The following is a 44,149-nucleotide window of genomic DNA, read 5'->3' as shown; positions in this document are numbered from 1 at the left end:
CAGGGAGGACACGATGGCCGTCAAGCAGGTGGAGAAGAAAGAACTGCGGGCTCAGGTAGGGCGCTGCATGTTCGGCGAGCGTGTGGTCGTCGAACGCGAAGGCAAGCGCTTCTCGGCGCGTATCCAGCACATTGGGGTCACTGGCGTGAAAGTCGTACCCGAGACGATGCTGATGGAGCATGAAGGAGAGCCCGGCGACATCAACGGTGTTACCGTCTCCTATGACGATATTCGCGAAGTCGAGGTGGACGGTACCACCTACCGTCTGGCGTGATCATTCGCAGCAAGCAGCGCTAATCGCCGCGCTCCGCGTGAGAGGCGAGTCGTTCCAGGGCGCGCTTGAGCCGCGGGTCTTCGACATCGGCGGCACAAGCCGAGATCTCGTCGGCGGCCGGCGCTGGCAGCGTTCGGATCTGGCGTGGCGGCACCTTGAGCGGACGCACGGGACGGACCTTCAGGCTGAAGCCGGTGACCGCGGCGAATTCCGGCAACTGGTGTAGCAGTTCGAGCAGGCGCGGCTGCTCGTAGCGCAGCCAGGTCAGCCATACCGCACGGTCGGTGAGCAGGGCCAGCTTGCCGTCGTGGTAACCTCCCACGAACAGGTGTTCGCGCACCTCTTCCGGAAGGTGCTCGCGCAGGTGCTGTTGTGCCCGGGCGATCAGCCTTGCCGTGCGCATCAATGGCGCCAGTTCCCCGTTGCCTCCCAGTAGCCGAGACATGGGCTGTGCTCGTGAGCGCTTAACCTTTATACTCATGGGCTTGTTTTCTCATCCGAACCAACACGCCAAGCCTAGCACGCTCGGAGATCAGCGACAGCATGACCGCCCAGCCACAGGATCGTAGCGTCGCCAGCCCATCGGCTGTGTCGACCCGCTGTCGACAGCGGTCGCGCTGGTGGCTGGCCGGCTTGTTGGTGGGCTGTCTGTTGCCGGCTGGTCTGAGCCAGGCGGAAACGCTGCGTCTGGCCGAGCGGGTGGTGCAGACCTGTATTCTCGCTCCGACCTTGATGCGCGCCCGCTGTCGTCACGTGGCCCGCCGCCGCGCCTTGCCGCATTGGCCGCGGCGGCGCCCGGCGATCATGACGAAGCGTGTCGTTCCACCGCGCTTGATGCCACCGCGTCGCTGGGCCGCCGCCCATGACGTCCTTTCTCGCCGTGGTCCTCCCCACCTGTCGTGTTGCTCGTAAGCCAACGAATGCTGCCGGTGGCGGCTGGCCAGGCGCCAGTCTTGCACACTGCCGGTTAACCGCGATACGCAGAATGGACGTTCCATGATCAATACTTTGTTACGCAAGGTCGTCGGCTCCAAGAACGACCGTGAAGTCAAGCGCATGCAGCGCCAGGTGGCACAGGTAAGCGCGCTGGAACCACAGTTCGAGGCACTCGACGATGCCGCCCTTCAGGCGCGTACCGAGGAGTTCCGCGAGCGGCTGAAGGCGGGTGAAAGCCTCGATGCCCTGCTGCCCGAGGCATTCGCCACGGTGCGTGAGGCCAGCAAGCGTGTAATGGGCATGCGCCACTTCGACGTGCAGATGATCGGTGGCATGACGTTGCACCGCGGGCGAATCGCCGAAATGAAGACCGGCGAGGGCAAGACCCTGGTAGCCACTCTGGCGGTTTATCTCAACGCCCTGCCGGGCAATGGCGTGCACGTGGTAACCGTGAACGACTACCTGGCACGCCGCGATGCCGAGTGGATGCGTCCGCTATACGAGTTCCTGGGTCTCTCCGTGGGCGTCATCTTCTCCGGGCAGACCTCCGAGGAGAAGCGTGCCGCCTACGCCTGCGACATTACCTATGGCACCAACAACGAGTATGGCTTCGACTACCTGCGCGACAACATGGCCTTCTCACTGGAAGACAAGGTCCAGCGCGACCTGAGCTTCGCCATCGTCGACGAGGTGGACTCGATCCTGATCGATGAGGCGCGTACGCCGCTGATAATTTCCGGTGCCGTGGATGAGAACACCGAGCTCTACAAGGTGGTCGACCGCCTGGCCACGCAGCTGGAGAAGGGCGAGGTCTCCGAAGACGACGACGCTCCCGTCAGCGGCGACTTCGTGCTCGAAGAGAAGCACAAGCAGGTCGAAATCACCGAGGCCGGCCACCACAAGGTCGAGGAGCTGATGCGTGCCGAGGGGCTGCTGGGCCCGGAGGACTCGCTCTATGCCGCCCAGAATCTCAACCTGCTGCACCACATGCACTCGGCGCTGCGTGCCCGCCACCTGTACCACCGCGACGTCGACTACATCGTCGCCAACAACCAGGTGGTGATCGTCGACGAGCACACCGGCCGCACCATGCCGGGGCGGCGCTGGTCCGAAGGCTTGCACCAGGCGGTGGAGGCCAAGGAGGGCGTGCCGGTACAGCGCGAGAGCCAGACGCTGGCCTCGACCACCTTCCAGAACTACTTCCGCCTCTATGACAAGCTGGCCGGCATGACCGGCACCGCCGATACCGAGGCCTTCGAGTTCCGCCAGATCTATGGCCTGGACGTGATTGTCATCCCCACCAACCGGCCGTTGGTGCGCCGCGATCTCAACGACCTGGTCTACCTGACGGCAGAGGAGAAGTTCGAAGCGATCATCAACGACGTCAAGGTCGAGACCGAGGCCGGACGTCCGGTGCTGGTGGGTACCGCTTCCATCGAGACCTCGGAGTACCTGGCGGGGTTGATGAAGCAGGCGGGGCTCAATTTCAACGTACTCAACGCCAAGCAGCACCAGAGCGAGGCCGAGATCATTGCCCAGGCCGGGCGCCCCGGTGCCATCACCATTGCCACCAACATGGCCGGTCGTGGCACCGACATCGTGCTGGGTGGCAACTGGGAGGCCGAGGCGGCCAAGCTCGAAAACCCCACCGAGGAGCAGATCGAGAAGCTGCGCGAGGAGTGGCGGGTGCGCCACGAGACGGTGCTGGAGGCCGGTGGCCTGCACGTGGTCGGCTCCGAGCGCCATGAATCCCGCCGCATCGACAACCAGTTGCGCGGCCGTGCCGGCCGCCAAGGCGATCCGGGCTCGACGCGCTTCTTCCTTTCCATGGAAGACAGCCTGATGCGCCTGTTCGGTTCCGACCGGGTGCAGCGCATGATGAAGGCGCTGGGCCTCGAGCGCGGCGAGGCGATCGAGCACAAGATGGTCACCAACGCCGTGGAGCGCGCGCAGAAGAAGGTCGAGAGCCGCAACTTCGACATTCGCAAGCAGTTGCTCGAGTACGATGACGTGGCCAACGACCAGCGACGCGTGATTTACGAACAGCGCAATGAGATCCTGGCCGCCGAGGATGTCTCTGCGAACGTGCTGGGCATCCGCGACGAGGTGCTCGACCTCGCCATCAGCGAGTTCGTGCCGCCGCAGAGCTTGCCGGAGCAGTGGGACCTGGCCGGCCTGCAGGAGCACCTGAAGACCGAGTTCAACCTCGAAGCCCCGGTGCTGGAGTGGTCCGAATCGGACGAGCGTTTCCACGAAGAGCAGCTGCGCGAGCGCCTGCACGAGATGCATCGAGGCATCTATCAGGAGAAGGTCGACATTGCCGGCGCCGAGCTGATGCGCCGCTTCGAGAAACAGATCATGCTGCAGGTGCTCGACACGCGCTGGAAGGAGCATCTGCAGTCCATGGATCACCTGCGTCGCGGTATTCACCTGCGCGGATACGCTCAGAAGAACCCCAAGCAGGAGTACAAGCGTGAGGCGTTTGAGCTATTCCAGACCCTGCTGACCAATATCAAGGCCGATATCACCCGTATCACCAGCCACGTGCATGTGCGCCGGCCGGAGGAGGTCGATGAGCTCGAGCGTCAGCGGCGTGAGGCGCTGGAGCGCGAGAAGGCGACCGCCGCGAGTCGTCACGATGCCCCGGAACTCACCGAGAGCGAGGCGTCGAGCGCTCCCGCGCCGGCCGCCGCGGCCGATGGCCGGCCCGTGCGCCGCGAAGGGCCCAAGGTGGGGCGCAACGATCCCTGCCCGTGTGGATCGGGGAAGAAGTACAAGCAGTGCTGCGGTCAGCTGAGCTGACTGGTCGCACTAAACGTTTGAGGAGTGATTTGCCATGGCTGTGGGTGAGACACGTTTTCCGGCCATGCCGGTTATCGAAGGGCTGCGTCTGGGTACCGCCATGGCCGGCATCAAGAAGCCGGAGCGGCGCGACCTGGTGGTGATCGAGATCCCCCAGGGCGCCCGAGTCGCGGGCAGCTTCACCCGCAACGCCTTCTGCGCTGCACCCGTCACGGTGGCCAAGGCCAATCTGGCCGCTTGTCAGGCGCGCGGCGAAGGCGCTCGCCTGCTGGTGATCAATACCGGCAATGCCAACGCCGGTACCGGCGAGGTTGGCCTGCGCGATGCCCATGCGACCTGTACGGAACTTGCTCGGCTCGCCGGCGTGCCGGAGGATAGCGTACTGCCGTTCTCCACCGGCGTGATCGGCGAGCCGCTGCCCATGGAGCGGTTGTTGGGCGGCTTGCCGTCGGCGCTGGAGTCGCTGGGTGCCGACGACGAGGCGTGGCAACAGGCGGGGGAGGGTATCCTGACCACCGATACTCGAGCCAAGGGCGCCAGCGTCACGCTGACGATAGGCGATGGCGCGGTGACCATCAACGGCATCAGCAAGGGCTCGGGCATGATCAAGCCCAACATGGCGACCATGCTGGCCTTCGTGGCGACCGATGCCGCCATCGAACAAACCCTGCTCGACTCGCTGCTGCGCGAGACGGTGGATCGTTCGTTCAACTGCATCACCGTGGACGGCGACACCTCGACCAACGACGCCTGCGTGCTGATCGCCACCGGGCGTGGCGCCGAGGTGGTCAGCGATGAGCAGGTCGCCGTGTTCCGCGACGGGCTGCAGCGGGTCATGACCGAGTTGGCCCAGGCGATCATTCGCGACGGTGAGGGTGCCACCAAGTTCGTTACGCTGCAGGTGTCCGAGGCGGCGAGCCGCGAAGAAGCATTGGACGTCGCCTTTACCGTGGCGCACTCGCCGCTGGTCAAGACGGCGCTGTTCGCTTCCGACGCCAACTGGGGGCGCATCCTGGCGGCGGTGGGGCGCGCCCCGGTGAGTGATTTCGATGTCGAGCGGGTGACTATCGATCTCGGGGACGTGAGGCTGGTCGAGAATGGCGGCCGGGCTGCCGGCTACACCGAAGAGGACGGCAGCCGGGTAATGCGCGAGGAAGAGATTACTATCCGTATCGCGCTGGGACGGGGCGAAGAGGGGGCTACGGTCTGGACGTCGGATCTGTCCCACGATTACGTCAGCATCAACGCCGATTATCGCAGCTAGGCTCTCCCTGCCAGGCTGGGGCCACGAGGCAAGAACATCACCCCTGCGCCGCTCGTGACGGCGCGGGACAAGCGGGTAGGAGTCAATGGACGTAATGGTGAAGAGAAGGGTGCACGTGGCGGCTGCCGCCATCATCAGCAGCGATGGCCAGAAGGCGCTGATTGCCCGCCGCCCCTCCAACGTCGATCATGGTGGGCTGTGGGAGTTTCCGGGTGGCAAGCTGGCGCCCTACGAGACCGGATTGGAAGGCCTCAAGCGCGAACTTCACGAGGAACTCGGGGTGGAGATCAGGCGCGCTCAGCCGCTGATTCGCATCCATCATGAGTACCCTGACAAACACATTCTGCTCGATGTCTGGCAGGTGCATGAGTTCAGCGGCGAGCCGTTCGGGCGTGAGGGACAGGCGGTGCGCTGGGTGCCGCTCGACGAGTTGGTCAACTACCCGTTCCCGGCGGCCAACCTGCCGATCCTGCAGGCGGTGATGCTGCCGACCGAGTACCTGATCACTGCCGAGGAGGCCGACGAGGATATCTTTGACGCCTGCCTGGAGCGGGCGCTGGTGGAAGATCGCGTGCGTCTGGTGCAACTGCGCGCCAAGAACCTCGACGAGGCCGTCTATCTGGCACGTGCCGAGCGGGCCCTGGCGCTCTGCCGTCAGCACGGCGCGCAACTGTTGCTCAATGCCGATCCTGCCCTGCTGGAGAAGGTCGATGCCGATGGCGTTCACCTCACCAGCGAGCGGTTGATGAGTCTCGAGCGCCGGCCCATCGCCGAAGACAAGTGGCTTTCAGCCTCGACCCACGACCATCGTCAGCTCGGCCAGGCGGCCCGCATCGGCTGCGACTTCGTCACCCTGTCGCCGCTGCGCACCACGCCATCGCATCCCGAGGTGGCACCGATGGGCTGGCACGATTTCCAGCAGTTGGTAGAGCGCGCCGCCATGCCGGTGTTCGCATTGGGCGGCATGACCCGCTTCGACGCCAACCACGCCCGCGCCGTGGGCGCCCAGGGCATCGCCTCGATCCGCGATTTCTGGAAAGCGCCGGACGCCTGAGCTCGTCTGTAAATAGAAAAGACCACCGCAAGCCTCTGCAGCGGTAGGCTTTTCTTTATCAGCCCGACCCGATAAGCCTCTGTGGCCTATCTCCGCGGCTGATCTGGCGACAGGCCTTTGAGGAGGCGCTGTAGACCCTTCCCTGGGCGCTACTTTTGCCCTGCTTCGCTCTCGCATCCTGCTCCGCTTGCAGGACCGGTGCTGGCCATCCATGGCCAGCCCGTTCGGAGCGATGCTCCTCACCCATGGCAAAAGACCTCCTCTCCGGCCTGCCCCCAGCGCCGCTTACGCTGGCACGTGTTTCACGGCAGGATGACTCAATCCCTATAACGTCGGGTCAGGTCGCCATAGGCGTCGATGCGGCGGTCGCGCAGGTAGGGCCAGATGCGCCGTACGTCCTCGCCACGGCTCATGTCGAGGGTCACCAGCAGGCGCTCGGCCTGGGTGCCGCCGTGAGCCAGCAGCTCGCCCTGGGGGCCGGCGACGAAGCTGCCGCCCCAGAAGTCGATGCCCTCGCCGATGCCGGAGTGATCCGGCTCGTGGCCGACGCGGTTGGCCACGATCACAGGCAGCCCATTGGCTACTGCGTGGCTGCGCTGGATCAGCGTCCAGGCCTCCTTCTGGCGCGATTTCTCCGCATCGTCGTCGGAGGGGCTCCAGCCAATGGCGGTGGGGTAGAGCAATACTTCGGCACCCGCCAGTGCCATCAGTCGCGCCGCTTCCGGATACCACTGGTCCCAGCACACCAGCAGCCCCAGCCGGCCCACCGAGGTGTCGATGGGCTGAAAGCCCTGTTTGCGGCTGTCATCCTGATCGCCCGGTGCGAAGTAGAACTTCTCGTAGAAGCCCGGGTCGTCGGGGATGTGCATCTTGCGGTAGACGCCCACCTGGCCGCGGTCGCGGTCGTAGACCACCGCGGTGTTGTGATAGAGCCCCGGCGCGCGGCGTTCGAACAGCGAGCCCACCAGCACGATGCCGAGCTCGGCGGCCAGGGCAGCGAGGCGCTGACCGGTGGGGCCGTCCAGCGGCTCGGCCAGGTCGAACAGCTCGGTGGCCTCGTATTGGCAAAAGTAGTGCGTGGCATGTAGCTCCTGGAGTAGTACCAGCTCGGCACCGGCGGCGGCCAGCTCGCGTACGCCGGCTTCGCTCTCGGCCAGGCTGCGCTCCTTGTCCGGCCAGGCGGGTTGCTGGACCAGGCCGACCTTCAGGGTGCGGGTCATGAGGTTTCTCCTTGCTGTGTAGCGGCGTTCAGGCTGCCCCGGGGGAGCTGCATGGTCAGACAGTGCAGGCTGCCGTGCTGGCGAATCACGCTGAGGCAGTCGATCGGTACGATGTCCCGGCCGGGAAAGGCATCGGCCAGGGCGGCGAGCGCCCGACTGTCGGCGGCATCGCCATAGACCGGCACCAGCACCGCGGAGTTCACGATCAGGAAATTGGCATAAGTGGCCGGCAGCCGATGCCCATCCATCGGGTCAAAGCAGGGGCGCGGCCAGGGCAGTGGCACCAGGCGATAGGGCTCGCCGTCGGCGCGGCGAAACGCCTTGAGCTCGGCCTCCATGGCGGCCAGGGCCGGGTAGTGCGGGTCGGCTTCATCGTCGCAGCGCACATAGGCGATGGTCGTTGGGTCGCAGAAGCGCGCCAGGGTGTCAACATGGCTGTCGGTATCGTCGCCTTCAAGATGCCCGTTGGCCAGCCACAGTATCCGCTCGACGCCGAAATCGGCCTTTAATAGTGCTTCCACTGCGGCACGGTCCAGCTCAGGATTGCGGTTGGGGTTGAGCAGGCAGGCTTCGGTGGTGAGCAGGGTGCCTTCGCCGTCGGTATCGATGGCGCCGCCTTCGAGGATGATGTCGCGACTCACCACCGGACAAGCGTAGGCGCCCGCTTCGGCCAGGTGCCGGGTCAGGCGATTGTCGCGCCCGGCCTCGAACTTGCCGCCCCAGCCGGTAAAAACGTAGTCGAGCAGCACGGGTTTGCCGTCGCGTTCGATGGCGATGGGGCCATGGTCGCGGGTCCAGGTGTCATCGGCTTCGGCTACTACGAACTGCAGGCGTGCAGGGTCGACCCCCAGGTTGGCGAAGCGGCGTGCGAGATGGTTTCGGGTGGCGGCATTGGGCACCGCGATCAGCACGTGCTGATCGTGGGCGATGGCGACCACCATCGCTTCCATGGTGGCCTCGATGCGCTCGAGCAAAGGTGCCCAGTCGCTGGTCGGACTGGGCCAGGTGAGCTGAACGGCATCCTGCGGGTGCCATTCGGGAAGCAGGCGATTGGCCATGAACGAAGCCTCTTGAGTCGCGTCTTAAGACGGTGCCGGGAAGAGAGTCGGCGAAATGTAGGCGTGCGCCGGCAATCTTGCAAGCATTGGGCAATCCACACGCAGCCGATGCAGCGCAGCGGAAAAAAACGTACCATGGCCACCTCTGACAAGGAACGCGATGATGCTCGACCGCCTGCCACTGCTGATAGGGTTGCGTTATGTGCGCGCCAAGCGCCGCAACCATTTCATTTCCTTTATATCCCTGACCTCCATGCTGGGCCTGATGCTGGGCGTGGCGGTACTGATCCTGGTGCTTTCGGTGATGAACGGCTTCGACCACGAGCTGCGCACCCGCATTCTCGGTATGGTGCCGCATACCAAGATCGAGTCGCCCAGCGGCCTGGTCGAGTGGGAAGCATTGGCCGAACAGCTGATGCAGCGCGAGCGGGTGATCGGTGCCGCGCCCTACGTCGAGCAGCAGGGCATGTTTTCGGTGAGTGGGCGCAACGAGGGCGCCATGGTCAACGGCATTCATCCCGAGTGGGAGGATCGCGTCTCGATCATCGGTCGCCACATGCGTCAGGGCAGTCTCGACGACCTGCAGCCAGGCGAGTGGAACGTCGTACTGGGCTCTCTGCTGGCGCGCCATCTCGGGGTCGGCGTGGGTGACCGCGTCACGCTGTTGGTGCCCGAGGCATCGATTACACCCGCCGGTGTCTTCCCGCGCCTCAAGCGCTTCACGGTGAGCGGCATCTTCAGCGTCGGCGCCGATCTTGATGCCAACCTGGCTTACGCCAACATCGAGGACATGCAGACCCTGGCCCGTCTGGGCGACGCCGTGGGTGGGCTGCGCCTGGAGCTTGACGACCTGTTCGCCGCCGGGGCCGAGACGCGCGCCATCGTCAACCAGCTGGGCAGCGGTTATCGCGGTATCGACTGGACCTACTCACATGGCAACCTGTTTCAGGCGATCCAGATGGAGAAGCGCATGATTGCGCTACTGCTCACCGTGATCATCGCCGTGGCCGCCTTCAACATCGTCTCGACCCTGGTGATGGTAGTAACCGACAAGCACGCCGATATCGCCATACTGCGTACCATTGGCGCCACACCGCGCTCGATCATGGGCATTTTCGTGGTCCAGGGCTTGGCGATCGGCATCATCGGCATTGCCATTGGCGTGGGGCTCGGCATCCTGCTGGCATTGACCGTTTCCGATCTGATCGGCTGGGTGGAGTCGACCCTTGGTATCCAATTCCTCGACGCCGGTGTCTATTTCATCAGTGACCTCCCGTCACGCCTGCATTGGGACGACGTGCGAGACATCATTGCCGCCGCCTTCGGCCTGACCTTCCTGTCCACTCTCTATCCGGCCTGGCGCGCCTCGCGCGTGCAGCCCGCGGAGGTACTGCGCTATGAGTGATTTGGCCACCGCGAACCAGGGGGATCTCACTCAGCGCACGGCCAGCGGCAGGGTAATGCTGGCTTGCCGTGACCTGACTCGTATCTATCGCGAGGGGCCCCAGGACGTCACCGTGCTCGATGGCCTCTCGCTCGAGGTGTGCGCCGGGGAGCGGGTCGCCGTGGTGGGCAGTTCAGGGTCGGGCAAGACCACGTTGCTCAACCTGCTGGGAGGGTTGGACCGCCCGACACGCGGCGAAGTGGCGATCGCCGGCGAATCCCTGCTCGACCTGGGCGAGGCGGCGCTGGGGAAGTTCCGCAATCGCCATATCGGCTTCGTCTACCAGTTTCACCATCTGCTGGCCGAATTCACCGCGCTGGAAAACGCAGCGCTGCCGCTGATCATCCGCGGACAGCGCAAGAAGACCGCTGAGGCGCGGGCTCGCGACCTGCTGGTCAAGGTGGGTATCGGGCACCGGGCCGACCACAAGCCGGGTGAACTCTCGGGTGGCGAGCGACAGCGCGTGGCCATCGCACGAGCACTGGTCACCGACCCCAGCCTGGTATTGATGGACGAGCCAACCGGCAACCTCGACCAGAGCACCGCAGCCAGTATCCTGGCCCTGATGGACGAGCTGGCACGTACTACCGAATGTGCCTTCGTCGTGGTGACCCACGACCCTTCACTCGCCGCTCACCAGGATCGAGTGATGAGGTTGGATGGGGGGCGTCTCAGCGAGCAGACCTGAATCCTGTTCTGCCGAGATGCCTTCGACTCACTTTCCTTTCAGTGCCCCTTGTCCAAGGGGCTCAATCGTTCATTTCGCGACGTCTCTGGCGACGCTTCGTGGTGCGTTGTTTCCAACTGCGCGAGATATGCCAGCGCCATGCCAGGCGTACCAGCAGGTTCGCCAGAAGGGCCAGTACGATGGCCGTTGCTACCGAGCCCAACGCCACGGCGGGCAGAATCTCGGCGGTGCGTTCGGCGATCCAGCGGGTCGAGACGCGGGTGGGCGCCTCCCGCGCCGGGGTATCCATCAGCCAGGCGCCGATCCGGTAGTTGCCATAGAAAACCAGCGGCATGGTCAAGGGGTTGGTGATCCACACCAGGCCCACGGAGAGCGGCAGGTTGCAGCGCAGGAGCCAGGCGCCGAAGGCTGCGACCACCATCTGGCAGGGGATCGGCAGCATGGCACTGAACAGGCCCACGGAGAAGGCGTTGGCCACGGTGCGCCGGGTGAGCACCCAGAGCCCGGGGTCGCCGATCATACGACTCATGAAGCGCAGCGAACGCTGACGCCTGAGCGTCTCGGGGTTGGGCATGTAGCGCTGCAGGAATCGCCGCGGCATGTCGGGTTGGCTCGCTGCTTCGGGACCCGGGTATTATCCATGTATGCAAGGAGGCTCGCCATGCTGGGGGCGGAATGTGGCTCAACGGAGTGAATCGGGCCTGGGGCTGGGGAAGAAGGGGGCGAGGGAGTGCGACTGGGTATGGCAATGCCGCTGGCGCTGGCAGCGCTGGTCGGCGTGGGGTTGGGACGCTGGGCGCCGTCAGGGCTGTTCGAAGCCTGGTCGTTGTGCCTGCTGTTTCTGGTTGCGCGAGGCGAATGGCGGGCTGTCGCCCTGGGGGCGGTCATTGCCTTCGCGGCGTCCCAGGTATTGCTGGCCCAGGGTGCTGTGCTGCCCGACGGGTTGCTGCGAGCCGATCTCGCCCTGGAGGGGCGCATCGAATCCGTCGAAAAGGAGGGGCGTCTCAGCCGCTTGATGGTGCGCGTCGATGCGTGCCGGCCATGGGACTCCGCCAGGCTGCCGTGCGATTCCCTGCGTCGGGTGCGGCTGAGCTACTTCGAGGCGCCCGAGATCGAGCCGGGAGAGCGCTGGGCCATGACCGTGCGGTTGAGGCCGCCGGCGGGTTTCGCCAACCCCGGTACCTTCGATTATGGCGCCTGGCTCTGGCGCGAGGGGATCCAGGCCACCGGCTACGTGCGCAGCGAGCCCGCCGCCGAGCGGCTGGCGGCGGCGCCGACGTCGTTGCGCCAGCGGGCGCTCGGCTACCTCGACGAACGGCAGCTCTCCCCGCAGACCCGGCGCTGGCTGGCCGCCCTGACCCTAGGGGCGAGCGAGCGGCTCGGGCGCGACGACTGGGATCTGCTCAACGCCAGCGGCACGACCCATCTGGTGGTGATCTCCGGTCTGCACGTGGGGCTGGTGGCGACCTTCGTGCTGCTGGCTTCCCGCGCTCTGGCTCGGCTGGTCGTGCCGCGCCGCTGGCGAATGGCGGTATGGCCATGGTGGCTGTCGGGTGTCGCGGCCGTCGGCTACGCCTGGCTGGCGGGGCTGCAGCCACCGGCCATGCGCGCCATGATCATGACGCTGGTGGGGCTATGGGTGGCCAGCGGGCGGCATGCCCCCGGCCCGTGGCAGGCGTGGTGGCTGGCCCTGGGGCTGGTGGTACTGCTCGACCCTCTGTCGGCGTGGCGCCCGGGGCTGTGGCTGTCGTTCCTGGCCGTGGCGCTGCTGATCCTGATCTGGCAGGGACGCCCAAGGCCGCGGGGCGTGTCCGGCTGGGGTTGGGGGCTGGTGCGTACTCAGTTGCTGCTGGCTCCGCTGATGGCGGCCGCCGTACTGCTGGCATTCGCCAGGCTGGCCCCGGCGGCGCCGTTGGTCAACCTGGTGGCGGTGCCGCTGGTTAGCCTCCTGCTGGTGCCGCTCGGTCTGCTGGGCTGGCTGCTCGCGCCCCTTCCATACCTGGGCGACTGGTGTTGGTGGCTCTTCGAGTACGCCGCCCGGCTGCTGGTAGGGTTGCTGGAGCTGGCCGTGGAGCGCCTGCCGCTGTGGTGGCCCTCGCCGGAGCAGGTCTTGCCGCTGGCCCTCATGCTCGGCCTCGTGGCACTGCTGTGGGCGCTTCCCGGCCTGACCAAGGCATTGCGCCTTGGGGCTGCGTTGTTGCTGATGCCGGCCATGCTGGGGCTGACGGCACCTCTACCCGAGCCAGGCGTCCTGCGGGTGAGAGTGCAGGACGTCGGCCAGGGCCAACTGATCGAGCTGAGCAGTGCCAATTACCGTCTGCTCTACGATAGCGGACCCAGCTTCGCCTCGGGTTTCGCTCCGTTGAGTTCGCTGTGGCCGGCGGGGCAACACTTCGAGGAGGTGATGGTGAGCCACGGTGACCTCGATCATGCCGGTGGTGTTGCCGTGTTGGCCGCGGAGCATACGGTAGGAAGGTTCCTGGCACCGCCCGGCGAAGCCATCGGGGTATCCTTCGAGAGCTGCCGGCGCGGACAAGCCTGGCAGCGGGATGGTGTGGCCTATCGGGTGCTCTGGCCGCCCGAGGAGACAGAGCAGCTTTCAAGCAATGATCGCTCCTGTGTGTTGGAAGTGACGGCTGGCAGCGATCGCTTGTTGATTACCGGTGACGTCGGGCGCGAGATCGAGCGTATGTTCCTGCTCGACGTGGAGCTGCCGGTCACGCTACTGGTGGCAGGGCATCATGGTAGCCACACCAGCTCGGGGCCGCAGCTGGTGCAGTGGGTAATGCCGCGGCACGTGATCTACAGTGTTGCCCGACACAGCGCCTTCGGACACCCCCACGACGAAGTGGTGCGACGCTTTCGCCGCGCCGGCAGTTGTCAATGGAGCACTGCCCTGGATGGTGCCGTGACCTTCTGGCTGGGCCGCGAAGAGCAGGTGTCGTTGCATGCCGAGCGTGACATGCGCTGGCGCCGCGGCAGTGTCGAAGGCAGGTGCCATGCGGTAGAATCGCGCCAATGATCGCGACGGTCGTTGCGTGAAGAGGGGAAACCGATGGACATGATGGATGCGCTCATCGCTGGCGGCTGGCTGATGATTCCGCTGCTGGGATGTTCGCTATTGGCGACGGTGATCATCATCGAACGTCTCTGGACCCTGCGTGCCAAGCGCATCGCGCCTTACGGTCTGGGCCAGGAAGTCTGCTCGTTGGTGGCACGCGGCCAGGTCAACCTCTACTGGCTCGAGGGCCATTCGCCGCTGGGTGGCGTGCTGGCTGCCGGGTTGCGCAATGCGCGGCTGGGTCACGAGCAGGTCAGGGCGCGGCTGCAGGAGGCCGCTACCGCTGTCATCCACGACATGGAGCGCTTTCTGAGCCCCTTGGGCACCATTGCCGCCATAACCCCGCTGATCGGTCTTCTGGGCACCGTAGTAGGCATGATCGAAGTATTCGCGGTGATCGTATCCGCCGACGGTGCCGGGCGTACCGCCGAACTGGCCGGTGGCATTTCGCGCGCCCTGGTCACTACCGCAGCGGGCCTCACCGTGGCGATCCCGGCGCTGATGTTTCACCGCTACTTCCAGCGTCGGGTCGAGGATATCACCGTGCGTATGGAGGAGCAGGCAGGCCAGGTGGTGGAATTCCTCGCCCATTACCGTGGCGAGCTGGGCTTCAGCGAACAGCGTGAGGCAGAGCGTCCGTCTGCGGAGGCCCGGGGCTCGTGAAGTTCACTCGCCGCCGGCGTGATCCGGTGGAGGTCAACCTCACGCCGCTCATCGATGTGGTCTTCCTGTTGTTGATCTTCTTCATGGTATCGACCACTTTCGAGACCCGCCAGGCGCTCGAGCTCACGCTTCCCGAGAGTGCTGCCGGAGTCGACCTCGAGGTCTCGCCGGTCACACTGGTGGTGAACGAGCAGGGGCGTTACCGGCTGGGCGAGCGTGAACTGGCCGCCAACGAGCTTGGCGAGGCACTGGCTGCCGAGGCCGACCAGGCCAGACTGCACGGGCTGGTGGTCGAGGCCGATGCCCGGGCGGTGCATGCCGACGTGGTGCGAGCACTCGACCAGGCGGGGTTGCTCGGCATCCGTCAAGTTCGCATCGCCACCCGCGAAACACAGGCAACATCCACGCAAGCGGAGACACCGTGACTCAAGACCGGACCCAATACTCGGGCTGGGCCCTTTACAAGCAGCTGCTGGCCTACGTGAAGCCACACTGGATCTCCTTTTCCCTGGCGATCGTCGGCTACGCGCTCTATGCGGCCTCCAGTACGGCCCTGGCCGAAATGATGAAGCGCCTGATCGACGGCATTCAGGACCCCGATGCCTCCTTTCGTCTCTTCCTGCCGCTGTTCGTAGTGTTCATGTTCGCGGTCAGGGGGTTGGGTACGTTCCTTGGCACCTATTTCATGAGCAACGTGGCACGCAACGTGGTTCATGCCCTGCGCTGCAACGTGTTCAACCACATGCTGCATCTCCCGGGAAGATTCTTCGACTCCCACTCCAGCGGTCATCTGATCTCGCGGGTCACCTACCACGTGGAGCAGGTTACCGGGGCGGCGACCAACGCCATCACGATCCTGCTGCGGGAAGGACTGTTCGTGCTCGGTCTGTTGACCTACCTGCTGTGGACCAACTGGATGCTGACCTTGTTGTTCCTCGCCGTGACGCCGCTGATCGGCGGCGTAGTGAGCTATGCCAGCAAGCGTTTTCGGCGCATCTCACAGCGCATTCAGAGTTCCATGGGCGACGTCACCCATGTGGCCTCCGAGGCCCTCACCGGCTATCGGGTGGTGCGCACCCACGGCGCCGAGGCCTTTGAGAAAGCGCGCTTCGCCCGGGCCAGCGATTACAACCGCCAACAAAAGATGAAGGAAGCGCTGACCAAGGCGATCAGCACGCCGGTGATCCAACTGATGATCGCCGTATCGCTGGCCATACTGGTGTGGCTGGCGATGTCGCCCGCGCTGCTGGCAGACATGACGCCCGGCGAGTTCGTCGCCTTCATCACCGCCGCATCGCTGATGGCCAAGCCGGTGCGTCAGCTCACCGAGATCAACAGCGAGATCCAGAAGGGGATCGCCGCGGCCGGGGAGCTGTTCGGCCTGATGCGGGTGCCAACCGAGCCCGATGAGGGCACTCGCGAACCCGAACGACTGCGTGGCAAGGTCGAGCTGCGCGGGGTGCATTTCCGCTACGGTGACGATCAACCCGAGGTCCTCAAGGACATCAATGCGATCATCGAGCCCGGCGAGATGGTTGCCATCGTGGGGCGCTCGGGCAGCGGCAAGTCGACCCTGGCCGGGTTGCTGCCACGCTTCTATCGCCCCACCGCCGGCCAGGTGCTGATCGACGACGTGCCAATCGACGAATACCGCCTGGCACCGTTGCGCCGTCAGATTGCGCTGGTGTCGCAGCAGGTGACCCTGTTCAACGCCAGCGTGGCCGACAACATCGCCTATGGCGTACCGCAGGCCGAGCGCAGCAGCATCGAGGCGGCGGCGAAGGCTGCCTATGCCCATGAGTTCATCGAGCGGCTGCCTAACGGCTACGACTCCATCGTCGGCGACAACGGTGTGATGCTCTCCGGTGGTCAGCGTCAGCGCCTCGCCATTGCCCGGGCGATCTTCAAGGACTCGCCGATGCTGGTGCTCGACGAGGCCACTTCGGCGCTGGATACCGAATCGGAGCGCTATATTCAGCAGGCGCTCGAGGTAGTCTGCCGTGGGCGGACCACGCTGGTCATCGCCCATCGCCTCTCCACTATCGAGCGAGCCGACCGCATCGTTGTCATGGAGCAGGGCCGGATCGTCGAGCAGGGCAGCCATGCCGAATTGTTGGCGCAAAATGGCGCCTATGCGGCGCTGCATCGGCTGCAGTTCCAGGAAGCCTCGGTGCCATGAGTCATGGCCTGGGCGAGCGATGGTTGCAGGCGGCCTATGGCGATGCCGCCTGGCTCAAGGCGTTGCGCCCGCTCGAGTTGGTGTATCGCTGGGCCATGGCACGGCGTGCGGCGGCCTACCGTGACGGTCGCCGCACGGTGTGGCGAGCCCCGGTACCGGTGATCGTGGTCGGCAACGTAACCCTGGGTGGGACGGGCAAGTCTCCTCTGGTGGCTTGGCTTGCCCGTCACCTGACGGAACGCGGCTGGCGGCCTGGCATCGTGTCGCGGGGGTATGGCGGTAAGGCGGGGCAGGGCGCAGACTATCCTTTGCATGTCACGACACGGACACCGATCGCCCAGAGCGGTGATGAGCCGCGCATGCTGGCGCGCCAGACCGGCCTGCCGGTGGTGGTCGACCCCGACCGACCGCGTGGAGCGCGGGCGCTGCTCGAGCGGGGCTGCGACATCCTGCTCAGTGACGATGGCTTGCAGCATCTGGCACTGGGGCGCGATGTCGAACTGGTGGTCGTGGACGGTCGCCGTGGCTTCGGCAATCGACGTTGCCTGCCGGCGGGCCCGCTGCGTGAGCCCTTGTCGCGCCTGAGTGAGGTGGACGCCGTGCTGGTCAATGGTGAAACGATCCTCGCGCTGCCCGAGGGAACCCATACCTTTCGCTTGGCTCCGGTGCGCTGGCGCTCATTGGCGGACGGTGCGAGCTTTCCTCTGGATCCGCTGCCTTTTCGGGGACCGGTGCACGCGGTGGCGGGGATCGGCAATCCCGGGCGTTTCTTTGCCACCCTGGACGACCTGGGCGTAGCAGCAAGCGCGCATGCCTTCGCCGATCACCATCGCTTTTCGCCGCAGGACCTGGCCTTCAACGACGATCTGCCGGTGATAATGACGGCCAAGGATGCCGAGAAGTGCGATGCCATGACTCTTGCGAAGGGATGGGTACTCGAGGTCGAAGCCGAGCCGTCGGCGGACTTCGTCGCCTGGCTGGACAGTCGGCTGGCAGGGCTGCGATAACCGTATGGTCGAAAGGGTGAGAGCATGAAACTCGTGGACGGAACTCGTGGACGATAGAGGTGAGACGATGGACAAGGAATTGCTGGCCATGCTGGTCTGCCCGCTGTGCAAGGGCAAGCTCAAGTACGACCGCAAGGCCCAGGAGCTGTTGTGCCACTACGATGGCCTGGCCTATCCGGTGCGCGACGGCATTCCGGTCATGCTGCCCGAAGAGGCGCGCCGGATGGAGGTCGACGAGAAGCTGCCGGCTTCGCCCGGTCGTACCGGAGAGGCGTGATGGCGCAGGATAACGCCTTCATCGCGGTGATTCCGGCACGTTTTGGCTCTTCGCGGCTGCCGGGCAAGCCGCTGCTCGACATTGCCGGTGAGCCCATGGTGGCGCATGTTTGGCGACGCGCTGGCGAAAGCGCAGCCAGTCGCGTGGTGGTGGCCACCGACGATGCACGTATACGCGACGCCATGCTGCCGCTGGGGGCCGAGGTGGTCATGACCCGCGCCGACCATCCCTCCGGCACCGACCGTCTGGCCGAGGTCGCCGATCATCTTGGGCTCGCCGACGATGCCGTGCTGGTCAACGTCCAGGGCGACGAACCGCTGATACCGCCGCGCTTGATCGACCAGGTCGCCATGCGGCTGCATGACGACCCCGGCGCCTCCATCGCGACCCTTGCCGAGCCTATCGCCGACGTCGAGACGTTGTTCAATCCCAACGTGGTCAAGGTGGTGCGGGCACTTTCCGGCCGTGCTCTCTATTTCTCGCGCGCCCCTATTCCCTGGGACCGCGACTCGTTCGCCACGCGCCCCGAATGGCTCGAAACCGATGCTTGGTTACGCCATATCGGACTCTACGCCTACCGCGCCGCTTTCCTGGCGGAGTATCGCGACTGGAGCCCCTCGGCGCTGGAGCAACTAGAGCAGCTGGAGCAGCTCCGGGCGCTGCACCACGGCCATGCCATCCAGGTGGCCCTGGCTGCCGAGCCCAATCCGGCCGGTGTCGACACGTTCGAGGACCTGGAGCGTGTCAGGGCCTTGCTGACCGAGAATTCGTAAGCAGGAGGAGACTCATGCGCGTTCTGTTCGTCTGCCTCGGCAATATCTGTCGTTCACCCACCGCCGAAGGCGTGTTTCGTCGGGAGCTCGAGTCGGCAGGGCTGGCGCATCGTGTCGAGGTCGATTCGTGCGGCATCGGTGACTGGCACGTGGGCAATCCGCCGGACCCGCGCTCCGCGGAGGCCGCTCGTCGACGCGGTATCGACTTGAGCGAGGTTCGCGCGCGCCAACTATCGGCCGAGGATTTCCACCGCTTCGATTACCTTCTGGCCATGGATCACGACAACCTGGCGGCGCTGCGCCAGCAGTGTCCCGAGGCGTGTCAGGCCCACATCGGCCTTTTTCTCGACTTTGCCGGTCAGGTCGACCGCCCGGTACCCGACCCCTACTACGGTGGCGAACGGGGCTTCGAGGAGGTGCTGGATCTGATCGAGTCCGCTTCCCGCGGCCTGGTCGAGGATATCACCCGGCGGCTCGAGGGGGCGCGGCATTGAGCGATGCCACTCTGGCCGATCATGATCTGAGCTCGGCCAATACCCTGGGATTACCCTGCCTTGCCGAACGTTTCGCCGCGCCGTCGGCCATCGGGCCGCTGCGCCGGCTGCTGCGCCAGGCAGCCGAGCGGGATTGGACCCTGACCATCCTCGGCGGAGGCAGCAATCTGATCCTGCCCGAGCGGTTGTCGGGGCTGGTGCTCAAACCGGCGCTGCGCCACTGGTGGCTGGAGCGACAGGGCAGCCGCGTTCTGGTACACGTCGGAGCGGGGGTCGAATGGCATGCGTTGGTCATGGCGTTGGCCGGCCGCGGGCTATGGGGCACGGAGAACCTGGCGCTGATTCCGGGTTTCTGCGGCGCCGCGCCGATCCAGAACATCGGCGCCTATGGTGTCGAGCTATGCGAAGTGCTCGAGGCGGTCCAGGTGCTGTTCGTGGAGGATGGCCGCAGTGCCGTACTCACCCCCGAGGAGTGTGTCTTCGGCTATCGCGACAGCATCTTCAAGGGCGAGCTGGAGGGCAGGGTAGTCATTACCGGCTTGACGCTGCGCCTGTCCCGGGTGGCATCACCGCGCCTGGCGTATGGCGACCTGGCCCAGCGGGTAGGACCGTGCCCAGGCCCGCTCGAGGTGGCCGAGGCGGTATGCGCCATTCGCCGCGAGAAGCTGCCCGACCCGGCAGAGCTTGGCAATGCCGGCAGCTTCTTCAAGAATCCCATCGTCGAATCGGAGCGGGCCGCCGAACTGCTGGCGTCATGGCCCGCGATGCCGCATTTCGAACTGCCGGATGGGCGTGTCAAGCTGGCTGCCGGCTGGTTGATCGATCAATGCGGCCTCAAAGGTTGGCGTAGCGGCCATTTCGGTGTGCATGACCGCCAGGCTCTGGTGCTGGTTCACTTTGGCGGAGGCAGCGCCGCAGAGCTACTGGCCTTTGCCGATCGCGTGGTTGGGCAGGTTCAGGCACGCTTCGGCGTAATGTTGGAACGCGAACCCAGGCTGGCTTGAGTCCATCGCAAGCGAAGCCGCTCGGCAATCACCCATTTCGCCAAAGAAAATGGCCCGCGCAGTGCGCGGGCCATTCGCTGGCGGCGTGGCTTGTCAGCCCTGTTTGCCTTTATGCGCTTCCTGCTCACGTCGACGGATCTCGCGCGGGTCATTATGCGCGCGGCGGCGTCGACGAGCGGCTGCAGGCGTCTCTTCGATGGCAGGTTTTTCCTCTGGCTCGGGCGCCTCGGCCTTGGTCTGTTCCGGCTGCTCGGCCTTGACCGGTTCGGCGGGCTTCTCCGCCGGCTTGGGCGCGTCGACCTTGGCCTGATCCGCCTTCGGCTGCTCGGCCTTGACCGGTTCGGCGGGCTTCTCCGCCGGCTTGGGCGCGTCGACCTTGGCCTGATCCGGCTTGGGCTGCTCGGCCTTGACCGGCTCGGCGGGCTTCTCCACCGGCTTGGGCTGCTCGGCCTTGATCGGCTCTGCGGGCTTCTCTACCGGCTTGGGCTGCTCGGCCTTGACCGGTTCGGCAGGCTTCTCAGCCGGCTTGGCTTGTTCGGTCTTGGCCTGGTCGGTGGCGAGATTCGCCTGCTCGCTTGCTTGCAGTCGCTTCTGCTCGGCTTCGGCCTGCGGATTGATGGCGTGCTGGCGTGAGCGGTTGCGCGGGTTGTTGCGCGTACGCTTGGGCTTGCCATCATCGGCTCTGGCCGGCTCGGCCGCTTGCTCGGCGGGTTTTTCCTGGGGCTCGGCCTTCTGGCGACGTGGAGCTTCGTCACGGCTGCGAGGCTTGTTGCCTTGACGTCCTTCCTCGCTAGCCTGGGGCTTGTCGGCACGCGCCTGGTTGCGACCGCGACCGCCGCGTCCTTCGCTGCGGCCTTCAACACGCCCTTCACTGCGGCCAGTTGCGTTGTCCTGGCGCGCCTCCTGGCGTGAGTCGCTGCGGGCGCTTTCCTGCTGGCGAGCCTGGCCGCGCTGGCTGCGGTTGTCATCCTGAGCGTCGCCACGCGAGCGACGCCGCTGGCGACCGTTGCGCTCGCCACGCTCTTCCTCGCTGCTGCGAGACTGGGGAGGTGTGACCGGCTTGCGGGGCTCCGCCGAAGTGGATGTATCGCTCTCGGCGCCGCCGAGCAACTTGCTGACGCCCTTCAGCAGGCGACCGAGTACGCCAGCAGCCGGGGCCGCACCAGTGGGGGGGGCAGTCGGGGTGGTGGCTGCGGGCTGCGGGGCCGGTTCCTGTTGCAGGGAGGCCGGGGCCGGTTCGTTGTGGATCACCGTCTTGACGGCCGCCTCGGTGCGGGCGACCGGCTTGGCGATGCTGGTGTCCGGCTCCTTGCCGATCTCGGTATCTACCGACAGCTCGAAGCTGGACTTGTCCTGCTCGCCTTCCTCCTCGATATGGTCGTCGCGCAGGCGCTGAACATCGTAGTGCGGCGTGTCCATGTCGGGATTGGGCAGTACGAGAACGCGCACGCCCTGGCGCTTCTCGATGTCGGCGAGTACCGAGCGCTTCTCGTTGAGCAGGTAAGTGGCTACCGGCACCGGCAGAATGGCGCGGATCTGGGCGCTGCGCTCCTTCATCGCCTCTTCTTCGATCAGGCGCATGATCGACAGCGACAGCGAGCGCACGTCACGGATAGTGCCCTGGCCGTTGCAGCGCGGGCAGACCACGCCGCTGGTTTCGCCCAGCGACGGGCGTAGGCGCTGGCGTGACATTTCCATCAGGCCGAAGCGAGAGATGCGACCGATCTGTACGCGGGCGCGGTCGAGCTTGAGCGCGTCGCGCATGCGATTCTCGACCTCACGCTGGTTGCGCGCCGGGCTCATGTCGATGAAATCGATCACCACCAGGCCGCCGATGTCACGCAGGCGCAACTGGCGGGCGATCTCGTCGGCCGCCTCGAGATTGGTCTGCAGCGCGGTTTCCTCGATGTCGCTGCCACGGGTGGCGCGCGCCGAGTTGATATCGATGGAGACCAGGGCCTCGGTGTGGTCGATGACGATGGAGCCACCGGAGGGCAGTTTCACTTCACGCTCGTAGGCGGTCTCGATCTGGGATTCGATCTGGAAACGCGAGAACAGCGGGACTTCGTCGGCGTAGAGCTTGATCTTCTGCTGGTACGAGGGCATGACCTGGCGAATGAAAGCCAGGGCGCGCTGATGCACCGTCGGATCGTCGATGAGCACCTCGCCGATGTCCTGGCGCAGGTAATCGCGCATGGCACGTATGATAACGTCCGATTCGCGATAGATCAGGAAAGGCGCCTGGCGCTTGCCGGCCTCCTCGGTGATCGACTCCCACACCTGGACCAGGTAATTGAGGTCCCACTGCAGCTCCTCGCTGCTGCGGCCGATACCGGCGGTGCGCACGATCACGCCCATCTTCTCCGGCACCGTGAGCTGGCCCATGGCTTCCTTGAGCTGGGTGCGCTCTTCGCCCTCGATGCGCCGTGAGATACCGCCGGCGCGAGGATTGTTGGGCATCAGCACGAGGAAGCGGCCGGCCAGGCTGATGAAGGTGGTCAGCGCCGCACCCTTGTTGCCGCGCTCCTCCTTGTCGACCTGCACGATGACTTCCTGACCCTCCTTGAGCACCTCCTTGATGCTGGGGCGCCCCGAGGTGTCCTTCAGGAAGTATTCGCGGGAGATCTCCTTGAGAGGGAGGAAGCCGTGACGATCGGCCCCGAAGTCGACGAAGGCGGCTTCGAGGGAGGGTTCGACGCGGGTAATCTTTCCGCGATAGATATTGGCTTTCTTTTGTTCCCTGGCACCCGATTCGATGTCCAGGTCATACAAGCGTTGTCCATCTACCAGCGCGACGCGCAGCTCTTCGGGCTGGGTCGCATTGATGAGCATCCGTTTCATGTTGTCTCGCAAACTGGACGCGCCGGTAGGCTTCGAAGAAGGCGAACCTCTGGGTGCTGCGTGCTTGTGCTCAGCGCATGTCGCGGATGCGCAGTGGCGCCCGATCGTACCGGTACCCGAAACGGGCCCAATACGACATGATCATGTTGAGTACGTGGCGGAGGCAGGACATGTCTCGGTGGGGCTTCTCCCATCCGGCCCTGCTGTCACCGCCAGACACCTGGCATTCATCGATTCGCCAACGCCGGCCACCGGCACGATGTGGAACGATTCCCGTGGCCACCGCTCGCCTGTCACTGTCGCGAGTCGGGTCCGGGCGTGGCGTCACTACTTGTCTACTTTCTTGCGTCTATCACTCGTTGGCGTCGGGACCCATTGTAGGGGTCGTCGCCGCCCGATTTCGTCGCTCCGGCCTGCGTGTCTGTCGTGCAGGCGCCATGGGACCGAAGGGATCCATCCGAGCGAGCTGGCAATATAGCAGTATTGGCAATCGTCAGCAATTGGCGCAGCGCGTCGTCGAGTGCGTTAGAATGCGGCCTCACAACGGATTTTCAGCGGGAGTGTCATGGCCGAGGGGCGCGACGTACAGTGGGTGGAGGTAGGCGATGGCCAGTCGGGCCAGCGGGTCGACAACTTCCTGATAACGCGCCTGAAAGGCGTGCCGCGAACGCTGGTCTACCGCATCGTGCGCAAGGGCGAGGTGCGGGTGAACAAGAAGCGGGTGAAGGCCGACTATCGCCTGCAGGTGGGCGACATGGTGCGGATCCCGCCGCTCAAGCTGGCCCCGCGCGAGGCGGTCAAGCAGGTCAGCGAAGGGTTGCGCAATCTGCTGGCCGGCAGCGTGCTGGTAGAGGGGCCGGGCTGGCTGGTGCTCAACAAGCCGGCCGGCCTTCCGGTACATGGGGGCAGTGGCGTCAAGATCGGTCTCATTGAGGCCTTGCGCCAGGTGCGCGAGGATCTCGATTTTCTCGAGCTGGTCCATCGCCTCGATCGCGATACCTCGGGCTGCCTGCTGTTAGCCAAGTCGCGCCCGGCGCTGCTGACGCTCAACGAGGCGCTCAAGCATCACCAGATGGACAAGCGCTACCTGGCGCTGGTGGCGGGGCGCTGGCCCGCGCGCCGCGAATTCGTCAGTGCCCGTCTCGATCGCTACGATGCCGGTAATGGTGAACGCCGGGTGCGTGTGGATGCGGCCGGCAAGGTGGCTAGAACTCGCTTCGCCGTACGCGAGGCGTTCCCCAAGGCCACGCTGATCGAGGCCGAGCCTGTGACCGGGCGTACCCACCAGATCCGCGTGCATGCCGCCCATGCCGGCTACCCGCTGCTCGGCGACGACAAGTACGGCTCGCGGGAAGGGGCGTCATTGGCCCGCTACCTGGGCCTGTCGCGCCTGTTCCTGCATGCTGAGTCGCTGACCTTTCCGGAGCCCAGCAGCGGGCGCCCGGTACAGATTCGCGCGCCGCTCCCCGAAGAGCTCGAGAAGGTGCTCGAACGAGCCCGAGAGAGCCGCTGAGGTTCGACATGCCACTGGAACTTCGACCGGAGCTGCGATGCGCTATCGACTGGTGATCTTCGACTGGGACGGCACCCTGATGGATTCCGCCGCTCGTATCGTCGCTTGCATGCAGGCGGCGGCGCGCGATGCCGGCTGGGGGCATCTCGAAGACGGCGCCGTGCGCGACATCATAGGCCTGGGACTTCCCGAAGCCATCGACCGGCTGTGCCCAGGCATCGATGCCGAGCGCTTCGAACTGCTGCGCAGCCGTTATGCCCACCATTTCGTCGAGGGCAATAGTACGCCGATGTCATTCTTCGCCGGCGTCGAGGCCGGCGTTGCCGCGCTGCGCGGCCAGCGTGCGAGGCGTCTGGCCGTGGCAACCGGCAAGAGCCGGCGCGGGCTCGACCGGATCTTCCGCGAGAATGGCAGTGGTAGCTGGTTCCATGCCAGCCGTACCGCCGACGAGACCCGCTCCAAGCCGCACCCCCAGATGCTCGAGGAACTGCTGGTCGAACTCGACGTGCCGGTCGAGGAGGCCGTCATGGTGGGCGACACCGAGTACGACCTGGAGATGGCGCGCGCCCTCGGCATGGATCGGGTTGCCGTGACCTGGGGCGTGCATGCCCCCGAGCGGCTGGCGATGAGCCGTCCTGTCTATACTGCCGGGGCGGTTACCGAGCTGTTTGACTGGTTGGATCGATAGAGGCGAAAGGAAGGCGACCTGATGAGCGATGATAAGCGTGAAGACCGCTGGACCGAAGGGCCGGAGTTGACCCCCGAGGAGGCGCGCCGGGCGCAGAGCGAGCAGCCGGCATCGTCAGCGGAGAGCGCCGAAGCGCTGCGTGAGCGTCGGCGCTTGGCGCAGCAGGAGATGCTCGACCGCTGGATAGATGGGGTGCTGGTCGAGCAGCGCCGTTCGCGGCGCTGGAAGCTGTTCTTCCGCTTCCTCTTTGCCGCCTTGATCCTGGCCTCGTTGGTGGCCACCTTCTATAGCCTGTTCGGCGACCCGGTCCGTGAGCCGGAGCGCCAGCATCTGGGGGTGGTCACGGTGCGCGGGGTGATCGACAGCGAGTCGCCGGCCAGCGCCGAGCGCATCATCGAAGGGCTGAACCGTGCCTGGGAGGCGGCCAACGCTGCTGCCGTGGTGCTGCACATCGACAGTCCAGGGGGGAGCCCGGTGCAGTCTCAGCGCGTCTACAACGAGATCCTGCGCCTGCGCGAGGAGGGCGACAAGCCCATCATCGCGGTCATCGAGGACGTGGGCGCCAGCGGTGCCTACTACATGGCAGCGGCGGCTGACGAGATCGTCGCGGCGCCGGCGAGCCTGGTGGGCTCGATCGGCGTCATTTTCGCCAGCTTCGGTTTCGAGGAGGCGATAGAGCGCCTCGGCATCGAGCGGCGCATCTACGTCAGCGGCGAGAACAAGGGGTTCCTCGACCCTTTCTCACCGATAGCACCGGAGGAGCGTGAATTCTGGCAGACGGTGATGGATACCACTCACAGCCAATTCATCGAGGCCGTGCGCCAGGGGCGCGGCGACCGCCTGGCCGATGACGAGCGGCTCTTCACCGGCCTGATCTGGAGCGGCGAGCAGGCGCTGGAGCTGGGCCTGATCGATGGCATCAGCAGCCTCGATGCCCTGAGCCGTGATCTGTTCGGCGAAGTGCGGCTGCACGACTACACGCCGCGACTGGACCCCTTCGAGCGGTTGAGCCGCCAGTTCGGTCGAGTAGCCGCCGAATGGGTGGGTGTGCCATCCAGCCGCTCCCCGGTGCGTTACCAGCTGCCCTGATCCCCTAGCGGGTCGAGGCCAGCTTCGCGCAGCAGCGCGCACAGCCGGATCAACGGCAGGCCGATCAGCGTGTTGGGATCGTCGCCCTCGAGCTTTTCGAACAGGGCGATGCCGAGCCCCTCCATGCGGAAGCTGCCGGCGCTATCCAGGGGTTGCTCGCGCTCGACGTAACGGGCTATCTCACTGTCGGTGAGACGGCGGAAGAGAGCGTCGTAGCGTTCGTGGCAGACCCAGTGGCGTGCGTTGCGGGTGTCGATCAGTGCCAGGCCGGTGAGAAAGGTCACCCGGTGGCCGGAGAAGCGCGCCAGCTGTATCCGGGCCGTGGCCGCATCACCAGGCTTGCCGAGGATGTCGCCGTCGAACACGGCGACCTGATCCGAGCCGATCACCAGGTGCTCCGGGTGCGCCTCGGCGACACGGCTGGCCTTGGCCAGTGCCAGTCGGTGCACCAGTGCTTCGGGCGTCTCGCCGGGGAGCGGCGTCTCGTCGATGTCGGGGCTGGCCCAGGCATAGGGCAGCCCCAGCCGGTCGAGGAGCTGGCGGCGCCAGCGGGAGCCTGAAGCGAGAACGAGTCGAGGCATGGTGCGCTCCTGGGGTGTGCGAAAAAGTGTCATCGGAGATTCAAATGAGCGGGCATTGTAACTTGTTGAGAAGGCGACTTTGACAGGGGCATGGGGAGTGCCTATCATTGCGCGCCTATGTTGACCTCACGACTTCCCAATAGGGTCGAGCCTTACCGGCTTGCCGCCCGCAGCGAAAGCCTCTCCGGCCTGATGGCGCTCGACCAGTTCGAGCGTCTGGCCGAGCAGGTGGGCGCGCAGACAGGTGACTGTCAGGTATGGCTCGATTTCGGTATCGACGCCCAGGGCCGCCGCGAGATCCGCGGTCGTGTCGAAGCTGAGCTGCAGCTGCCTTGCCGGCGCTGCCTCGAGCCCATGGCGCAGCATGTCGAGAGCGAGTTCCTGCTGGGCATGGTCTCGAGCGATGCGCTGGCGGCAGAGCTGCCGAGCACCCATGAGCCGGTGCTGGTGGAAAACGAACAGCTGAACCTGCTGGAGGTGATCGAGGATGAACTGATCCTCAGTCTGCCCCAGGTGGTTTACCACGACGAGGCGCATTGCCGTGTCTCGCGCGACCAGCTGAGCAGCGGCGAGGAGGCCGAATCGAGCGAGCCGACTCCCGCTAGTCCTTTCGAGGTGCTGCGTCACCTCAAGGGCAAATCCTGATTGTTTATCGTCTCACTTCGGAGTGACACCCATGGCAGTTCAACAGAATCGTAAGACTCGTTCCAAGCGCGGCATGCGTCGCAGCCACGACGCCTTGAGCGCACCGACCCTGTCCCAGGACAAGGAAACCGGTACCACTCACCTGCGTCATCACGTCTCTCCGGACGGTTTCTACCGTGGTCGCAAGGTGGTCGACGCCTGAGTCGACCCACTGTCGATGACCATCGGCACCTGAACGTGCGGATTGCCATCGATGCGATGGGCGGCGACGCCGGTCCCGCTGTCGCCGTCCACGGTGCGGCTGCTGCAGTCCAGGCATGCCCAGGGCTGGAGGTCGATCTGTTCGGCCCGGGCGACCAGCTGTCAAACGAGCTCGAGAATCTGCCGCGGCATCTCGCCGCGGCCGGTTCGCATCTGTCCGTCCATCATGCGCCGGGTCTGATTCGCCAGAACCAGAGACCCTCCGATGCGCTGCGGCGTGGCGGCGAGACGAGCATGGCGCTGATGCTTGCCCACGTGGCCAACCGCAATGCTGCGGCGGGTGTCAGTGCCGGCAATACCGGTGCCCTGATGGCTCTGGCTCGGCGCGCGTTAGGCACCGTGGCGGACATCCCGCGCCCGGCCATCTGCACTGCCATCCCGACCCGTAGCGACGGGCGCTGCTACCTGCTGGACCTCGGCGCCAACGTCGATGTCACCGCAGGGCGGTTGGTGGATTTCGCCCGCATGGGGGAAGTCATGGCGCGCCACGTGGATGGACTCGCCGCACCCAGGGTGGCGCTGCTCAATGTGGGCAGTGAGGGCACCAAGGGTAGTGAGGCGGTGCGCCAAGCGGATGCGCTGCTGAGGGCAATGGGCTCGCTGAACTATATCGGCTTCATCGAAGGGGACGGAATATTTGCCGGCTCCGCCGATGTGGTGGTGTGTGATGGTTTCGTTGGCAATGCGGTACTCAAGGCCAGCGAAGGATTGGCGCGCATGCTGATCGAGCGGGTTCAGTTGACCTTTGAGTCGCACTGGAGCAGCCGTCTGGTCGGCATGTTGGCAAGGCCGGCGCTACGTCGGTTGAAGAATGAACTCGATCCGGTGCGCTACAATGGCGCCAGCCTGCTGGGGCTCGATGGCATCGTGATCAAGAGTCACGGCAGTGCCGATGCCACTGGCTTTTCCTATGCTGTGTCGCGGGCCGTGCAGGAGGTCAGGCGTGGCTTGCCGGCGCGACTCGCCGTGGAGCTGGATGCCCGTTGTGGCAGCACTCAACAAGAGCAATGGTGAACGACATGACTCAACCCCTTGCCCTCGTCTTTCCCGGGCAAGGCTCCCAGCAGGTGGGTATGCTGCGGGAGCTGGCGGAACGCTACAGCGTCGTGCGGACGACCTTCGAAGAAGCCGCCGATGCGTTGGGCTACGACCTGTGGAAAGTGGTCCAGGAGGGGCCCGACGAGGCTCTGAACGCTACCGCCTGTACTCAACCGGCGCTGCTGACGGCCAGCGTTGCCATCTGGCGGGTATGGCAGGAGCTGGAGGGCCCTCGCCCCGGCGCCATGGCGGGGCATAGCCTGGGCGAATACAGTGCCATGGTATGTGCCGGCGTCATGGGTTTCGCCGATGGCGTTCGCCTGGTGCGCTTGCGTGGCGAGGCGATGCAGGAGGCGGTCCCGGTCGGTCGGGGCGGCATGGCGGCCATCCTCGGGCTCGAGGCTGCCACCGTTGAAACGGCCTGCGCCGAGGCAGCGCAGAATGAGGTCGTGGCGGCGGTGAACTACAATGCCCCGGGGCAGGTGGTGATCGCTGGCGACAAGTCCGCCGTGGAGCGCGCCATCGCCCTGTGCCAGCAGGCAGGGGCCAAGCGCGCCATGCCGTTGCCGGTCTCGGTACCTTCGCACTGTGCTCTGATGCGACCGGCCGCCGAGCGGCTCAAGACCGCCATGGCCGAACTCGACATGCGTCCGCCGCGCTATACCGTTTACCAGAACGTGGACGCCCAGGCCCATGCCGATGTCGAGACATTACGTACGCGCCTGGTCGAACAGCTCTACCAGCCGGTGCGCTGGACCTCATGCGTCGAAGCGATGGAGGCGGCGGGTGCCTCTGTGTTCATCGAATGCGGGCCGGGCAAGGTGCTTACCGGCCTCGGCAAGCGCATCGCCAAGGGCAGCAAGGGGCTGGCGGTCAATGACCCCGACAGTCTTGAGGCAGCGCTTGGCCTGGCACGCGAGGCGGTCGGTCAGTAAGGCACGGCCAGCCCATACAAGGAGGGGCATCGAGCCCCAGGACCAAACAGCATTCGGAGCGGGAACAGGTTATGTCCAGCGAACGCAGAATCGCCTTGGTGACCGGTGCCAGCCGTGGCATTGGCCAGGCCATTGCCCATGAGCTTGGCCGACAGGGGCGCGTAGTGATCGGTACCGCCACCACCGAATCAGGGGCGGCCAGGATCGATGAAGACCTGCGTGCCAACGGCATCGAAGGTGCCGGCAGGGCACTCGACGTGACCGATCAGGCCAGTGTCGACGCACTGGTCAAGGCCGTCACCGAGGAGTTTGGCGCACCCACCATTCTGGTCAACAATGCCGGCATCACGCGTGACAATCTGCTGATGCGCATGAAAGAAGACGAATGGGATGCGGTGCTCGACACCAACCTCAAGTCGGTCTATCGGGTCACCAAGGCGTGCCTGCGCGGCATGACCCGAGCCCGTTTCGGTCGTATCGTCAGCATCAGTTCAGTCGTAGCGACCATGGGCAATCTCGGCCAGACCAACTATGCTGCCGCCAAGGCGGGCATGGAAGGCTTCACTCGCGCTCTGGCGCGTGAGGTGGCATCGAGGGCGATCACCGTCAACGCCGTGGCACCTGGCTTCATTGCCACCGACATGACGCGGGCACTGCCCGAGGAGCAGCACCAGGCACTGTTGACCCAGATTCCGCTGGCGCGTCTTGGTGAGCCCGACGAGATCGCGGCTGCCGTCGGTTTCCTGGCGAGCGAGGGCGCCGGTTACATCACCGGCGAGACGTTGCAGGTCAACGGCGGCATGAACATGCGTTGAAGCCCCTGCGGGTCGGTGGTTGCGCCGACAGGGGGGCGTCTATAAACTACCCCGCAGCTTGAGTTTGCGGACCAAACGGCTGGTCATCTGAACGGCTAACTTGAACGACTGGAGTACGTATAATGAGCACCATCGAAGAGCGCGTGAAGAAGGTTGTGGCCGAGCGCCTGAATGTCAAGGAAGAGGATATCCAGAATAGCTCCTCCTTCACCGAGGACCTTGGCGCTGATTCCCTGGATACCGTCGAGCTGGTCATGGCGCTCGAAGAGGAATTCGATACCGAAATTCCCGATGAAGAAGCCGAGAAGATTACCACCGTTCAGGAAGCCATCGATTACGTCAACGCCCATCAGTAAGGGCGCGGTCGTCACCGCTTGCTGAGTGAAGGGTTCCGTTGAGGGCCCTTGAAAAGCCGTCCTGAGTGCCAGGGCGGCTTTTTGCTTTGTATCGAGACCGTGGCTGCCCATGCAAGGAGCATGTCCGGTATAATGCGCGCAATGACGGTCTGGGAGAAGGGCCGTGTCATCAAGGTTGTCTGGAGGATTTCTGATGGCTCGTAGAGTTGTGGTGACCGGGCTGGGGCTGGTCACGCCGGTGGGCAATACCGTCGAAGAGAGCTGGGAAAATATCCTGGCCGGCAACAGCGGTATTGCGCCCATCGAGCATTTCGATGCTACCGGCTTCAACACTCGCTTCGGCGGTTCGGTCAAGAACTTCGACATCAGCCCGTACCTGAACCCGAAAGATGCGCGCAAAATGGATCTGTTCATCCAGTACGGAGTGGCAGCGGGAGCGCAGGCCATCAAGGATGCCGGTATCGAGTGCAGCGAGGAGAACGCCGAGCGTATCGGTGTCGCCATCGGTTCCGGTATCGGTGGGCTGCCGATGATCGAGCAGAACCACAATGCTCTCCACAAGGGCGGTGCGCGCCGTATCTCGCCGTTCTTCGTACCCGGATCGATCATCAACATGATTTCCGGCAACCTGGCCATCCAGCATGGCTTCCGTGGCCCCAATATCGCCATCACCACCGCTTGTACTACCGGCACTCACAACATCGGCTACAGCGCACGCACCATTGCCTACGGCGATGCCGACGTGATGATCTGCGGTGGCGCCGAAATGGCCACCACGCCGCTGGGCCTGGGCGGGTTTTCCGCAGCGCGGGCGTTGTCGACCCGCAACGACGATCCTCAGGCCGCCAGTCGCCCCTGGGACCGCGACCGCGACGGCTTCGTGCTGTCGGACGGCGCGGGCGTCCTGGTGCTCGAGGAGTACGAGCACGCCAAGGCGCGTGGCGCGCGCATCTACGCCGAGTTGACCGGTTTCGGCATGAGCGACGATGCCTACCACATGACCGCACCGCCCGAGGACGGCAACGGGGCGGCGCTGTCCATGCGTAACGCCATACGCGATGCGGGCCTGGATACGTCGAAGGTCGACTACATCAATGCTCATGGCACTTCGACTCCGGCCGGAGATCTGGCCGAGACCCGTGCGGTGAAAAAGGTGCTGGGCGAGGACGCCTCTTCCGTGGCGGTGAGTTCCACCAAGTCGATGATCGGTCATCTGCTGGGTGCTGCCGGCGCCGTCGAGGCGGTCTTCTGCATTCTGGCAATTCGGGATCAGGTGGCACCGCCGACCATCAACCTGGACAACCCCCAGGAAGGCTGCGATCTCGACTACGTGCCGCATACTGCGCGTGAGATGAAGATCGACGTGGCGCTATCCAATTCATTTGGCTTCGGTGGCACCAACGGTACCCTGGTGTTTTCCCGGCTGCGCTGAGCCTTTTGATGACCCGGCCGCTGGTGCAAGCACAGATTCCGGTCGACGATCGTGGCCTGGCCTATGGCGACGGGCTGTTCGAGACCGTGCTGGTGCGTGATGGCGAACCCTTGCTATGGCCGCAACACATGGCCCGGTTGGCAAGAGGGTGTCGCGTGCTGGGGATTCCCATGCCGGCTAGCGACGAACTCGATGGCCTGCCGGCCCTGGCGGGGCCGGGACTACAGGTGCTCAAACTGGTGCTGACCCGTGGCAGCGGCGGTCGCGGCTACCTTCCTTCACCATCGGCCACGCCGCGCTTGCTGTGGCAGTTGTCCTGCTTCAAGCCCCAGGCCCAGCGGTGGGAGGCGGGCGTGCGGGTGCGGCATTGTCACTTGCGACTGGGCAGCCAGCCTCTGCTTGCGGGAATCAAGCACCTCAATCGGCTCGAGAACGTGCTGGCGCGCAGTGAGTGGAATGACCACGAGGTAGCTGAAGGGCTGCTGTGCGACAGCCAGGGGAACCTGATCGAAGCCACCTGCATGAACCTTTTCTGGCAGCGCCAGGGGCGGCTCGAAACACCGCGGCTCGACGGTTGCGGTGTGGCAGGTACGCTGCGAGCTGGCCTGATGGAACGTCTGTCGATCACGGAAGTCAGCACAGGACCGGAGGTGCTGATGGAAGCCGAGGCCGTGTGGCTCGGCAACTCCCTTCAAGGGCTCTGGCCCGTCGAACGCCTGGATACCGCCGATGGCGTCTTACAGCGACGTTGGACGCTGGTCGATCTTCATCGCAGCGTTCAGCGGGAAGCCCATGAGCTGTTGGGATACCCGACAGACTTCGGAAATTGAGCCGTGCGGGCCGAACTTGGCCAGGCGAACTTCGCCGGCTTGTTTCCGCAGGCTGAAGGTAGTGGGCAATGAATAGGGCAACGAGGAAAGCGCATGCTGCGTTTGGTTAAGTTTCTGGTGGTGCTGGCCGTCTTGGCGGCCGTGGCGGTGTTCGCCGGCTATCGCTATTGGGAGAGCCGGCTCGACGCCCCCCTCTCGGTGGAGGAGGAAACCCTTTACGAAGTACCGCGTGGGGCGGGGTACAACCGGGTAATCGGGGACCTCGATGCGCGCGGTGTGATCGAGGACGAGTGGGCGTTTCGTCTGTTGACGCGAGTCGAACCCGATACGATTCCGCAGTTGCGAGCCGGCGAGTACATGCTCGAGCCGGGCATGAGCGGGCGTGAACTGATCGAGCTGCTCGGCAGCGACCGGGTCGTCACCTATCCACTGACCATTCCGGAGGGCTGGAACTTCCGCCAGATGCGTGCCCGTCTCGATGCCGCGCCCAAGCTCGAGAGCCGCACCGCAGACCTCAGCGACGAAGAGATCATGGCGCTGATCGACCGCGAAGGGCGCCATCCCGAGGGCTGGTTCTTCCCCGACACCTATCGCTACCACAAGGGCATGAGCGACGTCGACATCCTGCGTCAGGCATTGGCACGCATGGAGCAGGTGCTGGACGAGGTTTGGGAGACTCGCAGTGACGACCTACCCATCGAGACGCCCTATGAGGCGCTGATCATGGCTTCGCTGATCGAGCGTGAAACCGGAGCTCCCGAGGAACGTCGCGAGATTGCCGGTGTCTTCATGCGTCGCCTGGAACGCGGCATGCGCCTGCAGACCGACCCGACCGTGATCTATGGCATGGGCGAGCGCTACGAGGGTCGCATCACCCGCGCCGACCTGCAGGAATCGACCCCGTACAACACCTATACCATCGACGGCATGCCACCGACGCCCATCGCCATGCCGGGGCGCGCCTCGCTCGAAGCCGCCGTCGATCCGCTGCCCGGCGAGACGCTCTACTTCGTCTCGCGGGGCGACGGTACGCACCACTTCTCGCGTACGCTGCGCGAACACAACAATGCCGTGAACCGCTACATTCGCAACCGTTGAGCGGCCGGACGCACAGGAGCCCCGATGCAACAGCGTGGACGATTCATCACCCTGGAAGGCGGCGAGGGAGTCGGCAAATCGACCAACCTGGCTTGGGTGGCCCAGTGGCTGGTGGCGCGCGGCGTCGAGGTAGTGCGCACTCGGGAGCCGGGCGGCACACCGCGGGCCGAAGCCATTCGTGAGCTGCTACTCTCGCCGCAGGCCGACGAACCGTTCGCCGACGATGCCGAATTGCTGCTGGTGTTCGCCGCTCGAGCCCAGCATTTGGCGCAGCGCATTCGCCCAGCGTTGGAACGGGGCGCCTGGGTACTCTGCGATCGTTTTACCGATGCCACCTTCGCCTACCAGGGCGGTGGGCGTGGTATCGATCCGGGCCGCATCGCCGAGCTGGAACGCTTCGTTCAGCAGGGGCTAGAGCCCGACCTGACGCTGCTGTTCGACATGCCGGTGGAGGCGGCTCAGCGGCGCCTGCAGGGCCGCTTAGCCGCTAGCGGCGACACTCGTGACCGCTTCGAACAGGAGCACGCGGCCTTCTTCGAGGCCGTGCGGCGAGCCTACCTGGCCCGGGCCGGCGCGGCGCCCCGGCGGGTGGCGGTCATCGATGCCGATGCCCCCTTGGAAACCGTGCAGGCGCGCCTTGCGGCATGCCTGGAAGAGCGGGTCGGGGCATGGCTGTGAGCGAGTCCTCCCTGCCGAATCCGCTACCCTGGCAGGAGCCGCTGTGGCGTCAGTTCCTGACGCTGTACCGTGGTGCTCGGCTGCCTCATGCGCTGTTGCTCTCAGGGCCGCATGGCGTCGGCAAGCAGCGCTTCGCCGAAGCTCTGATCGGCTATCTGCTGTGTACCTCTCCGGGCGAAGTGGCCTGCGGCCATTGCCACGGCTGTCGCATGCTGGCGTCCGGCTATCATCCCGACCTGCTGCGCGTCTCGCCGGAAGAGGGCAAGCGGCAGATCCGCATCGACCCCATCCGCGAGGTCAATGCCTTCGTTGCCCAGACCGCCCAACAGGGCGGCTACCGCGTGATCGTGCTATCGCCGGCCGAGGCGATGAACGTGGCGGCTGCCAACGCGCTGCTCAAGAGCCTTGAGGAGCCGGGGGAGCGGACCCAGTTCGTGTTGCTGGCGGACGTTCCCTCGCGCATGCTGGCCACCATACGCTCGCGCTGCCAGCACTGGAGCCTGCCGTTACCGCAACCCGAACAGAGCCTGGAATGGCTGGCGAAACAACTGGGCGGTCGCGACGAAGCCGCGTTCTGGTACCAGGTCTCGGGTGGGTTGCCGCTGCTGGCGGCCGAGCTGGCCACCCCCGAATCCAGGGCGCTGCGCAAGCAACTGCATGAGACCTTCGATGCCCTGGTGCGCGGTGCCGAGCCGGTGGCGGAGGCGGCCCGCCTCGACCGACAGTCCCTGGAGTCGATCCTGTGGTACGGTATTGCCTGGCTCGAGGATCTCATCCGCCTGGGCTTGTCGGGTGAAACCGAAGAAGTACGCAACCCCGACCTGTTGCCGCTCTACCGCCAGGCGGTCAAGAACGCCCGGGTGCAAGACTGGTTCCGGCTGCTGGACTTCGCCCGTGAGCAGCGTCGTCTGCTGGCCGCGGGTGGCAATCCCAACCCTCAGCTGGTTCTCGAGGCCTGGCTGGTACGCTGGTCGACCCTGCTGCGTTCCTGAAGCAGGGCGAAGGGAGGAGAATTCATGGCACCGCAGAAGGCCCTGTCACTGACGATACAGGACGAGCAGACGCTGCTCTCCGCCTATATGCCGCTGCTGGAACGGGGCGGCATCTTCGTGCCCACCCGCGAGCGCTACGAACTGGGCCAGGAAGTCTATCTATTGTTGACCTTACCCGGCGAAAGCGAGCGGGTACCGGTGACCGGCCAGGTCGTCTGGGTCTCGCCCGATGGCGTGGCGGGGAGGCGAGTGCCGGGTATCGGCATCCACTTCAGCCCTGAGGACCAGGCCGTGCGCGGCCGTATCGAGGCCTTGCTGGCAGGCCAGCTGGACAAAGGCGCCCCGACCTATACCCTGTGAATGGAAAGCACTGCCGTTCCGGGCCATTCAACCGACGAGTTTTACCCTGCATGTTTGTCGATTCCCATTGTCACCTCGACCGCCTCGATCCGACGACTCACGATGGCAGCCTCTCCGCCGCCCTGGAGGCGGCCCGGGCACGCGACGTTCGCCAGTTCCTTGCCATTGCGGTGACCCTCGAGGACGTGCCGAGCCTGGCCGGGATCGCCCGTGAGCACGCCGACGTGGCGATCTCTGCCGGCGTGCACCCCATGCATTTACTGGAGCGCGAGCCCGACCTCGAGCTTATCAAGGAGACGGCGGAGCGCTTCGGTGCCGTGGCCATCGGCGAGTGCGGGTTGGATTATCATTATCTCGACAAGACGCCCGAGCACGTGCCGTCGCGGGAAGTACAACGCGAGCGCTTCAGGCGGCAGCTGGTTGCCGCTACCGAGCTCGAGCTGCCGGTGATCGTGCATACCCGCGATGCCCGCGAGGACACCCTGGCACTGATTCGTGAACACAGTGATCCGGCCATCGGCGGGGTGTTGCACTGTTTTACCGAAGACCTCGAGATGGCACGGGAGGCGGTTGGTCACGGCTTCTACATCTCGCTGTCGGGCATCGTCACTTTTCGTAATGCCGAGAGCCTGCGCGAGGTGGCGCGCCGTGTGCCTCTCGACCGGCTGCTGATCGAGACCGACAGCCCCTACCTGGCGCCGGTGCCGCATCGCGGCAAACCCAACGAGCCAGCCTGGGTGGTGGAAGTGGCCCAGTGCATCGCCCGCGAGCGTGGTATCAGCGTCGACGAGGTAGCCATGCAGACCACGGCCAACTTCTACCAGCTGTTTCGCCATGCCGCTCCGGAGGTATCTGACGAAACCCGCGATGTCCTGGCCCGGGCCGGCCTGGTGTAGCCAGGGGGAAAATTTCATGTCGGAGGGACAAGCATGAACCTGGACCCACTGCTCAACCACGTCGAGCCCGATGGGGTCATTCCTCCGGTGGACCGCTGGCAGCCGACCCAGGCCGGGGAGATGGACCTGGAAATTGCCGCCGACGGGCGTTGGTTCCACGAAGGCAGCGAAATGACGCGTTCCCGCCTGGTCAGGCTGCTTTCGACGCTGCTGCGACGTGAACACGACGGCCAGTATTATCTGGTCACCCCGGTGGAGAAGCAGCGTATCCATGTGGTCGATTGCCCCTTCGTCGTGGTCGATGCCGAGCAGGACACGGCAGGGGATTGGTGGCTCACTACCAATGCCGGCGACCGCTTGCGGTTGGACGACGAGCATCGGCTGCGGCTAAGTGACACGCCGGACGGCACGCAGGTGCCCGAGGTGCCGGTGCGCTTTGGCCTCTCGGCCCGTCTGGGTCGCAACGTCTTCTACCGCCTGGTGGACTGTGCCGAACAGCGCCAGGAGGATGGCGGAGTGATCGAACTCGGCTTGACCAGCGCAGGCGTATGGCAGCCGCTGGGCAATTTGCCCGCCGAGGCTCCGTGAGGCTGACCGGCGAGCAGCGTGCCGTTGTCGAGCACGGTGTCGGTCATGCCCGGGTAGCTGCCGTGGCGGGTGCCGGCAAGACGACCACCCTGGTCGCGCGCGTGCTGCATCTGCTCGCGCGCGGGGTCCCGGCGAACCGGATCCTGGTGCTGATGTTCAATCGCTCGGCGCGCGAGGACTTCCAGCGTCGGCTCGTCGAGATGGCACCCGTGGGCCAGCGCCTGCCGGACGTGCGTACCTTCCATTCGCTGGGACATCGCCTGACCGTGAGCCTGACCCGCTGGGGTGCACTGGCACCGCGTCGACTGATCGCCGCCGACTGGCAGGTGGAGCGGCTGCTGCGCCAGGCAACCCTCGACGTACTGGAGGATGGCGACCGGCGCGAGATGGCGTTAGAGGCCGATACCTTGGAGGCGCTGGCGCATTTCTGCGGCTTGGTGAAGGCCGAAATGGTGCCGGCGGCCACGCTCCTGGAACGGCTCGACTACGACGAGGGCAGCGAGCACTTCGCCGAGGCGTTCATGCGGCTCGAGGCGCTGCTGGCCGAGCATGGCCTGATGACCTATTCGGACCTGCTGTTTCGACCCTTGCGCGCGCTGGAGGCGGATGCCGGTCTGGCCCGGCGGGTCCAGGGCTTTCTCGACCAGGCGATCGTCGACGAGTACCAGGACATCAACCAGGCCCAACTGCGCCTGCTGGCGATACTCGCCGGAGCCGACGCCGACGTGATGGCAGTAGGGGACGCCAACCAGTGCATCTACGAGTGGCGGGGGGCCCATCCCGATACCATGCGCGAGCATTTCACCGCGACTTTCGGTGCGGCCACTGATTACCCGCTCTCCACTACCTTCCGCCACGGCCACTCGCTGGCATTGTTGGCCAATCATGCCATCGCCGCCAATCGGCGGCGGCCCGACCAGCTATGCCTGGCCGCCCCCGGCAATCCGCGCACCGAACTGGCCGTCGAACAGGGGCGAGCGGCGTTACTGGCTACTCTCGACCGCTGGAAGCATGCCGGGCGAACCTTGGGCGAGGCGTGCCTGCTGGTGCGAAGCTGGGCGCTGTCGGTGCCCGTTCAGCTGCAGCTGCTGCAAGCCGGCATCCCGTTTCGCCTCTCCCGCGAGGATCGCTTCGTCTTTCGTCTGCCGCTGGTGCAGGCGCTCGCCGGCTACCTGCGCCTGGCGCGAACCCCAACCCTGCTGCACGACCCGGCACATCTCCTGCGCTTGCTGGAGCAGCCCACACCGTTCGTCGCCCGTGAGCGCCTCGTCGCCTTGGCCCAGCGGCTGGCGCAGACGCAGCACTACCCTGATCGGGACGATCCCTTGCTGGCCGGCCTCAAACCCATGCAACGCCGCAACCTGAAGCGGCGCTGGACGCTACTATGTGAACTTCCCCGTCTCGGCAACTGGGCGCCGGCACGCCTGTTGACGCATGTGATCGACTCCCTGGATGCCGAAAAGGTACTCAAGCGTGCCGCCGCACGTCGCGAGAAAGGCGAAGAGGATGTGCGCCTGCTCGACGTGCTCGTCGAACAGGCGGGGGAGACCCGTGACATCGACGCCTTCATCGAGCTGCTCGAACGCCCCGTCGAGAACCATGCCGACGGGCTGCTGATCACCACCGTACATGGCGCCAAGGGATTGGAGTGGCCGCTGGTGGTAGTTGCGGGGGCCAATGAAGAGGATTTTCCCCACTACAGCCGCGACAATCCGCTGTCGCCCGAGCGTCTGGAAGAGGAGCGACGACTGTTTTACGTCGCCGTGACCCGCGCACGTGAGCGCCTGCTGCTGCTGCATGACGGTGGCGACCATCGTCCCAGCCGTTTCCTTGCCGAGACGGCATGGGAGGATTGCCGCCAAGTCGCGGCACGATTGTCGGGTTCGGTTGAGGGCAGCGCTTCTCTGATGGTGGCTTCGCCTGAGCTGATTTCGCGCTACCTTGCCGCAGTGGGCCATGCGGGAGTCGAGCTGGCGCAACGTTCGCCAGCGGTTGCCGAGCCGAGCGCGACCTATGCAGCACAGCCGTATCGGCCAGGACAGTGGTTGCGCCATGCGGTATTCGGTGAGGGCGAGGTCGTGGTCGTGGAGGGCGACCCCGCAGATCCGGTAATCGAGGTAAACTTCAAGCAGGCCGGGCGGCGCCGTCTGCTGGCCTGCCGAGCTCCCATCGAGCTGTTTGCCAGCGAGAGGGCGCTTACCGAGCTTGCCCAAGGAGAACGCGCATGAGCCTAGTGCTGATCACTGCCGCCGAGTTGGCCGAGTCGCTGCAGGGACAAAATCCACCGAGAGTTCTCGATTGCCGTGCGCGGTTGGGCGATAGCGCAGCCGGTCATCGCCTCTGGGAAGCCGGGCACGTCCCCGGTAGCCTGCATCTCGATCTTGATCGCGACCTTGCGGCAGAGCCCGGTGAAGGCGGCCGCCACCCATTGCCGCTGTCCGGTGCCTTTGCTGCCACGCTGCAGCAGCTCGGGATCACGCCTACCGTTCCTGTCGTGGTGCTGGACGACATGGGCGGTCAACTGGCCGCAGCCCGGGCCTGGTGGATGCTGGCCGTGTGGGCAGGACATCCTAATGTCCGCGTACTCGACGGAGGGCTGCGCGCCTGGCAGGAGGAGGGCGGCGAGCTCGTGCTGGGGCAGGAAGTACGGCCCGAGCCGAGCCGCTGGCAGCCGAGCTTCGATGACAGGGCGCTCATGAGCGCAGACGAAGTCTTCTCGGGGCGGGAGCTCAAGGTCGATGCTCGTAGCGAAGAGCGTTTTCGCGGTGTGGCCGAGCCCATCGATCCGGTAGCCGGGCACATTCCCGGTGCGGTGTGTCGACCCAGTGCTGCCAACCTGACCGAAGCTGGACGCTTCAAAGCGTCCGAGACGCTGGATGCCGAGCTTCCCCATGGCGAGGCCATCGTGGCCTACTGCGGCTCAGGCGTGACCGCCTGCCACAACATTCTGGCTTATGCCATTGCCGGTCGCGCCATGCCCCGGCTCTTCCCTGGGTCGTGGAGCGAATGGGTTCGTGACCCGTCGAGACCGGTGGCACGAGGCTGACTGAGCTAGGCTTGGATTAACCGGGAGCGACCTTTAGGTCAGCCGAAGGTCAGGGAGAAAGGCGGTCAAGGGAACCGAGGGAGAAAACGATGAATTTTGCCCTCATAGGAGCTGCCGGATACATCGCGCCTCGTCACATGCAGGCTATCAAGGAGACGGGACACACCTTGGTGGCGGCTTATGATATCAACGACTCGGTAGGCATTATCGATTCCATCTCGACCGATTGTGCTTTTTTCACTGAGTTCGAGAGCTTCATGGAGCATGCTTGGCGGCTCAGGCGACAGAAGGGGAAGGGGATCGACTACTGGGTGGTTTGTTCCCCCAACCACTTGCACAGTGCGCACATCACCGCCGGGCTGTACCTGGGCTGCGACGTGATCTGCGAGAAACCGCTGGTGTCGATGCCGGTTCAGCTCGATGAGCTTCGCTGTATCGAGCGAGAGACCGGGCATCGCGTATACAGCATCATGCAGCTACGCCACCACCCAGCCATACATGAACTGCGCGACAAGGTGCTGGCCGAGCGGCGCGAGGGCCGATACGAGGTCGAACTGACCTATATCACGGTACGCGGGCCCTGGTACCTGGCCAGTTGGAAGGGCGATCCACGCAAATCGTTCGGCGTGATGGCAGAGATAGGCATTCACTTCTTCGACATGCTGCACCTCATCTTCGGCGAGTTGCAGAAGCAGGTACTGCACTATCACGACGAGCACAAGGCCGCCGGTTTTCTCGAATACGAAAAGGCGCGGGTGCGCTGGTTTCTCTCCATCGACGCCGAGGACCTGCCCGAGCGCATGGGCGGCCAGCACTCCACCTACCGCAGCATCACCTGCGACGGAGAAGAGTTCGAATTCTCCAGCGGCTTCACGGATCTGCATACCGTCAGTTATCGCGAGATTCTGGCCGGCCGCGGCTTCGGTATCGAGGCCGTGCGACACTGCCTTGAAACCGTGTATGAGCTGGGGGTGTTAACCCCGGAGGTGCCGCGTGCGGATGAAGCGCACTCTCAGCTGTCTCGGCTGGTGTCGGTATCTTCCCAAGCGACCGCCGGGCGCAGCTGAGAGAAGGCCATCGGGCTGTGCCTGCCGAATTTTTCTGTAGAACGACGCAGGGCGTGCCATTGGCACGCCCTGCGTCTGCTTGCCAACGTTACATGTTCGGGTAGTTGGGACCGCCGCCGCCCTCCGGCGCCACCCATTTGATGTTCTGCGCCGGATCCTTGATGTCGCAGGTCTTGCAGTGCACGCAGTTTTGGAAGTTGATCTGGAAGCGTGGCTTGCCGTCGTCGTCTTCCACTATCTCGTAGACCCCGGCCGGGCAGTAGCGCTGAGCCGGCTCGGCGTACTTCGGCAGGTTCTCCTGGACGGGAATTTCCGGATCCTTCAGCTTCAGATGGCTCGGCTGGTCCTCCTCATGGTTGGTGTTCGATAAAAATACCGAAGAGAGCTTGTCGAAGGAGAGCTTGCCGTCGGGCTTGGGGTAGTCGATTTTCTCGAATTTGTCGGCCGGCTCAAGGGCGGCGTGGTCCGGCGTGGTGTCGTGCAGGTTGGGCAGTTTTCCGCCAAGCAGCTGGTTGACGAAATTGTAGGCCCCGCCGCCCACGGTGCCGTACTTATGCAGCGCCGGGCCGAAGCTGGCGGTCTCCTTGAGCTCGGCGTAGGCCCAGCTCTGCTCCCACTTCTGGCTGAAAGCGGTCAGCTCGCGTCCGCCCTCGTCACCATCGGCGAGTGCCTCGAACACCGTCTCGGCAGCCACCAGGCCGGATTTCATGGCGGTGTGCAGGCCCTTGATCTTGGCGAAGTTCAGTGTGCCTGCATCGCAGCCGATCAGCAGGCCGCCGGGGAAGGTCATCTTCGGCAGGCAGTTGAGGCCGCCCTTGGTGATGGCTCGTGCCCCATAGGCCACGCGCTTGCCACCCTCGAGGTGCTTGGCCAGCACCGGGTGATGCTTCATGCGCTGGAACTCGTCGAAGGGCGAGAGCCAGGGGTTCTTGTAGGAGAGGTCCATGATCAGGCCGACCACCACCTGATGGTTCTCGGCATGATAGAGGAACCAGCCGCCATGGGTGTCGTTGGCCAGCGGCCAGCCCGAGCCGTGCAGCACCAGGCCCGGCTCGTGCTTCTCGGCGGGGATGTCCCACAATTCCTTGAGACCAATGCCATAGTGCTGGGGGTCCTTGCCCTCGTCGAGCTTGAAGCGCGAGATCAGCGCCTTGCCCAGGTGGCCGCGGGCGCCCTCGGCAAACAGCGTGTACTTGGCGCGCAGTTCCATGCCCGGCATGTAGCTGTCCTTGGGCGTACCGTCGGCGGCCACGCCCATGTCGCCGATGAGAATGCCGCGCACGGTGCTGTCATCGTCGTGAATCACGTCCTGGGCAGCAAAACCGGGGAATACCTCGACGCCGAGCCCCTCGGCCTGTTCGGCCAGCCAGCGGCAAAGGTTGCCGGCGCTGATCACGTAGCGCTTCATGTCGCCGCCGGTGTTGTGCATGCTCTTCGGCACCAAAGCGTTGGGAAGCTTCTGGGCTTTTTCGGCATTCTTGAGCAGATAGACTTCATCGCGGGTCGCGGGGGTGGTCAGCGGGGCGCCGCGCTCTTCCCAATCGGGGAACAGCTCTTGCAGGGCGCGAGGCTCGAAGACGGCCCCAGAAAGAATATGGGCGCCTACCTCGGAGCCTTTCTCCACCACGCACACCGTCAGCTCCTGGCCCGCCTCATTGGCCTGTTGCATCAGGCGGCAGGCAGCTGACAGCCCCGAGGGGCCGGCGCCGACGATCACTACGTCGAAGTCCATCGAATCGCGTTCTACTTGCTCAGACATGCCAGTCGCTCCTCCCTCGGCTTCGGCGTCGGAACCGTGCCACCAACGTCGAAGAAAAATAAAACGGTCGTTTGCTTCTCGATATTCTACATGATAGGCATAATAAACGACTCAGGACACCCCTACGATGGCAATGTAGGATGACACCGCACTACCAGGGATTGTTGCCACCAGCCGGGCTGTGGCAAATTGGCAAGGTTTTTTGGTTTGATGTCTATCAAACGCTTGCATGAAACATAAAGGAATACCAACCGGTTCTAAGGGATCGTTGACCTTCCTTGAAGGTGCTGGGCGTCAGCGAGTCCAAAACCAGACGGTTCACCCATCGAACCAAGCGAGGACACCATGAAAGTACTCGTCGCGGTCAAACGCGTCATCGACTACAACGTCAAGATCCGCGTCAAGGCGGATCACTCCGACGTCGACCTCACCAACGTCAAGAT

The 44,149-nt window shown here is 65.0% G+C and carries 43 protein-coding genes and 1 pseudogene; 37 read left to right on the top strand and 7 right to left on the bottom strand.

The features are described 5' to 3' along the window. A partial coding sequence (locus HBJ55_RS20875) for a hypothetical protein (RefSeq protein WP_240936227.1) occupies positions 1-274 on the top strand: 274 nt, incomplete at its 5' end. A gap of 19 nt (positions 275-293) precedes the next feature. On the opposite strand, the gene HBJ55_RS20870 is transcribed toward HBJ55_RS20875, so the two are convergent. Beyond that, positions 294-719, bottom strand: a complete 426-nt coding sequence (locus HBJ55_RS20870) for a DUF721 domain-containing protein (protein ID WP_240936226.1) — start codon at positions 717-719, stop codon at positions 294-296. A gap of 98 nt (positions 720-817) precedes the next feature. Between HBJ55_RS20870 and HBJ55_RS22325 the strand changes: the two genes are divergently transcribed. From HBJ55_RS22325 to HBJ55_RS20850, 4 genes are all read left to right on the top strand, one after another. Then, positions 818-1,186 (top strand): hypothetical protein, encoded by a 369-nt coding sequence (locus HBJ55_RS22325; protein WP_206022795.1) that lies wholly within the window; start codon positions 818-820, stop codon positions 1,184-1,186. Positions 1,187-1,270: 84 nt separating this feature from the next. Continuing rightward, complete coding sequence (gene secA / locus HBJ55_RS20860; protein ID WP_167119761.1) at positions 1,271-4,012, top strand: preprotein translocase subunit SecA; 2,742 nt, start codon at positions 1,271-1,273, stop codon at positions 4,010-4,012. Positions 4,013-4,046: 34 nt separating this feature from the next. Then, positions 4,047-5,276, top strand: coding sequence for a bifunctional glutamate N-acetyltransferase/amino-acid acetyltransferase ArgJ (argJ, locus tag HBJ55_RS20855; RefSeq protein ID WP_167119758.1), 1,230 nt, complete (start codon positions 4,047-4,049; stop codon positions 5,274-5,276). Between the two features lie 94 nt (positions 5,277-5,370). Beyond that, positions 5,371-6,330, top strand: a complete 960-nt coding sequence (locus HBJ55_RS20850) for a Nudix family hydrolase (protein WP_167119755.1) — start codon at positions 5,371-5,373, stop codon at positions 6,328-6,330. Between the two features lie 317 nt (positions 6,331-6,647). Here HBJ55_RS20850 and HBJ55_RS20845 read toward each other — a convergent pair whose 3' ends face one another. Together HBJ55_RS20845 and HBJ55_RS20840 are read right to left on the bottom strand one after the other, a co-directional pair. Then, positions 6,648-7,550, bottom strand: a complete 903-nt coding sequence (locus HBJ55_RS20845; protein ID WP_167119752.1) for a carbon-nitrogen hydrolase — start codon at positions 7,548-7,550, stop codon at positions 6,648-6,650. Continuing rightward, positions 7,547-8,608 (bottom strand): agmatine deiminase family protein, encoded by a 1,062-nt coding sequence (locus tag HBJ55_RS20840; protein WP_167119749.1) that lies wholly within the window; start codon positions 8,606-8,608, stop codon positions 7,547-7,549. The genes HBJ55_RS20845 and HBJ55_RS20840 overlap by 4 nt, the downstream gene beginning before the upstream one ends. 163 nt (positions 8,609-8,771) lie before the next feature. Here HBJ55_RS20840 and HBJ55_RS20835 point away from each other — a divergent pair, with 163 nt between their 5' ends. Together HBJ55_RS20835 and HBJ55_RS20830 are read left to right on the top strand one after the other, a co-directional pair. Further along, complete coding sequence (locus HBJ55_RS20835) at positions 8,772-10,013, top strand: lipoprotein-releasing ABC transporter permease subunit (protein WP_167119746.1); 1,242 nt, start codon at positions 8,772-8,774, stop codon at positions 10,011-10,013. Then, positions 10,006-10,740, top strand: a complete 735-nt coding sequence (locus tag HBJ55_RS20830) for an ABC transporter ATP-binding protein (protein ID WP_167119743.1) — start codon at positions 10,006-10,008, stop codon at positions 10,738-10,740. Before HBJ55_RS20835 ends, HBJ55_RS20830 begins: the two co-directional genes overlap by 8 nt. Positions 10,741-10,801: 61 nt before the next feature. Here the strand turns inward: HBJ55_RS20830 and HBJ55_RS20825 are convergent, their stop codons facing one another. Beyond that, positions 10,802-11,341, bottom strand: coding sequence for a DUF2062 domain-containing protein (locus tag HBJ55_RS20825; protein ID WP_167119739.1), 540 nt, complete (start codon positions 11,339-11,341; stop codon positions 10,802-10,804). Positions 11,342-11,482: 141 nt separating this feature from the next. Here HBJ55_RS20825 and HBJ55_RS20820 point away from each other — a divergent pair, with 141 nt between their 5' ends. The 9 genes from HBJ55_RS20820 to murB all read left to right on the top strand — a co-directional run bounded on the left by HBJ55_RS20820 (position 11,483) and on the right by murB (position 20,198). Continuing rightward, on the top strand, positions 11,483-13,762 hold the full coding sequence (locus HBJ55_RS20820; RefSeq protein WP_167119736.1) for a DNA internalization-related competence protein ComEC/Rec2: 2,280 nt from the start codon (positions 11,483-11,485) through the stop codon (positions 13,760-13,762). Positions 13,763-13,795: 33 nt separating this feature from the next. Continuing rightward, positions 13,796-14,464 (top strand): MotA/TolQ/ExbB proton channel family protein, encoded by a 669-nt coding sequence (locus tag HBJ55_RS20815; protein WP_206022794.1) that lies wholly within the window; start codon positions 13,796-13,798, stop codon positions 14,462-14,464. After that, positions 14,461-14,889, top strand: a complete 429-nt coding sequence (locus HBJ55_RS20810; RefSeq protein ID WP_167119730.1) for a biopolymer transporter ExbD — start codon at positions 14,461-14,463, stop codon at positions 14,887-14,889. Before HBJ55_RS20815 ends, HBJ55_RS20810 begins: the two co-directional genes overlap by 4 nt. Beyond that, the gene (msbA, locus tag HBJ55_RS20805; protein ID WP_167119727.1) at positions 14,886-16,643 is read left to right on the top strand and encodes a lipid A export permease/ATP-binding protein MsbA; all 1,758 of its coding nucleotides are present in this window, start codon (positions 14,886-14,888) and stop codon (positions 16,641-16,643) included. Before HBJ55_RS20810 ends, msbA begins: the two co-directional genes overlap by 4 nt. Next, positions 16,640-17,650 (top strand): tetraacyldisaccharide 4'-kinase, encoded by a 1,011-nt coding sequence (gene lpxK, locus HBJ55_RS20800; RefSeq protein ID WP_167119722.1) that lies wholly within the window; start codon positions 16,640-16,642, stop codon positions 17,648-17,650. The genes msbA and lpxK overlap by 4 nt, the downstream gene beginning before the upstream one ends. 67 nt (positions 17,651-17,717) lie before the next feature. Next, positions 17,718-17,927 (top strand): Trm112 family protein, encoded by a 210-nt coding sequence (locus HBJ55_RS20795; protein WP_167119719.1) that lies wholly within the window; start codon positions 17,718-17,720, stop codon positions 17,925-17,927. Then, positions 17,927-18,700, top strand: a complete 774-nt coding sequence (kdsB, locus tag HBJ55_RS20790; RefSeq protein ID WP_167119716.1) for a 3-deoxy-manno-octulosonate cytidylyltransferase — start codon at positions 17,927-17,929, stop codon at positions 18,698-18,700. Before HBJ55_RS20795 ends, kdsB begins: the two co-directional genes overlap by 1 nt. A 14-nt stretch (positions 18,701-18,714) precedes the next feature. Further along, entirely contained in the window at positions 18,715-19,194 is a 480-nt protein-coding gene (locus HBJ55_RS20785; protein ID WP_167119713.1) for a low molecular weight protein-tyrosine-phosphatase, read from the top strand. Continuing rightward, on the top strand, positions 19,191-20,198 hold the full coding sequence (gene murB, locus HBJ55_RS20780; protein WP_167119710.1) for a UDP-N-acetylmuramate dehydrogenase: 1,008 nt from the start codon (positions 19,191-19,193) through the stop codon (positions 20,196-20,198). Before HBJ55_RS20785 ends, murB begins: the two co-directional genes overlap by 4 nt. Positions 20,199-20,291: 93 nt before the next feature. Here the strand turns inward: murB and rne are convergent, their stop codons facing one another. After that, positions 20,292-23,039, bottom strand: a complete 2,748-nt coding sequence (gene rne / locus HBJ55_RS20775; RefSeq protein ID WP_167119707.1) for a ribonuclease E — start codon at positions 23,037-23,039, stop codon at positions 20,292-20,294. A 565-nt stretch (positions 23,040-23,604) separates the two neighbouring features. Between rne and HBJ55_RS20770 the strand changes: the two genes are divergently transcribed. The 3 genes from HBJ55_RS20770 to sppA are packed head-to-tail and all read left to right on the top strand — an operon-like array spanning position 23,605 to position 26,329. Beyond that, positions 23,605-24,552 carry an RluA family pseudouridine synthase gene (locus HBJ55_RS20770; RefSeq protein ID WP_167119704.1) on the top strand — a complete coding sequence of 316 codons (948 nt, stop codon included), beginning with the start codon at positions 23,605-23,607 and terminating at the stop codon, positions 24,550-24,552. A 37-nt stretch (positions 24,553-24,589) separates the two neighbouring features. Continuing rightward, on the top strand, positions 24,590-25,240 hold the full coding sequence (locus HBJ55_RS20765) for an HAD family hydrolase (protein ID WP_167119701.1): 651 nt from the start codon (positions 24,590-24,592) through the stop codon (positions 25,238-25,240). Positions 25,241-25,261: 21 nt separating this feature from the next. Then, on the top strand, positions 25,262-26,329 hold the full coding sequence (gene sppA, locus HBJ55_RS20760) for a signal peptide peptidase SppA (protein WP_167119698.1): 1,068 nt from the start codon (positions 25,262-25,264) through the stop codon (positions 26,327-26,329). Here sppA and HBJ55_RS20755 read toward each other — a convergent pair. Then, entirely contained in the window at positions 26,314-26,910 is a 597-nt protein-coding gene (locus tag HBJ55_RS20755) for a Maf family protein (protein WP_167119695.1), read from the bottom strand. The genes sppA and HBJ55_RS20755 overlap by 16 nt on opposite strands. 117 nt (positions 26,911-27,027) lie before the next feature. Here HBJ55_RS20755 and HBJ55_RS20750 point away from each other — a divergent pair, with 117 nt between their 5' ends. From HBJ55_RS20750 to HBJ55_RS20670, 17 genes are all read left to right on the top strand, one after another. Then, complete coding sequence (locus HBJ55_RS20750) at positions 27,028-27,555, top strand: YceD family protein (RefSeq protein WP_167119692.1); 528 nt, start codon at positions 27,028-27,030, stop codon at positions 27,553-27,555. Between the two features lie 31 nt (positions 27,556-27,586). Beyond that, positions 27,587-27,757, top strand: coding sequence for a 50S ribosomal protein L32 (rpmF, locus tag HBJ55_RS20745; RefSeq protein WP_021820795.1), 171 nt, complete (start codon positions 27,587-27,589; stop codon positions 27,755-27,757). Positions 27,758-27,792: 35 nt separating this feature from the next. Next, complete coding sequence (gene plsX, locus HBJ55_RS20740) at positions 27,793-28,830, top strand: phosphate acyltransferase PlsX (protein WP_167119689.1); 1,038 nt, start codon at positions 27,793-27,795, stop codon at positions 28,828-28,830. A gap of 5 nt (positions 28,831-28,835) precedes the next feature. Then, positions 28,836-29,789 (top strand): ACP S-malonyltransferase, encoded by a 954-nt coding sequence (fabD, locus tag HBJ55_RS20735; protein WP_167119686.1) that lies wholly within the window; start codon positions 28,836-28,838, stop codon positions 29,787-29,789. A gap of 71 nt (positions 29,790-29,860) precedes the next feature. After that, a complete protein-coding gene (fabG, locus tag HBJ55_RS20730; RefSeq protein ID WP_167119683.1) occupies positions 29,861-30,604 on the top strand; it encodes a 3-oxoacyl-ACP reductase FabG in 744 nt (247 codons plus the stop codon). A 122-nt stretch (positions 30,605-30,726) separates the two neighbouring features. Then, on the top strand, positions 30,727-30,960 hold the full coding sequence (acpP, locus tag HBJ55_RS20725) for an acyl carrier protein (protein ID WP_008956801.1): 234 nt from the start codon (positions 30,727-30,729) through the stop codon (positions 30,958-30,960). Between the two features lie 190 nt (positions 30,961-31,150). Continuing rightward, a complete protein-coding gene (gene fabF / locus HBJ55_RS20720; protein ID WP_422674224.1) occupies positions 31,151-32,392 on the top strand; it encodes a beta-ketoacyl-ACP synthase II in 1,242 nt (413 codons plus the stop codon). A gap of 8 nt (positions 32,393-32,400) precedes the next feature. Continuing rightward, the gene (gene pabC, locus HBJ55_RS20715) at positions 32,401-33,222 is read left to right on the top strand and encodes an aminodeoxychorismate lyase (RefSeq protein WP_167119678.1); all 822 of its coding nucleotides are present in this window, start codon (positions 32,401-32,403) and stop codon (positions 33,220-33,222) included. A 93-nt stretch (positions 33,223-33,315) separates the two neighbouring features. Further along, entirely contained in the window at positions 33,316-34,320 is a 1,005-nt protein-coding gene (gene mltG / locus HBJ55_RS20710) for an endolytic transglycosylase MltG (protein WP_167119675.1), read from the top strand. A 24-nt stretch (positions 34,321-34,344) separates the two neighbouring features. Continuing rightward, the gene (gene tmk / locus HBJ55_RS20705) at positions 34,345-34,998 is read left to right on the top strand and encodes a dTMP kinase (protein ID WP_167119672.1); all 654 of its coding nucleotides are present in this window, start codon (positions 34,345-34,347) and stop codon (positions 34,996-34,998) included. Continuing rightward, positions 34,995-35,990, top strand: coding sequence for a DNA polymerase III subunit delta' (locus tag HBJ55_RS20700; protein ID WP_422674223.1), 996 nt, complete (start codon positions 34,995-34,997; stop codon positions 35,988-35,990). The genes tmk and HBJ55_RS20700 overlap by 4 nt, the downstream gene beginning before the upstream one ends. 24 nt (positions 35,991-36,014) lie before the next feature. Continuing rightward, positions 36,015-36,350 (top strand): PilZ domain-containing protein, encoded by a 336-nt coding sequence (locus HBJ55_RS20695; protein WP_167119666.1) that lies wholly within the window; start codon positions 36,015-36,017, stop codon positions 36,348-36,350. A gap of 50 nt (positions 36,351-36,400) precedes the next feature. Continuing rightward, a complete protein-coding gene (locus HBJ55_RS20690) occupies positions 36,401-37,246 on the top strand; it encodes a TatD family hydrolase (RefSeq protein WP_167119663.1) in 846 nt (281 codons plus the stop codon). 33 nt (positions 37,247-37,279) lie between these two features. After that, entirely contained in the window at positions 37,280-37,834 is a 555-nt protein-coding gene (locus HBJ55_RS20685; protein WP_167119660.1) for a DUF1285 domain-containing protein, read from the top strand. Continuing rightward, positions 37,831-40,062, top strand: coding sequence for a UvrD-helicase domain-containing protein (locus HBJ55_RS20680; RefSeq protein ID WP_167119657.1), 2,232 nt, complete (start codon positions 37,831-37,833; stop codon positions 40,060-40,062). The genes HBJ55_RS20685 and HBJ55_RS20680 overlap by 4 nt, the downstream gene beginning before the upstream one ends. Next, the gene (locus tag HBJ55_RS20675; protein WP_167119654.1) at positions 40,059-40,880 is read left to right on the top strand and encodes a sulfurtransferase; all 822 of its coding nucleotides are present in this window, start codon (positions 40,059-40,061) and stop codon (positions 40,878-40,880) included. The genes HBJ55_RS20680 and HBJ55_RS20675 overlap by 4 nt, the downstream gene beginning before the upstream one ends. Positions 40,881-40,969: 89 nt before the next feature. Next, positions 40,970-41,947, top strand: a complete 978-nt coding sequence (locus HBJ55_RS20670; protein ID WP_167119651.1) for a Gfo/Idh/MocA family oxidoreductase — start codon at positions 40,970-40,972, stop codon at positions 41,945-41,947. An 88-nt stretch (positions 41,948-42,035) separates the two neighbouring features. Here HBJ55_RS20670 and HBJ55_RS20665 read toward each other — a convergent pair whose 3' ends face one another. Beyond that, positions 42,036-43,706, bottom strand: coding sequence for an electron transfer flavoprotein-ubiquinone oxidoreductase (locus HBJ55_RS20665; RefSeq protein ID WP_167119648.1), 1,671 nt, complete (start codon positions 43,704-43,706; stop codon positions 42,036-42,038). Between the two features lie 345 nt (positions 43,707-44,051). On the opposite strand from HBJ55_RS20665, the pseudogene HBJ55_RS20660 reads away from it, so the two are divergent. Beyond that, a pseudogene (locus tag HBJ55_RS20660) lies at positions 44,052-44,149 on the top strand (electron transfer flavoprotein subunit beta/FixA family protein); the annotation flags it as partial.

It is taken from the genome of Billgrantia bachuensis (assembly GCF_011742165.1).
Lineage (GTDB): Bacteria > Pseudomonadota > Gammaproteobacteria > Pseudomonadales > Halomonadaceae > Halomonas > Halomonas bachuensis.
The sequence above is the reverse complement of the archived record's forward strand: the minus strand, read 5'-3'. Positions and strand labels throughout refer to the sequence as shown.

Bases quoted from the DNA above. Each gene is read 5' to 3' on its own strand.
- HBJ55_RS20870 (WP_240936226.1), bottom strand. From the start codon at position 719: ATGTCTCGGCTACTGGGAGGCAACGGGGAACTGGCGCCATTGATGCGC.
- HBJ55_RS22325 (WP_206022795.1), top strand. From the start codon at position 818: ATGACCGCCCAGCCACAGGATCGTAGCGTCGCCAGCCCATCGGCTGTG.
- secA (WP_167119761.1), top strand. From the start codon at position 1,271: ATGATCAATACTTTGTTACGCAAGGTCGTCGGCTCCAAGAACGACCGT.
- argJ (WP_167119758.1), top strand. From the start codon at position 4,047: ATGGCTGTGGGTGAGACACGTTTTCCGGCCATGCCGGTTATCGAAGGG.
- HBJ55_RS20850 (WP_167119755.1), top strand. From the start codon at position 5,371: ATGGTGAAGAGAAGGGTGCACGTGGCGGCTGCCGCCATCATCAGCAGC.
- HBJ55_RS20845 (WP_167119752.1), bottom strand. From the start codon at position 7,550: ATGACCCGCACCCTGAAGGTCGGCCTGGTCCAGCAACCCGCCTGGCCG.
- HBJ55_RS20840 (WP_167119749.1), bottom strand. From the start codon at position 8,608: ATGGCCAATCGCCTGCTTCCCGAATGGCACCCGCAGGATGCCGTTCAG.
- HBJ55_RS20835 (WP_167119746.1), top strand. From the start codon at position 8,772: ATGCTCGACCGCCTGCCACTGCTGATAGGGTTGCGTTATGTGCGCGCC.
- HBJ55_RS20830 (WP_167119743.1), top strand. From the start codon at position 10,006: ATGAGTGATTTGGCCACCGCGAACCAGGGGGATCTCACTCAGCGCACG.
- HBJ55_RS20825 (WP_167119739.1), bottom strand. From the start codon at position 11,341: ATGCCGCGGCGATTCCTGCAGCGCTACATGCCCAACCCCGAGACGCTC.
- HBJ55_RS20820 (WP_167119736.1), top strand. From the start codon at position 11,483: ATGGCAATGCCGCTGGCGCTGGCAGCGCTGGTCGGCGTGGGGTTGGGA.
- HBJ55_RS20815 (WP_206022794.1), top strand. From the start codon at position 13,796: ATGGACATGATGGATGCGCTCATCGCTGGCGGCTGGCTGATGATTCCG.
- lpxK (WP_167119722.1), top strand. From the start codon at position 16,640: ATGAGTCATGGCCTGGGCGAGCGATGGTTGCAGGCGGCCTATGGCGAT.
- HBJ55_RS20795 (WP_167119719.1), top strand. From the start codon at position 17,718: ATGGACAAGGAATTGCTGGCCATGCTGGTCTGCCCGCTGTGCAAGGGC.
- kdsB (WP_167119716.1), top strand. From the start codon at position 17,927: ATGGCGCAGGATAACGCCTTCATCGCGGTGATTCCGGCACGTTTTGGC.
- HBJ55_RS20785 (WP_167119713.1), top strand. From the start codon at position 18,715: ATGCGCGTTCTGTTCGTCTGCCTCGGCAATATCTGTCGTTCACCCACC.
- rne (WP_167119707.1), bottom strand. From the start codon at position 23,039: ATGAAACGGATGCTCATCAATGCGACCCAGCCCGAAGAGCTGCGCGTC.
- HBJ55_RS20770 (WP_167119704.1), top strand. From the start codon at position 23,605: ATGGCCGAGGGGCGCGACGTACAGTGGGTGGAGGTAGGCGATGGCCAG.
- HBJ55_RS20765 (WP_167119701.1), top strand. From the start codon at position 24,590: ATGCGCTATCGACTGGTGATCTTCGACTGGGACGGCACCCTGATGGAT.
- sppA (WP_167119698.1), top strand. From the start codon at position 25,262: ATGAGCGATGATAAGCGTGAAGACCGCTGGACCGAAGGGCCGGAGTTG.
- HBJ55_RS20755 (WP_167119695.1), bottom strand. From the start codon at position 26,910: ATGCCTCGACTCGTTCTCGCTTCAGGCTCCCGCTGGCGCCGCCAGCTC.
- HBJ55_RS20750 (WP_167119692.1), top strand. From the start codon at position 27,028: ATGTTGACCTCACGACTTCCCAATAGGGTCGAGCCTTACCGGCTTGCC.
- rpmF (WP_021820795.1), top strand. From the start codon at position 27,587: ATGGCAGTTCAACAGAATCGTAAGACTCGTTCCAAGCGCGGCATGCGT.
- fabD (WP_167119686.1), top strand. From the start codon at position 28,836: ATGACTCAACCCCTTGCCCTCGTCTTTCCCGGGCAAGGCTCCCAGCAG.
- fabG (WP_167119683.1), top strand. From the start codon at position 29,861: ATGTCCAGCGAACGCAGAATCGCCTTGGTGACCGGTGCCAGCCGTGGC.
- acpP (WP_008956801.1), top strand. From the start codon at position 30,727: ATGAGCACCATCGAAGAGCGCGTGAAGAAGGTTGTGGCCGAGCGCCTG.
- pabC (WP_167119678.1), top strand. From the start codon at position 32,401: ATGACCCGGCCGCTGGTGCAAGCACAGATTCCGGTCGACGATCGTGGC.
- mltG (WP_167119675.1), top strand. From the start codon at position 33,316: ATGCTGCGTTTGGTTAAGTTTCTGGTGGTGCTGGCCGTCTTGGCGGCC.
- tmk (WP_167119672.1), top strand. From the start codon at position 34,345: ATGCAACAGCGTGGACGATTCATCACCCTGGAAGGCGGCGAGGGAGTC.
- HBJ55_RS20695 (WP_167119666.1), top strand. From the start codon at position 36,015: ATGGCACCGCAGAAGGCCCTGTCACTGACGATACAGGACGAGCAGACG.
- HBJ55_RS20690 (WP_167119663.1), top strand. From the start codon at position 36,401: ATGTTTGTCGATTCCCATTGTCACCTCGACCGCCTCGATCCGACGACT.
- HBJ55_RS20685 (WP_167119660.1), top strand. From the start codon at position 37,280: ATGAACCTGGACCCACTGCTCAACCACGTCGAGCCCGATGGGGTCATT.
- HBJ55_RS20675 (WP_167119654.1), top strand. From the start codon at position 40,059: ATGAGCCTAGTGCTGATCACTGCCGCCGAGTTGGCCGAGTCGCTGCAG.
- HBJ55_RS20670 (WP_167119651.1), top strand. From the start codon at position 40,970: ATGAATTTTGCCCTCATAGGAGCTGCCGGATACATCGCGCCTCGTCAC.
- HBJ55_RS20665 (WP_167119648.1), bottom strand. From the start codon at position 43,706: ATGTCTGAGCAAGTAGAACGCGATTCGATGGACTTCGACGTAGTGATC.